Origin of the sequence: uncultured Intestinimonas sp., assembly GCF_944387725.1 — a bacterium.
Lineage (GTDB): Bacteria > Bacillota > Clostridia > Oscillospirales > Oscillospiraceae > Intestinimonas.
Window position 1 is genome coordinate 1 of record NZ_CALXGA010000010.1, and the last position, 44,518, is coordinate 44,518.

General features: G+C 66.3%; 47 protein-coding genes, 1 tRNA gene, 1 other RNA gene and 3 pseudogenes. 7 read left to right on the plus strand and 45 right to left on the minus strand.

Going from position 1 to position 44,518, the window contains the following annotated elements:
* The 5 genes and pseudogenes from Q0K09_RS02705 to Q0K09_RS10730 all read right to left on the minus strand — a co-directional run.
* A partial coding sequence (locus Q0K09_RS02705; RefSeq protein WP_294472534.1) for a hypothetical protein occupies positions 1-302 on the minus strand: 302 nt, incomplete at its 3' end.
* A complete protein-coding gene (locus Q0K09_RS02710; RefSeq protein ID WP_294472537.1) occupies positions 302-1,387 on the minus strand; it encodes a carbamoyl phosphate synthase small subunit in 1,086 nt (361 codons plus the stop codon). The genes Q0K09_RS02710 and Q0K09_RS02705, both read right to left, overlap by 1 nt.
* 121 nt (positions 1,388-1,508) lie before the next feature.
* Entirely contained in the window at positions 1,509-2,333 is an 825-nt protein-coding gene (locus tag Q0K09_RS02715) for a metallophosphoesterase (RefSeq protein WP_294472540.1), read from the minus strand.
* A 122-nt stretch (positions 2,334-2,455) separates the two neighbouring features.
* The gene (locus Q0K09_RS02720) at positions 2,456-2,809 is read right to left on the minus strand and encodes an S-layer homology domain-containing protein (protein ID WP_294472543.1); all 354 of its coding nucleotides are present in this window, start codon (positions 2,807-2,809) and stop codon (positions 2,456-2,458) included.
* A gap of 172 nt (positions 2,810-2,981) precedes the next feature.
* Positions 2,982-3,173 (minus strand): annotated as a pseudogene (locus Q0K09_RS10730) (hypothetical protein); the annotation flags it as partial.
* Positions 3,174-3,313: 140 nt separating this feature from the next.
* On the opposite strand from Q0K09_RS10730, the gene Q0K09_RS02725 reads away from it, so the two are divergent.
* Positions 3,314-3,445 (plus strand): hypothetical protein, encoded by a 132-nt coding sequence (locus tag Q0K09_RS02725; RefSeq protein ID WP_294472545.1) that lies wholly within the window; start codon positions 3,314-3,316, stop codon positions 3,443-3,445.
* Positions 3,446-3,522: 77 nt separating this feature from the next.
* Here the strand turns inward: Q0K09_RS02725 and Q0K09_RS02730 are convergent.
* A tRNA-Ser gene (locus tag Q0K09_RS02730) sits at positions 3,523-3,614 on the minus strand.
* 137 nt (positions 3,615-3,751) lie between these two features.
* Complete coding sequence (locus Q0K09_RS02735; RefSeq protein ID WP_294472547.1) at positions 3,752-4,144, minus strand: hypothetical protein; 393 nt, start codon at positions 4,142-4,144, stop codon at positions 3,752-3,754.
* 190 nt (positions 4,145-4,334) lie between these two features.
* Here Q0K09_RS02735 and Q0K09_RS02740 point away from each other — a divergent pair, with 190 nt between their 5' ends.
* The 3 genes from Q0K09_RS02740 to rbr all read left to right on the plus strand — a co-directional run bounded on the left by Q0K09_RS02740 (position 4,335) and on the right by rbr (position 5,751).
* Entirely contained in the window at positions 4,335-4,721 is a 387-nt protein-coding gene (locus Q0K09_RS02740) for a transcriptional repressor (RefSeq protein WP_294472549.1), read from the plus strand.
* Positions 4,722-4,795: 74 nt separating this feature from the next.
* Positions 4,796-5,167: a desulfoferrodoxin family protein gene (locus tag Q0K09_RS02745; RefSeq protein WP_294472552.1), complete on the plus strand. Its 372-nt coding sequence runs from the start codon at positions 4,796-4,798 to the stop codon at positions 5,165-5,167.
* A gap of 50 nt (positions 5,168-5,217) precedes the next feature.
* Complete coding sequence (gene rbr, locus Q0K09_RS02750; RefSeq protein ID WP_294472555.1) at positions 5,218-5,751, plus strand: rubrerythrin; 534 nt, start codon at positions 5,218-5,220, stop codon at positions 5,749-5,751.
* Between the two features lie 152 nt (positions 5,752-5,903).
* Here rbr and Q0K09_RS02755 read toward each other — a convergent pair whose 3' ends face one another.
* From Q0K09_RS02755 to Q0K09_RS02765, 3 genes are read right to left on the minus strand one after another with little or no spacing between them, the layout of a single operon-like run.
* Positions 5,904-6,425: a DUF4358 domain-containing protein gene (locus tag Q0K09_RS02755; protein ID WP_294472557.1), complete on the minus strand. Its 522-nt coding sequence runs from the start codon at positions 6,423-6,425 to the stop codon at positions 5,904-5,906.
* Complete coding sequence (locus Q0K09_RS02760) at positions 6,422-8,938, minus strand: ATP-dependent Clp protease ATP-binding subunit (RefSeq protein ID WP_294472652.1); 2,517 nt, start codon at positions 8,936-8,938, stop codon at positions 6,422-6,424. The genes Q0K09_RS02755 and Q0K09_RS02760 overlap by 4 nt, the downstream gene beginning before the upstream one ends.
* Positions 8,896-9,078, minus strand: coding sequence for a hypothetical protein (locus Q0K09_RS02765; protein WP_294472560.1), 183 nt, complete (start codon positions 9,076-9,078; stop codon positions 8,896-8,898). The genes Q0K09_RS02760 and Q0K09_RS02765 overlap by 43 nt, the downstream gene beginning before the upstream one ends.
* A gap of 167 nt (positions 9,079-9,245) precedes the next feature.
* Between Q0K09_RS02765 and Q0K09_RS02770 the strand changes: the two genes are divergently transcribed.
* From Q0K09_RS02770 to Q0K09_RS02780, 3 genes are all read left to right on the plus strand, one after another.
* A complete protein-coding gene (locus tag Q0K09_RS02770) occupies positions 9,246-9,416 on the plus strand; it encodes a 4Fe-4S binding protein (RefSeq protein WP_130849795.1) in 171 nt (56 codons plus the stop codon).
* Positions 9,417-9,543: 127 nt separating this feature from the next.
* Positions 9,544-10,866, plus strand: coding sequence for a branched-chain amino acid transport system II carrier protein (brnQ, locus tag Q0K09_RS02775; RefSeq protein WP_294472568.1), 1,323 nt, complete (start codon positions 9,544-9,546; stop codon positions 10,864-10,866).
* Between the two features lie 405 nt (positions 10,867-11,271).
* Positions 11,272-12,246 carry a cell wall hydrolase gene (locus Q0K09_RS02780; RefSeq protein WP_294472571.1) on the plus strand — a complete coding sequence of 325 codons (975 nt, stop codon included), beginning with the start codon at positions 11,272-11,274 and terminating at the stop codon, positions 12,244-12,246.
* Between the two features lie 159 nt (positions 12,247-12,405).
* Here Q0K09_RS02780 and Q0K09_RS02785 read toward each other — a convergent pair whose 3' ends face one another.
* From Q0K09_RS02785 to Q0K09_RS02955, 35 genes and pseudogenes are all read right to left on the minus strand, one after another.
* Positions 12,406-13,383, minus strand: coding sequence for a tRNA-dihydrouridine synthase family protein (locus Q0K09_RS02785; protein WP_294472573.1), 978 nt, complete (start codon positions 13,381-13,383; stop codon positions 12,406-12,408).
* Positions 13,384-13,385: 2 nt separating this feature from the next.
* The gene (locus tag Q0K09_RS02790; RefSeq protein WP_294472576.1) at positions 13,386-13,937 is read right to left on the minus strand and encodes a YcxB family protein; all 552 of its coding nucleotides are present in this window, start codon (positions 13,935-13,937) and stop codon (positions 13,386-13,388) included.
* The gene (gene recN / locus Q0K09_RS02795) at positions 13,934-15,628 is read right to left on the minus strand and encodes a DNA repair protein RecN (RefSeq protein WP_294472579.1); all 1,695 of its coding nucleotides are present in this window, start codon (positions 15,626-15,628) and stop codon (positions 13,934-13,936) included. The genes Q0K09_RS02790 and recN overlap by 4 nt, the downstream gene beginning before the upstream one ends.
* Positions 15,629-15,643: 15 nt before the next feature.
* Positions 15,644-16,096, minus strand: a complete 453-nt coding sequence (locus Q0K09_RS02800) for an arginine repressor (protein ID WP_294472581.1) — start codon at positions 16,094-16,096, stop codon at positions 15,644-15,646.
* A gap of 6 nt (positions 16,097-16,102) precedes the next feature.
* Entirely contained in the window at positions 16,103-16,969 is an 867-nt protein-coding gene (locus Q0K09_RS02805) for an NAD(+)/NADH kinase (RefSeq protein WP_294472582.1), read from the minus strand.
* Entirely contained in the window at positions 16,966-17,817 is an 852-nt protein-coding gene (locus Q0K09_RS02810; RefSeq protein ID WP_294472585.1) for a TlyA family RNA methyltransferase, read from the minus strand. The genes Q0K09_RS02805 and Q0K09_RS02810 overlap by 4 nt, the downstream gene beginning before the upstream one ends.
* A complete protein-coding gene (gene dxs / locus Q0K09_RS02815) occupies positions 17,771-19,618 on the minus strand; it encodes a 1-deoxy-D-xylulose-5-phosphate synthase (protein WP_294472587.1) in 1,848 nt (615 codons plus the stop codon). The genes Q0K09_RS02810 and dxs overlap by 47 nt, the downstream gene beginning before the upstream one ends.
* A gap of 29 nt (positions 19,619-19,647) precedes the next feature.
* On the minus strand, positions 19,648-20,109 hold the full coding sequence (locus Q0K09_RS02820) for a divergent PAP2 family protein (protein ID WP_294472589.1): 462 nt from the start codon (positions 20,107-20,109) through the stop codon (positions 19,648-19,650).
* A 6-nt stretch (positions 20,110-20,115) separates the two neighbouring features.
* Positions 20,116-20,997 carry a polyprenyl synthetase family protein gene (locus Q0K09_RS02825; RefSeq protein WP_294472592.1) on the minus strand — a complete coding sequence of 294 codons (882 nt, stop codon included), beginning with the start codon at positions 20,995-20,997 and terminating at the stop codon, positions 20,116-20,118.
* Positions 20,998-21,000: 3 nt separating this feature from the next.
* Positions 21,001-21,228, minus strand: coding sequence for an exodeoxyribonuclease VII small subunit (xseB, locus tag Q0K09_RS02830; RefSeq protein WP_294472594.1), 228 nt, complete (start codon positions 21,226-21,228; stop codon positions 21,001-21,003).
* Positions 21,209-22,468, minus strand: a complete 1,260-nt coding sequence (gene xseA, locus Q0K09_RS02835) for an exodeoxyribonuclease VII large subunit (RefSeq protein WP_294472597.1) — start codon at positions 22,466-22,468, stop codon at positions 21,209-21,211. Before xseA ends, xseB begins: the two co-directional genes overlap by 20 nt.
* Entirely contained in the window at positions 22,465-23,409 is a 945-nt protein-coding gene (locus Q0K09_RS02840) for a DNA-binding protein (RefSeq protein ID WP_294472600.1), read from the minus strand. The genes xseA and Q0K09_RS02840 overlap by 4 nt, the downstream gene beginning before the upstream one ends.
* The gene (gene nusB / locus Q0K09_RS02845) at positions 23,406-23,897 is read right to left on the minus strand and encodes a transcription antitermination factor NusB (RefSeq protein ID WP_294472603.1); all 492 of its coding nucleotides are present in this window, start codon (positions 23,895-23,897) and stop codon (positions 23,406-23,408) included. Before nusB ends, Q0K09_RS02840 begins: the two co-directional genes overlap by 4 nt.
* A gap of 162 nt (positions 23,898-24,059) precedes the next feature.
* Positions 24,060-24,446 (minus strand): Asp23/Gls24 family envelope stress response protein, encoded by a 387-nt coding sequence (locus Q0K09_RS02850; RefSeq protein ID WP_294472605.1) that lies wholly within the window; start codon positions 24,444-24,446, stop codon positions 24,060-24,062.
* A 393-nt stretch (positions 24,447-24,839) separates the two neighbouring features.
* The gene (locus Q0K09_RS02855; protein ID WP_294472608.1) at positions 24,840-25,427 is read right to left on the minus strand and encodes a SpoIIIAH-like family protein; all 588 of its coding nucleotides are present in this window, start codon (positions 25,425-25,427) and stop codon (positions 24,840-24,842) included.
* A 14-nt stretch (positions 25,428-25,441) separates the two neighbouring features.
* Positions 25,442-25,975 (minus strand): stage III sporulation protein AG, encoded by a 534-nt coding sequence (locus tag Q0K09_RS02860; protein ID WP_294472610.1) that lies wholly within the window; start codon positions 25,973-25,975, stop codon positions 25,442-25,444.
* Positions 25,972-26,460: a stage III sporulation protein AF gene (locus Q0K09_RS02865; protein WP_294472614.1), complete on the minus strand. Its 489-nt coding sequence runs from the start codon at positions 26,458-26,460 to the stop codon at positions 25,972-25,974. The genes Q0K09_RS02860 and Q0K09_RS02865 overlap by 4 nt, the downstream gene beginning before the upstream one ends.
* Positions 26,457-27,557: a stage III sporulation protein AE gene (locus Q0K09_RS02870; protein ID WP_294472617.1), complete on the minus strand. Its 1,101-nt coding sequence runs from the start codon at positions 27,555-27,557 to the stop codon at positions 26,457-26,459. The genes Q0K09_RS02865 and Q0K09_RS02870 overlap by 4 nt, the downstream gene beginning before the upstream one ends.
* Before the next feature lie 18 nt (positions 27,558-27,575).
* Positions 27,576-27,953 carry a SpoIIIAC/SpoIIIAD family protein gene (locus tag Q0K09_RS02875; RefSeq protein WP_294472620.1) on the minus strand — a complete coding sequence of 126 codons (378 nt, stop codon included), beginning with the start codon at positions 27,951-27,953 and terminating at the stop codon, positions 27,576-27,578.
* A gap of 15 nt (positions 27,954-27,968) precedes the next feature.
* On the minus strand, positions 27,969-28,163 hold the full coding sequence (gene spoIIIAC / locus Q0K09_RS02880; RefSeq protein WP_294472624.1) for a stage III sporulation protein AC: 195 nt from the start codon (positions 28,161-28,163) through the stop codon (positions 27,969-27,971).
* A 26-nt stretch (positions 28,164-28,189) separates the two neighbouring features.
* Positions 28,190-28,705: a stage III sporulation protein AB gene (locus Q0K09_RS02885; RefSeq protein ID WP_294472627.1), complete on the minus strand. Its 516-nt coding sequence runs from the start codon at positions 28,703-28,705 to the stop codon at positions 28,190-28,192.
* Positions 28,699-29,640 (minus strand): stage III sporulation protein AB, encoded by a 942-nt coding sequence (locus Q0K09_RS02890; protein WP_294472630.1) that lies wholly within the window; start codon positions 29,638-29,640, stop codon positions 28,699-28,701. The genes Q0K09_RS02885 and Q0K09_RS02890 overlap by 7 nt, the downstream gene beginning before the upstream one ends.
* Positions 29,641-29,818: 178 nt before the next feature.
* A complete protein-coding gene (locus Q0K09_RS02895) occupies positions 29,819-30,682 on the minus strand; it encodes an ABC transporter permease (protein WP_294472633.1) in 864 nt (287 codons plus the stop codon).
* Entirely contained in the window at positions 30,675-31,625 is a 951-nt protein-coding gene (locus tag Q0K09_RS02900; RefSeq protein WP_294472636.1) for an ABC transporter permease, read from the minus strand. Before Q0K09_RS02900 ends, Q0K09_RS02895 begins: the two co-directional genes overlap by 8 nt.
* 124 nt (positions 31,626-31,749) lie before the next feature.
* Positions 31,750-33,351 (minus strand): ABC transporter substrate-binding protein, encoded by a 1,602-nt coding sequence (locus Q0K09_RS02905; protein ID WP_294472638.1) that lies wholly within the window; start codon positions 33,349-33,351, stop codon positions 31,750-31,752.
* Positions 33,348-35,183 (minus strand): glutamine--fructose-6-phosphate transaminase (isomerizing), encoded by a 1,836-nt coding sequence (gene glmS, locus Q0K09_RS02910; RefSeq protein WP_294472640.1) that lies wholly within the window; start codon positions 35,181-35,183, stop codon positions 33,348-33,350. The genes Q0K09_RS02905 and glmS overlap by 4 nt, the downstream gene beginning before the upstream one ends.
* A gap of 152 nt (positions 35,184-35,335) precedes the next feature.
* Positions 35,336-35,872, minus strand: coding sequence for an FUSC family protein (locus tag Q0K09_RS02915; protein WP_294472642.1), 537 nt, complete (start codon positions 35,870-35,872; stop codon positions 35,336-35,338).
* A 250-nt stretch (positions 35,873-36,122) separates the two neighbouring features.
* Positions 36,123-36,623, minus strand: a complete 501-nt coding sequence (locus tag Q0K09_RS02920; RefSeq protein WP_294472644.1) for a GNAT family N-acetyltransferase — start codon at positions 36,621-36,623, stop codon at positions 36,123-36,125.
* 295 nt (positions 36,624-36,918) lie between these two features.
* Positions 36,919-37,266 (minus strand): YbaB/EbfC family nucleoid-associated protein, encoded by a 348-nt coding sequence (locus Q0K09_RS02925; protein ID WP_294472645.1) that lies wholly within the window; start codon positions 37,264-37,266, stop codon positions 36,919-36,921.
* 7 nt (positions 37,267-37,273) lie between these two features.
* Entirely contained in the window at positions 37,274-38,968 is a 1,695-nt protein-coding gene (dnaX, locus tag Q0K09_RS02930) for a DNA polymerase III subunit gamma/tau (RefSeq protein WP_294472647.1), read from the minus strand.
* Between the two features lie 119 nt (positions 38,969-39,087).
* Positions 39,088-39,352: signal recognition particle sRNA large type (ffs, locus tag Q0K09_RS02935), an RNA gene on the minus strand.
* Between the two features lie 610 nt (positions 39,353-39,962).
* A pseudogene (locus Q0K09_RS02940) lies at positions 39,963-40,189 on the minus strand (acetyl-CoA C-acyltransferase); the annotation flags it as partial.
* A 90-nt stretch (positions 40,190-40,279) separates the two neighbouring features.
* A pseudogene (locus Q0K09_RS02945) lies at positions 40,280-40,580 on the minus strand (acyl-CoA dehydrogenase family protein); the annotation flags it as partial.
* A gap of 340 nt (positions 40,581-40,920) precedes the next feature.
* Entirely contained in the window at positions 40,921-42,405 is a 1,485-nt protein-coding gene (locus tag Q0K09_RS02950; protein WP_294472648.1) for a flagellin, read from the minus strand.
* A 388-nt stretch (positions 42,406-42,793) separates the two neighbouring features.
* Positions 42,794-43,978 (minus strand): transposase, encoded by a 1,185-nt coding sequence (locus Q0K09_RS02955; RefSeq protein WP_294472650.1) that lies wholly within the window; start codon positions 43,976-43,978, stop codon positions 42,794-42,796.
* Between the last annotated feature and the right edge of the window lie 540 nt (positions 43,979-44,518).

Here is a 44,518-nt window from a genome sequence, read left to right on the forward strand (position 1 = left end):
TTCATGGCCAGGTTCAGGCCGGTCTGGCCCCCCAGGGTGGGCAGGATGGAGTCGGGCCGCTCCATCTGGATGACCTGAGTGATGGAGGCGATGTTCAAGGGCTCGATATAGACGTGGTCGGCGATGTCCTTGTCGGTCATGATGGTGGCGGGGTTGGAGTTCACCAGCACCACCTCCACCCCCTCCTCCTTGAGGGCCCGGCAGGCCTGGGTGCCGGCGTAGTCGAACTCTGCGGCCTGGCCGATGACAATAGGGCCGGAGCCCAGCACCAGCACCTTTTTGATGTTCGGATTTTTGGGCATTACCAGGCTCCTCCTTCCATGCGACGGACAAAGCGGTCGAAGAGGTATTCCGTGTCCTGGGGGCCGGGGCTGGCCTCTGGGTGGAACTGGACGGTGTAGACGTTGCCGTTGGCGTAGCGCAGGCCCTCCACGCTCCCCTCGTTGACGTTGACGTGGGAGACCTGGGCCACCGCCGGGTCCACGCTCTCGGCGCGGACCACATAGCCGTGGTTCTGGGAGGTGATGAATACCCGCCCGGCGTCCAGGTCCTTTACCGGGTGGTTGGCCCCCCGGTGGCCGAAGGTCATCTTCTGGGTGGAGGCCCCGGTGGCCAGGGCCATGAGCTGGTGGCCCAGGCAGACGGCGAAGATGGGCAGGCCGGAGGCGTAGAGGTCCCGGATCTCGGCGATGATGGCCTTGTTGTCGGCGGGGTCGCCGGGGCCGTTGGAGAGCATCACCCCGTCGAAGTTCCCGGCCAGAATCTCGTGGCAGGTGGTGTGGGCGGGGAAAACCGTCACCTCACAGCCCCGCTCCTGGAGGCAGCGGATCATGTTCTCCTTCACCCCGAAGTCCATCAGGGCCACCCGGAGCTTCCGGCGGGTCCGGGCAGGGTAGATCTGGACCTCCTTCCGGCTCACCCGCTCCACGGTGCCCTGGACCCGGTAGGCCCGGATGCGCTCCAGGGCCTCCTCCATAGAAAAATCCTCCGTACAGGTGATCATGCCGTTCATGGTGCCCTGGCTGCGGAGGATACGGGTCAGGGCCCGGGTGTCCACCCCCTGAATGCCCGTGATGCCGTTTTGCTTCAGGTAGTCGTCCAGGTCCCCCTCACAGCGGAAATTGCTGCCTCGGCGGGACAGGTGGCGCACCACAAAGGCCTCGGCCCAGGGGCGGCAGGACTCGTTGTCCTCCTGGTTGACGCCGTAATTGCCGATGAGCGGATAGGACATGACAATGCCCTGCCCGGCGTAGGAGGGGTCGGTCAGAATCTCCTGATACCCCACCATGGAGGTGTTGAAGACCATCTCGCAGACGCGCTCCTCCGGCGCGCCAATGCTCTGCCCCTGGAAGACGCTGCCGTTTTCCAGAATGAGAGTTGCTTTCATCGTCTCGTATCCCGCCTTTCTCCAGATGTTTATCCCATCAATTTTATCCCAAAAATCCAGCGGTGGCAAGGGCCATTTTCCCGCCGGGAAAAATCTGTGCATTTGGCCCAAGCCGCCCGGCCTACCGGGCGGGAACCACGTCCAGGACGACCAGCTCCGGCGGGTTAAAGAGCCGAGGGACCCGGGTGGACTCCCGGGCGAGGCCCCGGCTCACCGCCAGGGTGGTCTCCCCCATTTGGTAGAGGCCCCCGGCGAAGGCCGGCAGGGGCCCCTGGTCGGGGGCAAAGAGGCCGTTGAGGAGGCCGGGGAGTCGCCACTGCCCCCCGTGGGCGTGGCCGGCCAGCACCAGGTCGAAGCCCCGGTAGTCCTCCGCCCGCTCCGGCCGGTGGGAGAGGAGAAGGGTGAAGTAGGCGGGATCGGCAGCCTCCGCCGCACGCAGGAGCTGCGCCTGCCAGGCCTCCTCCCCCACCGCCGGGTCGTCCACCCCGCAGAGGTTCAGGGGCTGGCCCTGAAAGACCACCGTGGCGCAGTCTCCCGCCAGCACGGTGACGCCCAGGGCGGCGATCCGCCCCTTCCAGACCTCCGCCCGGCCGCTCCAGAACTCGTGGTTTCCGGTGACATAAAAGGTGGGGTAGGCCGTCCCCAGGGCCCGGAGCACCGCCCAGGCGTTTTCCGGGTCCAGGGCGGGGTCGTCGTCCAGAATGTCGCCCCCCAGCAGCACCAGGTCGGGGTGGGCGGCCTCCACGGCGTCCAGCAGCTCCCGCTGGCCCGGACCGTAGGTGCAGGCGTGGAGGTCGGTGAGCAGGGCCAGCCGGACGGGCCGGGAGAGCTTTTCGGTGGAGAGGGTGTAGGTGCGGGTGACCAGCTCCTGGTCCAGGCCGGCGGCGGTGACGGCGGCGGCGGCGCAGGCCGCCGCCAGAAAAATCCAGCGTTTCTTGTGCTTCATGGGGGTCCCTCCGGGGTGTTTGATTTGGATGCAGTCCCATTGTACCACAGGAGGGGCGGACTGGGAAGCGGAAAAAGGGCCGGAGGCAAGCCTCCGGCCCTTACCGCGACCGCTGGGTGAACTCAGGGGTCTATATACTGCTGGCAGAACCGCATGAGCATCACCGCCACCTGGGCCCGGATGATGAAGTCGTTGGAGCCAAACAGGCCGTTGCCGTAGCCCCCGGCGATGCCCGCGCCGGCCGCCCAGCGGACTGCCCCGGCATACCAGGCCCCCTCCGGAACGTCCAGGAAGGGCAGGGGGCCGGGTTCCGGCTGGGGCTCCGGTTCCGGTTCTGGCTCCGGGACCTCCCGGAAGGTGAGGGAGACGGTCACATTGCCGCCGGGCTGGGTAAAGGACCAGGTGCCGTCGCCGTTGCCGGTGACCTCCACCGGACGGCCCCCCCGGGCCGGTGACGGTGATTTCGTCCACCACATAGCCCGCCTCGGGCTCCGGGGTGATGGTAACGGTGCCGCCCCGCGCCGGCCTGGCGGGGGAGAGGCTGACGCCGCCGCCCTGGGACGTCTCCACGCTGGGCCGGTAGGTGGGCTGGGAGGCGGAACCGCCGCCGGAGCTGCCACCCCTGCCGCCTGTGCTTGTTCTTTCAAAGACAGCAACAAGATTTCGGTCTGCGGAAAGGGTAAATTGATAGTTCGCGTTGGTGCTGACCTCCGCGCCGTTTTCCGTCCAGCGAACAAAGCGGCAGCTGCTGTTGGGGGCGGCTGTCACAGTCACGAGGGCGCCGTCCTCAAACGTCCCGCCGCCGCTGACGGCGCCGCCATTCCCGGCGGTAACGGTCACTGTCCAGGAATGATAGGACGTGGCGGTAATCGCGCCGTTTATCTCGGTGGTAGTCGCTTCCGCGTAGGTGCTGGTGGCGGGATTCCCGGTATCAATCCCTTTGGAGAGGGTAACGGTAAGGGCGCGGAGCTAGGGCTTGTTTGAAAAATGTCAACATGCCCAACCGGCGGGTCTTTTGCCCCCTGGACGTATACGGGCACGTCACTGACCAGATGAAGAAGGAAAGCGCCGCCTGCATGGAGTCCTACATCAAGGACATTCTAAACCTGTAGAGGGTAAATTAAAGGGTATTTGCCCTCAAACAGCAAAAGAAAAAGCCTAGAACCGTTGCGGCTCTAGGCTTTTCTATTGGCGGAGAGAGAGGGATTCGAACCCTCGAGACGCTATTAACGCCTACACGATTTCCAATCGTGCGCCTTCGACCAGCTCAGCCATCTCTCCACTGGACAACGTGGATTATTATAACTGTTTTTTCACCACACGTCAAGGGGAAAACAAAAAAACTTATAAATTTTCTGGTCGTCCCACTGCAAAAGGAAAACGGGAGCGGGATTCACCCGCCCCCGTCCAGAGTGGCCTCACCGCCGGCCGGTAAGATCGTCGCCGATCTCCTCTATGGCCCGTCCAGTACCCCTGGCTGCATCCTTGACTGCGTTGCCGGCATCGTCCACCGCGTCCTTGACATCGTCGCCAACGGAGTTCCCGTTCTGACTGTCACCCTCCACCTGTCCGTCCTCACCGGCATGGTAATTGTCGGTGGGCATGACCCCGTCCGACTCCATGGGAGAGACCGAGTGCGTGGGCTCCAGCGTGGCGGAGGGCCGGGCGGTCTCCACCGGGCGCACGGTCTCCGGCGGGGCGGCGCTGGCCGAGGGCTTGGCCGTCACGTCGGGGGCGTTGCTTCTGGAGCAGCCCGTCAGGGCGCCTGCCAGCGTCAGGGCACAGAGCAGGGTGAGATACCTTCCTTTCATATCCGTTCCTCCCTCATGACAAATGATACTGCGTTCAGGTTCCCATCCGAGGGTTAGTATGCCTGTTCCCCGTGGCATTACCCGCGGAAAAATTTTTTGTAAGTTTGAAAAAAAGACTTGCAAACAGGAATGATTCCTGTTATACTACAAACAGTAACGAGAATTATTCCTATTTATGGCGAGGTGGACTATGACCGGCAAGCGTTATTCCCGGCAGAGGGAGCTGATCTATCAGAAGCTGCTGGAGACGGATGCGCACCCCACAGCAGAGATGCTCTACCAATGGCTCAAGCCGGAAAATCCCAGTCTGAGCCTGGGGACGGTCTACCGGAACCTGAACCTGCTGGCGGAGGACGGGGTCATTGTTCGGATGCCGTTCCCTGTGGAGCGGTATGACGCCCGCACCCATCCCCACCCCCATTTTCGGTGCAAGGTATGCGGCGGCGTCTACGACCTGGGGGAGCTGCCCTATGACGGCGGCCTGGACCAGGCTGCCGAGCGGTGCAGCGGCCACCAGGTGGAGCGCCACGAGCTGATCTTCACCGGAACCTGTGTCCACTGCACACAAAAGCATTGATTTTCCACCAAAAATATGATATTGTGAACAAAGAGTCAAGCGAAGATCCAAAAATTTTTAGGAGGTCATATGACATGGAACTGAAACTTTACCGCTGCGCCCACTGCGGCAACATCGCCTTCAAGCTGGTGGACAAGGGGGTCCCCCTGATGTGCTGTGGTCAGAAGATGGAGGAGCTGGTCCCCAACACCACTGACGCCGCCCTGGAGAAGCACGTCCCCCAGATCACCCGGGATGGCAATCACGTCACCATCCAGGTGGGCTCCACCATCCACCCCATGCTGGAGGAGCATTACATCCAGCTCATCGCCGCCGTGTCCGGCAACAAGGTCACCTTCCAGCTCCCCAAGCCCGGCGACGAGCCCGTTCTGAAGACCGGCGGCGCCGACCCCGTCACCGCCTATGAGTACTGCAACCTCCACGGATTCTGGAAGGCCCAGGAGTAAGGGGCTCCCTTCCCAGCCGATTTTCATTTTTAGAAAGGACGTGTATTTCAATGGAACTGAAGGGCAGTAAGACCGAGGCTAATCTTTGGAAAGCCTTCGCCGGGGAGTCCATGGCCCGCAACAAGTATACTTACTTCGCCAGCAAGGCCCGCAAGGAGGGCTACGAGCAGATCGCCGCCATCTTTGAGGAGACCGCCGGCAACGAGAAGGAGCACGCCAAGCTGTGGTTCAAGGCCCTGGGCGGCATTGCCACCACCGCCGAGAACCTGCTGGCCGCCGCCGAGGGCGAGCACGAAGAGTGGACCGAGATGTACAAGGAGATGTCCGAGACCGCCCGGGAGGAGGGCTTCCACGCCCTTGCCGACGCCTTCGCCGCCGTGGCCAAAATTGAGAAGAGCCACGAGGAGCGCTATGTGAAGCTGGCTGAGAACCTCTCCAACAGCGAGGTCTTCAAGCGCAGCGAGGTCAAAGTGTGGTACTGCCGCAACTGCGGCCATCTGGAGTACGGCGTGGAGGCCCCCGAGGTCTGCCCCGTCTGCGCCCATCCCCAGGCCTACTTCGAGATTAAGGCCGAGAACTACTAAGCATTTCCCCCGACAGAATCAGGGCCCGGCGGCGCGTATTGCGCCGCCGGGCCCTTCCCTGCTGTGCGGGGAAGAAAAGCGTCCCCCCGGCGCCGCTGTGCGGCGCCGGGGGGACGCGCCTTTTCCGGGAATGCTGTTTTTAACAGGGCGCCTCAGGCGCTCAGGGCGGACTGAATGGCGTCGAAGACGGTGTCCTGGTCCTCGCACATCACCAGGAGGATGGTGCCGTCGTCCAGGGTCTCCAGCCGGGCGGCATTGGCAATTTCATACTGGTCGGCCAGGTACTGCTCAAAGCTCTGCTTCTGCTGGTCGATGAAGCCCTGGAGGCCCGCCTGAACCTCCTCGCTCGTGCCGTCGGCGGGGAGGACGGCGGCGATGCCATAGGCCCGGATGTTCATGGGCGAGACGGCCACGGCGAAGGCGGCGGCGTTCTCTTCGGTGATGCCCAGCATGGGCAGAATGAGGGCGGCCATGTCGTCATCGGCGGAGGTGATGACGGGCACAGCTTCGTTCATCTCCGCGTCCCGGGCCCCCTCAATGGCGGCCTGGTAGGCGGCGGTGTACTCCTCCGGGGTCATGACGGCCTGGCTCTCCTGGCCTCCGCCGCCGGAGCAGCCCGTCAGGGCGGAGACGAGAAGGACAGCGGCCAGGGACAAGGTCAAAATTCGTTTCATGGGTTGGATTCTCCTTTTCTATTTGTGTCACACCCTCCTTGGACGGCGGCCGCCGGGATTTGTTCCCCCGGCGCAGAAATAATTTTGATCTGGCTCCCGTCGGCCAGGATCACGGCGGTGCCGCCGGGCTCCAGGGCGCCGCAGAGCAGGAGCTCCGCCAGGGGGTCCTCCACCTGGGCCCGGATGGTCCGGCGCAGGGGCCGGGCGCCGTAGGCCGGGTCAAAGCCCGCCTCGGCCAGCAGATCCAGGGCCTTTTCACTGACCTGGAGGGCCACCTCCCGGGCCTCCAACCGGGGACGGAGCCGGTCCAGGAGCCGCTGGGCCACCCGCCGCAGCTCCGGCCGGGTGAGCTGCCGGAAAACGATGGTCTCGTCGATGCGGTTGAGGAACTCGGGCCGGAAGACCTTTTTCAGGTCCTCCAGCACCCCCTCCCGCGCCGCCCCGGCGGAGTGGGTCTCCCCAGTCTCCTGAGAGACGAAGCCCAGAGGGGCGCTCCGGCTGGTGAGCCGGGCGGCCCCCACATTGGAGGTCATCACCACCACGGTGTTCCGAAAGTCCGTCTTGTGCCCCTGGGCGTCGGTGAGGACGCCGTCCTCCATAATCTGGAGGAGGATGCCCCACACATCGGGGTGGGCTTTCTCGATTTCGTCAAAGAGGACCACAGAATAGGGCCGGCGGCGGACCCGCTCGGTGAGCTGTCCCCCCTCCTCGTGGCCCACATACCCCGGCGGGGAGCCCAGGAGCCGGGAGACGGTGTGCTTTTCCATATACTCGGACATGTCGAAGCGCAGCAGGGCCTCCTCGGTGCCGAAGAGGGCTGCGGCCAGGGCCTTGCACAGTTCCGTCTTGCCCACCCCGGTGGGGCCCAGGAAGAGGAAGGAGCCGATGGGACGGTCTGGCTCCTTGAGTCCTACCCGCCCCCGGCGGACGGCCTTGGCCACCGCCTTCACGGCGTCGTCCTGTCCCACCACCCGGCGGTGGAGCTCTGCCTCCAGGGCCAGCAGCCGCTCCGACTCCGCCCGAGTGAGGGCGGTCACTGGGATGCCGGTGGCGTCGGCCACCACTGCGGCCACATCCTCCGCCTCCACGCTCTGGGGGGCCTGGTCCAGCCGCCAGGCACGGCGCTGGGCGGTGAGCTCGCTGCGAAAGTCCCGCTCCGCGTCCCGGAGCATGGCCGCCCGCTCGAAGTTTTGACCCCGGATGGCGGCCTCCTTTTCTAGGGCGGCCTGCCGGGCCTTGTGCTCCAGGCTTTGGAGCGCGGGGGGCGTCTCCAGCTCTCCCAGGCGGACTCGGGCGGCGGCCTCGTCGATGAGGTCCACCGCCTTGTCGGGCAGGAAGCGGTCGGGCAGATACCGGGCGGAGAGCCGCACCGCTGCCTCCAGGGCCCCGTCGGTGATGCGCAGGTGGTGATGGTCCTCGTACCGCTCCCGCAGGCCCCGGAGAATCTCCAGGGCGGCGGCGGGGGCGGGCTCCTTCACCAGCACAGGCTGGAAGCGGCGCTCCAGGGCGGCGTCCTTTTCAATATACTTCCGGTACTCGGCCAGTGTGGTGGCCCCCACCACCTGGAGATCTCCCCGGCTCAGGGCAGGCTTGAGGATGTTGGCCGCGTCAATAGCCCCCTCGGCGCTCCCCGCCCCCACGATGGTGTGGAGCTCGTCCAGAAAGAGGATCACATCCCCGGCGCGCCGGACCTCAGCCAGGAGGGCCTTCACCCGCTCCTCGAACTCCCCCCGGTACTTGGTCCCCGCCACCATGGAGGACAGGTCCAGAGCCAGCAGGCGCTTGCCCCGCAGGTCCTCGGGCGCCTGTCCGGCGGCGATGCGCCGGGCCAGGCCCTCGGCGATGGCGGTTTTACCCACGCCGGGCTCTCCGATGAGGGCCGGGTTGTTCTTCTGCCGCCGGGAGAGGATCTGAATCACCCGGCGGAGCTCCTCCTCCCGGCCCACCACCGGGTCCAGGAGGCCGGCGGCGGCCTGCCGGGTCAAGTCTTTTGCGAATTGTTCCAACACCTTTGCATCTCCCCGTTCTGTATAGGGCTGCTTTGGCGCCCTGCCGGTCCGGGCGGGGCCCGGCGGAGCGCCCCCCATGGCCCCCAAGAGGGCGGCCCGGAGATGGGCGGGGTCCACCCCCGCGCCGGCCAGGACCTGGAGGCCGGCCCCCTCGCCGGCCCCCAGGAGGCCCAGCAGCAGGTGCTCGGTGCCGATGTGCCGGGCCCCCAGCCGGCCCCCCTCGCCGGCGGCCAGCTCCACCGCCCGGCGGCAGCGGGGGGTCAGGCCCTGACAGGGCCGCCGGCCGGCGGACCCCGTCCCCACCTGGCGGACCACTGCGGTCCGAAGGCACTCCGAGTCCGCCCCGGCGTTTCGCAGCACCCGGCAGGCCGCTCCCTGGCCCTCCCGGGCCAGGCCCAGCAGCAGATGCTCGGTTCCCACATAGCTGTGGCCCAGCTCCGCCGCGGCGGTATGGGCCAGCTTCAGGGCCGACTGGGCCCCTGGGGTGAATCGGACTTCCTGGATGACGTCTCACCTCGCTCCTCTCGTTCCTGCGTCGGCGGCGGCTGCCGCCGGGCGTGGGCCCGGCTGTGTGGGGCCCCCTCCAGCTCCGGGGCCAGGGCCCCGGCAAACTCGGCGTCATAGCGCTGTTTTTGTTCCCGCAATGGTACGCACCTCCCGACAATCTGAACCATGCAGGTCTATTTTGCCCAGGTGTGGAAAAGTTAGACAAGCGGAAAGAAAATTGGTGTGGGAATTTTGAAGAAATAAGGATTGCTTTTTTTGAAATCTGTGATAGAATGGGGGTACATTGAAATTGGAGGTGTTCCCAATGGCCTATGTTATCAGCGACGCTTGCGTGAGCTGCGGCTCCTGCGCCGACTCCTGCCCCATGGGCGCGATTTCTCAGGGCGACAGCCAGTATGTCATCGATGCCAATACCTGCATCGACTGCGGTTCCTGCGCTGACACCTGCCCCACCGGCGCCATTTCCCAGGGCTAAGCGCAATCGTTGAGCTACATAAAAAGCGGCGGGTCCTCTTGGACACCGCCGCTTTTTATGTTATGATGGTCCTGGCGGAGAGGGCTGTGGCTCCCCCGCCGGAAAAAGACAGAACGGAGGGCCAAATATGAACCAGATCGGCAAAAAGGACCAGCTCCTCGTCGGCTTCACCCTGTTCTCTCTGTTCTTCGGGGCGGGGAACCTGATCTTTCCCCCGGAGGTGGGGTCCCAGGCTGGAACTCTCACCTGGCTGGCCATGGCGGGCATGGCCCTCAGCGCGGTGGGCCTGCCGGTGCTGGGGGTGGTGGCGGTGGCCCGGGCCGGGGGGCTGGACGCCCTGGGAAACCGGGTCCACCCCCTCTTCTCCAAGGTCTTCGCCGTGGCGGCCTACCTATCCATCGGGCCCTGCCTGGCCATTCCCAGGACGGCCAGCACCTCCTTCGAGATGGCGGTCCCCCCCTTCGCCGGGCCGGAGGCCCCTACGGCCCTGCTCCAGCTCCTCTACTCCCTGGCCTTCTTCGCCGGGGCCCTGGCCCTGGCCCTGCGGCCGGAAAAGCTTACGGACCGGCTGGGGAAGCTCCTGTGCCCCCTGCTGCTCCTGCTGATCGTGGTGTCCTTCGCGGGGTGCCTGCTGAACCCCCTGGAGGGCTACGGCCCGCCCCAGAGCCCCGACTACGCCGCCCATCCGACGGCCCAGGGCTTTCTGGACGGCTATCAGACCATGGACACCATCGCGGCCCTGGCCTTCGGCATTGTCATCGCCCTGAACATCCGGGCCAGGGGCGTGGAGGAGGACAGGACTGTGGTGGGCTGCACCGTCCGGGCCGGCTGGATGGCAGGAGCCCTGCTGCTGGCGGTCTACTCCATGCTGGCCCACATGGGCGCCCTGTCCGGCGGGGCCTTCCCCGGGGCCGCCAACGGCGCGGAGGTCCTGTCCCAACTGATTACCGCCCTCTTCGGACTGCCGGGCAGTATTCTGTTGGCGGCCATCTTTGTGGTGGCCTGCTTCAACGTCTGCGTGGGCCTCATCAGCTCCTGCGGGGAGTATTTTGCCAAGCTCTTTCCCCGCCTGCCCTACCGGGCCTGGGCGGTGCTCTTTGCCGTGGTGAGCATGGTCATCGCCAACGCCGGGCTGGACCTTATTTTGCAGGTTTCGGTGCCGGTCCTCAACATCATCTATCCGGCGGCCATCGTGCTGATCCTCCTCTCCTTCCTCCAGCGGTGGATCGGCTCTCTGCGGTACCTCTACCCGGCGGCGGTGCTCCTCACCGTCGCGGCCAGCCTCCTCTTCACCCTGGGGGACCTGGGCCTGCTGCCCGCCGCCCTGCGGGAGCTGCTCTACCGCCTGCCCCTGGCCGCCCAGGGCCTGGGCTGGCTGCTCCCCGCCGCTCTGGGGGCCGTGGCGGGGGGGCTCCTCTCCCTCCTGCCCGGCCGCAGCACCGCCGGATGACCCGCCGGCAGCACCGCCTCTTCCGCTCCAAACGGAGTGAAATGGGCGGTGTTTTCTGTGGAGAGCCACCCCCAAAAAAGGTGGAAACGGCCCCAGGAGCCTAAATCGTCGATATGCACAAAGAAAATGGACGCTGCGCAGAACGCGGCGTCCATTTTCTGATTCAGGCTACGATATTTTTTCCAAGATTGACAAAATACCCGGCTGTTGTCAGCGAAAATCTGCGCCGGAAATTGTGCAGAGTGTCCCCTGTCCCAGTGGGAACCCAGAGCATAAACCGCTCCGAATGGAACATAAATGAAACCGTTTGGAAAAATAGTCTTGCAAAGTACATTCAAATCGGTTACAATCTGGTTACAAACAAAGACAATGAGAAACAAACTTCATAAGGAGGAAACACGCGACATGCACAAGCACCTTTTGAGTCTCATGCTTTGTCTGACCCTGTTCGGTTCCCTGAGTACCATGGCCCTGGCGGCGGAAGAGACTGCGGAAGACGCCGGGACGGCTGAGGCGGAAGCAGTCATCGAGCTCACTGCGGAGGAGGGCTCCGAAGCGGCTCCTGTGTCCACAGAGACGGCTGAGCCCGCCGAAGCTCTGGAGGCGGATGTGTCCACTGAAACTGCGGAGGCGGCCGCCGGGATCACCGGCCCCTACTTCCTGCTGGACGGGGTACCCTATGCGGACCCCGCCATGACGGCCTGCAACAATGTCTACTATGTGTCTCTGACCAACGCGGTGCAGGCCCTGCGGCCCGACGCCGCCATCACCTGGGAGGGGGAGTACGCGGTGGTCACCGCTGACGGCCTCACCATCCGGGTCCGGGTGGGGGACCAGTATCTGGAGGCCAATGGCCGCTATCTCTATATCTATCATCAGGTCTTGTCCGGCGGCGGACAGGTCCTGGTCCCCGCCCGGATCATCGCCCAGGCCATGGGCGCCTGGGTGGAGTGGCACCAGGACACCGGGGAACTGGAGTTCCACGCCGGCAGCGGGGCCATCGAGTCGGGGGATACCTTCTATGACAGCGACTCCGTCTACTGGCTCTCCCGGATCATCAGCGTGGAGAGCGGCAACCAGCCCCTGGACGGAAAGCTGGCGGTGGGGACCGTCATCATGAACCGGGTGGAAAGCCCCCTGTTCCCCGACACCATCTATGACGTCATCTTCGCCCCCAACCAGTTCAGCCCTGCCCAGAACGGCACCATCCACCGGGAGCCCAACGCTGAGAGCGTCATCGCCGCCAAGCTGGTGCTGGAGGGCATCCGTGTGGGAGGGGAGAGCCTGTACTTCGTCAACCCCAGCGTCACCCCCAATAGCTGGGCCCAGCGCAACCGCACCTATGTCACCACCATTGGAGCCCACGCGTTCTTTCGCTGAGGGGCCTGAGAAAAACCGCAGACGCCAGTTCGGCGTCTGCGGTTTTTTGTCACACGCGCACCACCCGGCCCTGCTTCCGCTCCGGCGGGTCAGGAGACAGCGCAGCACTTCTTCCTTCCTATTGCTTCCATCCTTTCGTCCGGCTTTTGGTGGATGCATTCATCCAAAGAGGGGCCGGTCCCGCCAGCCCCCGGCGGAGTCCTCCCGAAGGGGGAGGTCTCGAAAGACGGCCTCTGCCGCCGCCAGAAAGGCCGCCGGGTCGGCCGCCTTCCGCAGGGCCTTGGCGTGGCGCTCCCCGCCCGCAAAGAGGAAGATGAGGTAGGACCACAGCTCCTTCATCCGCATCATGGCGGCCCGGCGGTTCTGGAAGGCCCCGGCATAGCCCTCATACAGGGTCTGGTGGTACTCCCGGAGCTCCTGCCGCCCGGCGGCAGGGCCCCCCTGGGCCTTTCGGAAGAGGGCTGGGTCCCCCGCCAGGCCCCGGCCGGCCATCACCGCCTCCAGGCTGGGGAAGCGCTTCTTCAGGGCGGCGATCTCTCCCACCGCCGCCAGGTCCCCGTTGTAGCACAGGGGCAGCGCCAGGGCCTCCGCCGCCTGCTGGAATGCCTCCAGGTGGACGCCGCCCCGGTAAAACGCCTCCCGGACCCGAAGGTGGACGGTGAGCTCCGCCATGGGGTAGCGGCCCAGGAGGGCCAGCAGGGGGCCGAACTCCGCCGGGTCCCGCCAGCCGATTCGGGTCTTCACCGAGACAGACACCTCAGCCCCGGCAAAGACGGCGTCCAGGAACCGCTCCAGCTCCCCCAGGTCCCGGAGGAGACCGGCCCCCTTCCCCTTGGCGCTCACCGTCCCCGAGGGACAGCCCAGGTTCAGGTTGACCTCCCGGTAGCCCAGGTCCCCCAGGGCGCGGGCGCACCACAGGAAGTCCTCCGCACTCCGGGTCAGGAGCTGAGGGACGGCGCACAGCCCAGCGTTCTGCTCCGGGGCGAGCTCCCGGAGGTCCCGCTTCTGAAAGTGGTGCTCCTTCCCCGGGGAGAGAAAGGGCATGAAATACTTGTCCACCCCCGGGAAAAAGCGGTGGTGGATCGAGCGGAACACCTGGCCGGTGATCCCCTCCATGGGGGCGGCATAGCAGCGCACGGTCAGACCCTCCCCCCTGCCGGGCCCCGCCACACCCGAAACCGCAGCTCCGGGCAGGCGGCCCTGGCCAGGGCCTCGAAGTGCCGCCGGTCCTCCTCGCTCTGGAAGGCCCGGAGGGGGAGAATCAGATAGCCCTCCTCCTCCCCAAAGAGGTAGTAGAACTCCCGCCCCCGCCAGAGCTTTTTCAGCTTCCAGTCCAGCAGGACGGCGGTGTTGGCGTCCTGCCGCGCGATGTCCTCCCGGGTGAAGAGGAAGGAGACCGGCTTCCCCAGCTCCGGCCGGCGGTCGAAGATTCGCCCCGGCTGGATGCCGTACAGCCAGACCCCGTAGAGGGCCACCATGACCGAGAGCACCAGAATCAGAGTGTTGAGAAAGCTCACCCGCTCCATGAGGACGGTCATCACGGCGGATAGCCCCAGGGCCAGGGCCAGCACCAGCACCTGGACCCAGCTCACCAGATGGCTTTTGCGCAGATAGCAGCGAACCGCCCGGACATACTCCCCCCGGCTGAGCTGGAAGGAGGCCCGGACCTGTTCCTCTGGGGGCCGACTCATGAGAGCCCCCGCTTATAGGCCTCGGCGGCCTCCAGAAGCTCCCCGGCCCCGGCCAGCTGGGCGGGGGTGAGGCTCCCGCCCCCGGTGAGCCGGGCCAGCTCCTCCTGGCGGCGCCGGCGGGAGAGGCGCTCCACCGCTGTGAAGGTCCGGCCCTCCCGCTCCCCCTTCTCCACCGAGAAGTGGACGTCGGCCATGGCGGCAATCTGGGGCAGATGGGTGACGCAGAGGACCTGCTTGCGCCGGGCCACCTGGGCCATTTTCTCTGCCACCTTCTGGGCCGCCCGGCCGCTGACGCCGGTGTCCACCTCGTCAAAGACCAGGGTGGTGACGTCATCGTTCTCCGCCAGGACGTTCTTGAGGGCCAGCATGATGCGGGAGAGCTCGCCCCCGGAGGCGATCTTCTGGATGGGCTTCAGGTCCTCCCCCACGTTGGCCGACATGAGAAACTGCACCTGGTCCATGCCGGTGGCGTCCATGGCCTCCTCCCCCTCCTTGGGGGCGAACTCCACCTGGAAGCGGACCTTAGGCATGTCCAGCTGCCGCAGCTCCTCCTGGATGCGCCCCTCCAGCTCCTCCGCCGCAGCCCGGCGGGCCTGGGAGAGGACCTCCCCCAGGGCCCGGGCCTCCTTCCGGGCGGCAGCCAGCTTCTTCTCCAGCCGGGCCAGGGCGTCACTGGAGCACTGGAGCTCCTCCAGCTCCGTCCGGCACCGCTCCAGATAGGCGAGCATGTCCTCCACGGTGTCGCCGTACTTCTTCCGCAGGCGGTAGATCACGTCCAGGCGGCCCTCCACCTCGTCCAGGGCTCCGGGCTCCATGTCCAGGCCGTCCAGGAGGTCCCGGACCTGCTCGGCGGCATCGTCGGCGGCGCAGCGGAGCTCAGTGAGCCGCTCCGCCAGGTCGGAGACCTCCCCGCTGACGTTCCGCACCCCATGGATGGCCCCCTCGGCCTCGGAGAGCAGGGCGGCCGCCCCGGGGCTGTCCTCGTCCCCGGAGAGGGCCAGCCGGGCCCCCTCCACCGCGCTGAGGAGCTTTTCAGCGTTGCGCAGCACATTCCGGCGCTCCAGAAGGGCCTCCTCCTCCCCGGGCTGGAGCTCGGCCCGCTCCAGCTCCCCGATCTGGAAGGCGAGGCTGTCCGCCCGCCGGGCCTTCTCGGCCTCGTCCATCTGGAGGGCGGCCATCTCCCGGCGAATGGCGCTCATGGCCTCATAGGCCCTCTGGAAGGCGGAGAGGGCCTCCCCGGCGCCGCCGAAGCGGTCCAGGTAGTCCAGGTGGCAGGCGGGGTCCAAGAGCTGCTGGCCGTCGTGCTGGCCGTGGATGTTCAAAAGCTGCCGCCCCAGGGACCGGAGCTGGGAGACCGTCAGGGGCCGGCCGTTGAGGCGGCAGACGTTCTTCCCGTCGGCCTGAATCTCCCGCTGGAGGAGCAGGCTCCCCTCCCCGTCGGGGCCCAGGCCGTTCCCGGCAAACCAGGGCAGGGCGGGCAGCGCGGTGAACTCGGCGCTCACCAGGGCGGACCTGGCCCCGGTGCGGATGAGGTCCCGGGAGGTCCGCTCTCCCAGCACGGCGCCGATGGCGTCCACCACAATGGACTTGCCGGCGCCGGTCTCCCCGGTGAGGGCGTTGAAGCCCCGGTCGAACTGGATGTCCGCCGACTCGATGACCGCGATATTTTCAATGTGGAGCAGAACGAGCATGGGTCCACCTTCCTTTTACTGGAGCATCGTGTGAATTTCGTCGCAGAAGGCCGCCGCCTGCTCGTTATCCCGCATAATGAGGAGGGCGGTGTCGTCCCCCGCCAGGCTCCCCACCAGGCCGGCGATCTCCATCCCGTCAATGGCGGCGCAGGCCGCCGAGGCCAGCCCCGGCATGGTTTTGAGCACCACGATGTTCTGGGCCCGGTCGAAGGAGGTGACCCCCTCCTTGAAGATGGTCCGCAGGCGTCCGGCGAAGTTGAGGCTGTTCTTCCGGCCGGAGACGGCGTACCGGTAGGCGCCGTAGCCGGTGAGCTCCTTCACCAGATGGAGCTCTTTGATGTCCCGGGAAATGGTGGCCTGGGTGGAGGTAACGCCCCGCGCCCGCAGCTCTGAGAGGAGCTGGTCCTGAGTCTCCACGTCCACCTCCTCGATGATGCGGAGAATTTCCGCCTGCCGCTTGCTCTTCATTTCCCGTCACGTCCTTCCCAACTTTTGGTTGATGATCTCGTAGAAGCTGTGGTCCATGAGCCGCACCAGCCGGGTCACCCGCCGGGAGCGCCGGACCTCTACCACGTCTCCCCCGCTGAGCCGGAAGGCCCGGCCTCCGTCCGCCGAGAGGTAGGCCGTCTTCCGGGACTGCCGCCCAATGCGCACCGAGACCACCCGGTCCCGGCCCATCACCAGGGGCTTGGCATGGAGGGAGTGGGCGCAGATGGGGGTCACCAGGATGTTCTCCGCCGTGGGCTCCACAATGGGGCCCCCAGCCGACATGGAGTAGGCCGTGGACCCTGTGGGGGTGGCCAGAATGACCCCGTCCCCGGAGAACTCGTAGACGTGGACCCCGTCCCCCCGGACGCTCAGGTCAATCACCCGGGCCACCGCCCCCTTGGTGACGACGGCGTCGTTGAGGGCCAGGTCCCGGTAGAGGACCTCCCGGCCCCGGCGCACCGCCACATCCAGCATCATGCGGTGTTCGATGGTATATTTCCCCTCCACCAGCCGGGCCAGCTGGTCCAGCTCCCCGTGCTCCAGCTCGGCCATGAAGCCCACGCTGCCCATGTTCACCCCCAGCACGGGGATGTCGCGGGTCAGGGCGTCCTTGGCGGCGTGGAGGATGGTGCCGTCTCCCCCGAAGCAGAGCAGGAAATCCGCTGTTTTCAGCTCCTCCTGCATGTTTCGGTAGTCCTGGCCCTTGGGGAGGTCCATCCTGGCCCCCTGGTCCAGGGAGAAGGGAAGGCACAGGGCGGTTTCGATGCCGCAGCGGGCCAGGACCTCCCGGGCCCGCAGGGCCGTCTTGAGCCCCCGGTCCCGGTAGGGGTTGGGGCTGAGCACCACCTTCATGGCCGCTCCCCCCCCCCCAGCTCCCGGTGGGACCGGTCCACTAGTCCGGCCAGGTCCCCGGCATAGGGCTCTCCTGCCCCGGCGGAGAGAAGGCCCAGGTACTCGATGTTCCCCTCGGGCCCCCGGATGGGGGAGAAGTCCAAGCCCGCCACCGTGAAGTCCCCCTGGGCGGCGTGGGTCAGGAAGCCCTCCAGCACCTCCAAATGGACCTTGGGGGCCCGGACCACCCCCTTCTTGCCCACCTTCTCCCGGCCGGCCTCGAACTGGGGTTTTACCAGACAGACCGCCCGGCCGCTGTCCTTCAGCAGGCCCCGGAGGGCGGGCAGGATGAGCCGCAGGGAGATGAAGGAGACATCCACGCTGGCGAAGTCCAGGGCTTCGGGGATCTGCTCCCGGGTGAGATAGCGGGCGTTGGTCCGCTCCAGAGGGACCACCCGGGGGTCGGTGCGGAGCTTCCAGGCCAGCTTGCCGTAGCCGGTGTCCACGGCGTAGACCTTCTCCGCCCCCTGCTGGAGCATACAGTCGGTAAAGCCCCCGGTGGAGGCTCCGATGTCGGCGCACACCAGACCGGTGAGGTCCAGGCTGAAGACCTCCATGGCCTTGGCCAGCTTCAGGCCCCCCCGGCTCACATAGGGGATGGCCTGGCCCCGGACCTCAATCCGGGCCTCCTCGTCCACGCCCTGCCCCGCCTTCAGGGCGGGGCGGCCCTCCACAAAGACGCAGCCCCCCATGATATCGGCCTGGGCCCGCTGGCGGCTCTCCGCCAGGCCCCGCTCGCACAGGAGAACGTCCAATCGTTTTTTACCCACGCTTCCACACCTCCAACGCCGCCCGCTCCAGGGAGGCATGGTCCAGACCGCACAGCCGCCGCAGCTCGGTGACGGCGCCCTGGGGGAGGTACCCCTCCCCGGCGCTGCACAGCCGCACCGCCCGGAGGGAAATCCCCTTCTGAGCCAGGCCGGCGCACAGCCGCTCCCCCGCAGAGCCGATGGCGGCGCACTCCTCCGCCACCAGCAGCCGCCCGGTCTTCCCCACCGAATCCGCCACCGGCCCAATGTCCAGGGGGGCGAGCCGGTTGAGCTTGAGGACCTCCGGGCGGCAGCCCCTGGCCTCCAGGGCCTGGACAGCCTCCAGCACCTGATTCACCGTCACGCCGTAGGTCACGATGGTCAGGTCCCGGCCCTCCCGCAGGACGGCGGCGGAGGCGGGGCCGCCGTCGGCCTGGTAGGCCCCTTCGCCCCCTCGGGGGTAGCGGATGGCCACAGGCCCCCGGTCCTCCAGCACCGCCCGGCGCAGCATGACGCGCAGCTCGGCAAAGCTGGCCGGGGCGTAGAGGGTCAGCCCCGGCACGGTGGAGAGGTAGGCCACGTCGAAGATCCCGTGATGGGTCTCCCCGTCCTCCCCCACCAGTCCGGCCCGGTCCACCCCCAGCACCACATGGAGCCCCAGGATGCCCACGTCGTGGAGGAGCATGTCGTATCCCCGCTGGAGAAAGGAGGAGTAGACGGCAAAGACCGGCAGGCTCCCCTGCTTGGCCATCCCCGCAGCCATGGCCACGGCGTGGCCCTCGGCGATGCCCACGTCAAAGAAGCGGCCGGGGAACCGCTCCGCAAAGGCTCCCAGGCCGGTGCCGTCCCGCATGGCGGCGGTGATGGCGCAGACCCGGCGGTCCTCCTGGGCCAGTGCGCACAGGGTCTCGCCGAAAACGGCGGAGAAGGAGGGGCCGGAGGACTGGAGGGGCTTTCCGTCCTGGACGCAGAACCGCCCCACCCCGTGGTAGGCGTCTGGGTTCTTCTCGGCGGGAGGATAGCCTCTGCCCTTTACCGTGCGGATGTGGAGGAGCACCGGGGACCTGAGCTCCCTGGCGTAGCGCAGCAGCCGGGTGAGGCCCCGGACGTCGTGGCCGTCCACCGGCCCTAAGTAGGTAAAGCCCATGTCCTCGAAGAAACTGCATGGGAGCAGGGTCTCCTTCACCGCCGTCTTGACTTTGTGGGTAAGGCGGTAGACATGCTGCCCGCCGGGCAGGGCGGACATCAGCCGCCGGTAGCCCTTTTTGAAGCGGAGGTACTGGGGCTTGAGGCGCTGGTGGGCCAGGTACCTGGCCACGCCCCCCACATTCTCCGTAATGGACATACCGTTGTCGTTGAGAATGACCAGAAGGGGCTCCCCGCTCTGGCCGGCGTTGGACAGGCCCTCGTAGGCCAGCCCTCCGGTGAGGGCCCCGTCCCCCAACAGGGCGATGACGCTGTAGTCCTCCCCCAGCTGGGTCCTGGCCCGGGCCATGCCCAGGGCCACCGACACCGCGTTGGAGGCATGTCCGGCGATGAAGGCGTCGTGGATGCTCTCCCGGGGCTTGGGGAAGCCGGAGAGGCCCCCGAAGCTCCGCAGGGTCTCCATGGCCCCGTCCCGGCCGGTTAGGAGCTTGTGGATATAGCACTGGTGCCCCACGTCAAAGACCAGCCGGTCCCGCCCGGTGTCAAAGACACGGTGGAGGGCCACGGTGATCTCCACCGCCCCCAGGTTGGAGGCCAGATGGCCTCCGGTCCGGGAGACCACGTCCAGCAGCCGGGCCCGCAGGCGGGTGCACAGGGCCTCCGCCTCCCCATCGCTGATGGCCCGCAGATCGGGCGTCTCTTCAAATCCTGTCAAGCGCACACCTCCCACCCCCGCAGGGGCCTTTAGTGAAACAGCCAGGAGCCGAAATAGCCGATGGCCGCCCCCAGCACCGCCCCGGCGAAGACCTGGAAGGGGGTGTGGCCCAGCAGCTCCTTGAGCTCCTTGCCGAAGAGCTCCGGCTTCATTTCCGTCCAGTGCTCCATCATATAGTTGAGAATTTTGGCCTGTTCCCCGGCGGCCTTGCGGACGTGGGAGGCGTCGTACATCACCACGATGGCCAGCACCGACGCAACGGCAAAGAGGGCCGAGGACCAGCCGTACAGGTTCCCTGTGGCGGCGGCGCAGGCGCAGACAAAGGCCGAGTGGGAGCTGGGCATTCCGCCGCTGCTGAGGATGCTCCGAAAGTCCAGCCGGTGCTTCTGCACCAGGACCCCGATGACCTTCAGCACCTGTGCCACCGCCCAGGCCGCGGCGGAGAGAACCAAAATCAGGTTTCCCAGGTGGTAGTTGGGGAAATTGTCCATAGGCCCTCAGCACTCCCGTCCCGCCAGGGAGACGGCCAGCCACCGCAGGAAGCCGGCCTCCGGCCCGAAGGGGGCCAGGGCCTCCACCGCCTCCCCGGTGAGCTTCTCCACCAGCTCCCGGCAGGCGTCCATTCCCAGCAGGGTCACAAAGGTGGTCTTCTCGTTGGCCCGATCGGAGCCCACGGGCTTGCCCAGGGTAGCCTGGTCCCCCTCCACATCCAGCATATCGTCCCGAACCTGGAAGGCCAGGCCCAGCTTCTGGGCGTAGCGCCGGACGGCGGCCCGGGCCTCCTCCCCGCCCCCGGCGGCGATACAGCCCATCTCGGCGGCGGCGCTGAGGAGGGCCCCGGTCTTGCACCGCTGGAGGTACTCCACCTCAGAGCGGCTCACCGCCCGCCCCTGGGCGGCCATGTCCAGGGCCTGTCCCCCCACCATTCCCCGGGCCCCCGCCGCCCGGGCCAGGCAGGCCGCAGCGGCCAGCACCCGCTCCGGGGGCAGGCCGCCGCTCCCCTCCAGGGCGGTCTCGAAGGCGGCGGTGAGCAGGCCGTCCCCGGCCAGCACCGCCGTGGCATCCCCGAAAATTTTGTGATTGGTGGGCTTGCCCCGGCGCAGGTCGTCATCGTCCATGCAGGGCAGGTCGTCGTGGATGAGGGAGTAAGTGTGGACCATCTCCACCGCGCAGGCGAAGGGCAGGGCCTGCTCCGGCGTCCCGCCGCACATGCGGCAGGCCTCCAGGGTGAGCACCGGCCGGATGCGCTTGCCGCCCCCCAAAAGGCTGTACTCCATGGCGTCATAGAGGTCGGCCATGGGCTCCCGGTCCCGGAAGCTGGCCGCCAGCCGCTCTTCGATGAGGGCCTGGTCCTCCCGCAGGCGCAGTTGTCCCTCCACGGCTCACCCCTCCCCGTCCAGCGGCTCCTCCACCGGCTGCCCGTCGGCGCCGGCGGTGAGCCTGGTCACCTTCTGCTCCGCCTTGTCCAGCAGCGCGGAGCACTGCTTCATCAGGCCGGTCCCCTCCTCAAAGAGGGCCAGGGACTCCTCCAGGGGGGCCTCCCCCTTCTCCAGCAGGGCCACGATCTCCTCCAGACGGGCCATGGCCTGCTCAAAGGTCTTTTTCTCCATCGTCTTTTCCTCCCTGGGTCCCGGAGGTCCGGGCCCGCAGTGTTTTCTTTCCCTCCACCCGGCAGTCCAGGCTGCCGTCGGCGAGGCGCACCGCCAGAAGATCCCCGGGGTCCACCCCCCGCACCGAGGAGACCACATCCCCCTCCGGCGTGCGGGCCACGGCGTAGCCCCGCCCCAGCACCTTCAGGGGGCTCAGGGCGTCCAGGGCGGCGGCCAGCCGGGCGAAGCGCTCCCGCTCCCCCGCCAGGCTTCTGGTAAGGGCGTGGGAGAGCCGCCGGCCCTCATAGTCCAGGAGCATCCGCCGGTCGGCCAGGTAGTTCATGGGGTCCTGGAGGACCCGGCTGCGCCCCAATCGGTCCAGCTCCCGCCGGGTCCGGTCCAGCCGGCCCTCCATCAGCGCGGAGAGCCTGCCGGCGTAATTGGCCAGACTGGCGCGGAGCTCCTTCTGGTCGGGCGCCGCCAGCTCGGCGGCGTTGGAGGGGGTGGCCGCCCGGAGGTCGGCCACAAAGTCGGCGATGGTGACGTCTGGCTCATGTCCCACGGCGGAGATCACCGGGATCTCGCAGTCGTAGATGGCCCGGGCCACCCTCTCGTCGTTGAAACACCACAGGTCCTCCATGGAGCCGCCCCCCCGGCCGGTGATGAGGAGGTCGGCCACCCGGTGGGCGCTGGCGCAGCGGATGGCGGCGGCGATCTCCGCCGGGGCCTCCGCCCCCTGGACCCGCACCGGCAGCAGGACCACCTCCGCCAGGGGATACCGGGCCCCCAGAATCCGCAGCATGTCCCGCACCGCCGCCCCGGCGGAGGAGGTCACCAGGGCGATCCGCCTGGGATAGCGGGGCAGGGGCTTTTTGTGGGCCGGATCGAAGAGCCCCTCCCGGTAGAGCTTCTCCTTGAGCTGCTCGAAGGCAGCGTAGAGGTCCCCCACCCCGTCGGGGGAGAGCTCCGAACAGTAGAGCTGGTACTGCCCGTCCCGGGGGAAGGCCGACACCCGGCCGAAGGCGATGACCTTCCTGCCGTTCTCCGGCCGGAACCGCAGACGGGCGGCCTCCCGGCGGAACATGACGCAGCGGATGGCCCCGCCCTCGTCCTTGAGGGAAAAGTAGTGGTGGCCGGAGGGGTAGGTTTTATAGTTGGAGAGCTCCCCCCGGACGAAGAGCCCCCCGAGAAAGCCGTCCCGGTCCAGCAGCTCCTTGATGTAGCCGTTGACCTGGGAGACGGTGTAGATATTCTGGGTCATGCTTCTCTCCCTTCCGTCAGGGCCCGGTGGGCCAGGACGGCCACCCCCAGGGCGTTATCGGCAGAGTACTGGGGCGGGGCAAAGACGGCCCCGCAGGCCGCCGTCAGCTCCGCCCGGAGGATCCGGTTGGAGGCCACCCCGCCGGAGCAGAGCACCGGCAGGCCGGGGCGCTCCTCCAGGGCCGCCTGGGTGACCCGCCGCACCACATCGGCCACAGTGGAGAGGGCGAAGCGGGCCACCTGTGCGGGCTCCGCCCGCCCGGCCAGGGTCCGGACCTGGTTCTCCACCCCGGAGAGGGAGAAGGCGAGCCCCTGGGTCTTCACCCGGAACCCCTCCCCAGGCCCGGTCTCCCCGGCCAGGGCGTCCAGGGCCTTTCCGGCGGGGAAGTCCAGGCCCAGCAGCTTCCCGGTGCGGTCGATGAGCTTCCCTGCGGAGAGGTCGCTGGCGCCGCCGATCTTCTCGGCCCGGACGCCGCGCCCTTCCGGCGTCACATAGAGCAGCTCCGTGGTGCCGCCGGAGAGGTGCCAGGCCAGGCAGGGCCGGTCCAGCAGGTCGGGCCGGCCGGCGGACCAGGCGGCGGCGGCGATGTGCCCCTGTTGGTGGGAGCAGGGGAAAAAGGGGATCCCCAGGGCGTCCGCCAGACAGCGGCCCAAGGACTCCCCCGCCAGAAAACAGGGCATGTAGGAGCCCTCTACCCACCGGGGTTTTACGCTGGCCCCCACGGCGGCCAGGCCGGCCAGCCGTCCCTCCTCCCGGAGCTGGTCCAGGAGCTCCGGCAGGCGCTTGACGTGCTGGAAGAGGGCGTCGCTCTGCCGCAGGCCCAAAGTTCCCGGGGGCACCTCCAGCAGACGGCCCAGCCCGCAGACCTCCGCCCCGTCGAAGAGGGCGGCGGAGGTGGTGTAGTTGCTGGTGTCCAGGCCCAGACAGCGAAGGGCGGTCATGCCTCTTCCTCCGCCGCCGGTGCGGGGGCCTTGGCCCGCTCCGGAGGGAGCTCCCCCCGGACGAAGGAGCCCAGGATGCCGTTGATGAAGGCCGCAGTCTCCGGGGTCTCGTACCGCTTGGCCCCCTCCACCGCCTCGTTGATGGCGGCCCCGGCGGGGATCTCCGGCATATACAGGATTTCATACATGGCCACCCGCATCACGGCGGCGGCCGTCCGAGAGATGCGGGAGAAGGACCAGCCCACGGCGTACTTGGCGATATAGCCGTCCAGCTCGGGACCATGGGCGTCCACGCCCTTGACCAGCTCGGTTATGTACCGCCGCTGCTTCTCGTTGGGGAACTCGTTGTAAAGGGGGTCCTCCTCTTTGAGCTGTTCAAAGTTCTCCCGGGTCAGGGAGACCGCCAGCAGCTCGTCCGCGGTCCGGTTGGAAAAGCCCAGGGCGAAGGCCAGATGGACGGCAATCTCCCGGGCGCTGCTTCTGGTCATGGTCGCTTCCTCCCACATCTCTTGTAACTGGCGTATGCGTAATCATATACATTTTATTATATACAGTTCCGCCTGGAAAATAAACCCCCAATTTCCCCGGAAAGGCGCAAAAAAGGGCATTGAGCCCGCCGAAGCCGCCCAATGCCCCTGGAGGCGCCTTTCTTACGGAGCCTTCTTGGGCTCCTTTTCAAAGAGCACGCCGCCCACGCTGACATTGACGGCGGCGACGGTGAGACCGCTGGTGGCCTCGACGCTGTTGGCCACAGCCTCCTGAACCGCCCGGCCCACCTCGGGGATGGTATAGCCGTACTTCACCAGGATGGCCACATCCACGGTGACGCTCTCCTCCTCCACATGGAGGTGGATGCCCCGGCTCAGGGTCTTCTTGCCCAGCAGCTCGGCCAGGTCGGTGCCCAGGTTGGCGGCCAGACCCCCCACGCCCTCCACCTCCAGGGCGGCGGCGGCGGCGATGACCGCCAGCACTTCCTCAGAAATATGGATATTCCCCAGCTCGTCGGACCGGGAGACGTACTCTCTGCCTTCGCTCACTGTGGTCACGCTCCTTTTTCGGTTTGTGGTTATTGTACCACAATGAACGCCGCTTTACAATCCAAATTTTGAAACGGAAACGGGCGGAGCGCCAGAACAGCGAGAGGGCAGAAACCGGCGGTCATCGAGCGGGCCCGGCGGCGTTCTCCGCCGGTTTCCCCTAGGGCGTGTTTGAAAAATGTCAACATGCCCAACCTGCGGGTCTTTTGTCCCCTGGACGGCGCAATTTTTCCTTGAAATCCGCCAGGATTCCTGGGTCAAAATTGCTTGCCAGCGGCCCAAAATCCCTCGCTGCTGGACACATCGCCAATTTTCAAACAAGCCCTAAACCCTCCGGGCGCCAAACATCAAAAAACAGGGACGGCGGCCGCCGTCCCTGTTTTGCGGTTCCCCTCAGCTCGCCTCGATGATCTTAATCTGGCTGGCCGAGAGGCCGGTCTCCTCCTGGACAATCTCGCTGATCCTGGCGGTGTCTGTCTCGGTGAGGGCGGCGCCGCCGTTGGAGACCACCACACTGATGCTGCCGTCGCTGAGAAACGCCACACAGTCGGCGTAGCCCTTGGCGGTGACCAGGTTTTCGATGTTGGCCTCGGCGATGGTGTAGGCCGCCATGGTCTGGATGGCCTCGTTTGCCTGGGCCACCGCCTCCTCGCCGGCAGCGGCGTCGGCCGCCGCCTCCTGAAGGAGGGACAGGGCGCTGTCCCGGGCCTGCTGCCGGTTCAGCCGGGCGCTGTCGAAGTAGCCGGAGCTGCTCCCGGAGGCGCTCCCCTCCTCCGCCGCCGGGGTGGCCGTAGGGGAGGGCGTGCCCTCCAGCAGGGGGTCGCTGGTCTGGGCCCCCACCAGGGCGGCCTCTCCCAGGACCTTCCCCGTGTCCTCCGAAGCCGACATGCCCTCCTGGCTGTAGGACCAGTTGAGGTACACCGCCGCGCACACGAAGAGCACGATTGCCGCCACCACCGCGTTCCGCTTCCAAAGTTTCATCCCGCGTCTCCTCCTTACCTTCCTTTACAGATCGAAATTTTGTCGCTGCCCAGGCCGGTGAGGGCGGACACCGCCTCCACCAGCTTGAGCTGCACCGCCGGGTCGTCCCCGCCGGTACACACCACCAGGGCCCCCTGGAACTGGGGGTAGACCTGCTGGAGGGCCACCGCCTCCTCCCGGCCGGAGCCGGCGGAGACCACCACCGTGGTCCGCTCCTCCGTCTCCTCCTCCCCGGCACGGGCGGAGGAGATATCCTGGGCCAGCACCTGCCGGGTCCCAGAGCGCAGGGTCAGCACCACCGACACCTCCCCCGCCCCCTCTACCCGGGAGAGGGCCGCCTCCATCCGCCGCTCCAGGTCCTCCAGGTCGAAGTCCGCCCCGGCCAATGCCGGGGCCTCCTCCCCTGCCGCCTCCGTCCCGCCCCCGCCGGGGAGGGGCAGCGCCAGCAGGAGCACCCCCGCCAGCAGCACCAGCAGCACAAACTTGTACTTCTCCAGCGCTGCGGCCAGCTTTCTCCCCGCGTTGACTGCGCCTTCCGTCCCTTTCATGGCTCCTCGCCCCCGCTTTCGTAGGTTTGGCAGCTTGCCGGGATGGCCAGGTCCGTCTCGATGACCCGGCCCAGCGCCTCCCGCTCCTCCTCTGTGAGGGCCCCGGCGATCTCCACCGCCGAGGGGTAGGGCACTCCGTCCTCCGTCACCGAGCAGGTCACCGTCACCCTCTGGCAGGAGATGCCCAGCTCCTCCGCCTTGTCCAGAATATATGCGCCGGTCTCCTGGCCTATGATTGTCTTCATCAGCTCCAGGTTGGTTTTTTCCAGCTCGCTCTCCTCCAGCTCCAGGGGGACGCTGGCCGAGGCCAGGGCGCTGAAGTCTACCTCCAGCACCGGCTGGACCAGGGCGATGAGGAGGAGGAGCCCCCCCGCCATGCGCCCGATTTTCTTCCCGGTCCCCGCCGGGGTCAGGCTGTCGGCCAGGGCGGCGATCATGGCCGCGCAGGTGACCCCGGTGAGCCACTGCCGCAGCAGCTCCATCATGACGGCGAGGCCAGGGAGACCGAGGCCACCATGGACACCAGCAGCAGCAGGGCCGAGGCCCCGGTCATGCCCAGAATGAGGCCGAAGGCCCCGCCGATGCCGTCGATGAGTCCCGCCACCCGTCCGTCGGCCACAGTGGCCGCCAGGGCGGCGGTGAGCTTATAGGCCAGATAGTGGACACCCAGCTGCAAAAAGGGCGCCAGGCACATGGACAGCACCGCCAGCATCCCGAACACCCCCACCGCGCTTTTGAGAATCCCCGCCCCGGCCAGCACGGTCTCCGCCGCGTCGGAGAGTATGCCCCCCACCACCGGCACCATGCTGGAGACGGTGAACTTGGCCGCCTTCACCGCCACGGCGTCCGCCGTGCCCGCCACCACGCCGCTGACCGTCAGATATCCCACATAGGCCAGCAGCAGCACCGTGAGCACCGTGGTCACCGCCCACTTGAGGGTCCCGGCGATGCGCTTGAGCCCCTCGTTGCCCACCGCCGCGTGGGCGGCGCAGGCGGCGATGTAGCCGTAGACCAGGGGAAGGAGCAGTCCGTTGATGAGCCGCAGCAGGGCGCCGGAGAAGAGCATGGCGGCGAACTGCCGGGCCGCCGCTGCCCCCGGGTAACCGCTGGCCGCCGTCACCGCCGCCATGGTGGGCAGCAAAATATTGGAAAATGCCTCCATCCGCTCCAGCGCCTGGACGCCCATGCCGATGAGGGAGTGGACGTCGGCCACGGCGATGGCCGTCACCGCCAGGGCCGCCGTCATGGGGACCGCCTGGAGGGCGCCCCCCGCCGCCCCCGCCGCCTCATAGGTCCCCTGGGCCAGGGCGCACAGGAGGACCACCGAGAGGAGCAGCACCCCGCTCCGCACCGCCTTGCGCACCACGCCGGTGAGCTGGGCGCTGCCGGTGTCCAGCAGGCCGGCGAGCCCCTGGTTCAGGTCCACCTCCCCCACCGCCCCCTCCGGTGCGTATTCCCCGGCGGCGTCGGAGAGCCCGTCCAGCCCCAGGGCGCCGGACTGCTGTGCCAGCACGTCCCCGGAGGCCGCCGCCGGGGTCCAGGTCAGGCACAGGCACAGTAAGAGCATCCACATTCGTCTCATTCGTTCCGTCCTTCCTTTTCACAGCAGGCCGGTGACCATCCGCAGCACCGTCTCCAGCAGGGGCAGGGCCACATAGAGGGCGGCCAGGCCCCCCGCCGTCTCCACAAAGGCGGCGATGCCGCTCTCCTTGGCGTCCCGGCACAGCTCGGCGGAGAGCCTGGTGAGCACGGCAATCCCCGCCGTCTTGAGCACCGGGGCCACCACCGCCGGGGAGAGCCCCGCCGCGTCGGTGAGGGTGTCCAGCAGTCCCCGGACGGCCTCCAGGGCCCCCAGGACCCCGGAGAGAATCACCGCCCCCGCCGCCAGGGCCAGCACCACCCCCAGCTCGGCGGCGCCCTTCCGAACCACCACCGCGCACAGGGCGGCCGCCACCCCCAGCACGGCGAGTTTCAGCATATCCGGCATAATCCGTCACAGTCCGAAGAGGTCCTGGACCAGATGGAAGAGGTCGCTGATCTCCTGGACCACCATCATAAGCACCACCACCAACCCCGCCAGGGTGGTCATGGTGGCCTGCTCCTCCCGGCCGGAGCGGCTGAGCACCTGGTTGAGCACCGACACCAGAATGCCGATGGCCGCAATTCGGAAAATGAGGTCGATATCCATACGTTTTCCACATCCCCGCAGACGATTTATAACAGTATGAGCACCAGCATGGCCCCGGAGCCCAGGCCCAGGGCGGTGTAGACCCGGCCCAGCCGGTCCCGGTCCTCCTCCGCCCGGCGCAGGCACCGCTCCAGCTCGGCTGCGGCGGTCTGAAGGGCCTCCCGCTGGCCCGCCGCGTCATAGCGGCCCAGCACCTCCCCCAGCCCGGCGAGCACCTCCCGCTCCCGGTCTCCCAGCAGCAGGTCGCTCTCCTCCTCCAGGGCCTCCCGCCAGAGTGTGCCGAAGGACTTCTCCCCCAGCTCCCACAGGTGGTCCCGGCAGTGGGCGAAGAGAAAGCGGGCCGGCTCCCCGGCCTGGCGGGAGATCCGCTCCATGAGCTCCGGCATGGGGGTCAGGCGGAAGGAGAGCTCCCGCTCCGCCTGCTCCAGGGCCCCGGTGAGGGTCCGCAGACTCTCCACCCGCCGCCGGAGCTGGCCCGCCGCCCCCAGACCCAGGCCGGCGGCCCCCAGCATCAGCAGGACCACCCCCGCCAGCCTCAGCACAGGGCCCCCTCCAGGTCCTCCACCCGGCAGACCCGCCGGCCCTCCCGGACCTGGAGGAGCACCACCTTTTGGAAGAGGCCCTCCTCCGCCAGCCGGCGGCACACCGGCCGCCGCCGGATATCCTCCAGGGATCCGCCATGGACGGTGCACAGGAGCTTCACCCCGCACCCGGCGGCCTGGGCCAGGGCCTCGGCGTCTGCGGGGGCGGTGATCTCGTCGGCGGCCAGGACCTGGGGGTTCATGGCCCGCAGGAGCATCATCAGGGCGGGACCCTTTGGGCAGCCGTCCAGAATGTCGGTCCGGGCCCCCAGGTCGTTCTGGGGCGCGCCGCCGTACATGGCTGCCAGCTCCCCCCGCTCATCGGCCACCCCCACCCGCAGGGGGACCGTTCCAAGTCCGTCGGAAATCCGGCGGATGAGGTCCCGGAGGAGGGTGGTCTTCCCTCCGCCGGGGGGCGAGAGGAGCACCGTGCTCTGGAGCGCGCCCCCCTCCAGCAGCCGGGGGAGCACCCCCTCCGCCGCCCCCGGGACCTCCCGGGCCACCCGAATGGCCAGGGAGGAGAGCTGCCGCAGGGTGCGGATCTCCCCTGCCTCCACCGCAGCCGTACCGCACAGCCCAACCCGGTGCCCCCCCCGGACGGTGACGAAGCCGTCCCGGACCCGGTCCAATACTGTATGGACCGAGGCCTGGGTGGCCACCTCCAGCACCAGGGACAAATCTTCCGGCCGGACGGGGGTATCCTCCAGGCCGGGCAGGGGTCCCTCCCCCTCCGGCCACACGACGGACGGGGGCCGTCCCACCCGGAGCCGCAGCTCCTCCGCCCGGGCCTTGTCCCCTTTGGAGAGCCCCAGCGCCCCCTGCCGCAGGGCCCAGGGCAACAGGGCCGCCGCCTGTTCAAACCGCTCCGCAGCGTAATGCTCCCGTGGAGCCTTCATCGCCTTTCCGCTCCTCTCTTCTGTGTGGATGCTCCATCCTATGCGGGCTCGTCCCCGTCTATGCCCCCGGGCTGGATTTTTTGTCTGGGCCTTTTCCATCCAAACAGGAAGGACCCCCGGTTTTGACCGGGGGTCCTTCCAATGGGGTGCAATTCGTGCGATATGGTTTCCGAAGCCATTATTTGGCTGCTATTTTAGGGATAAACCTGGGGTCCAGGGCGTCCCGGAGGCCGTCCCCCACCACCTGGAGGCAGACCACGGTGAGGACGATGAGCAGGCCCGGCGGCAGCCACACCCAAGGCCGGGCGGTGAGGACGGTGAGGCTGGAGGCGTACTGCATCAGGTTCCCCCAGCTTGCCTGGGGGGGCCGGATGCCCGCCCCCAGGAAGCTCAGGCTGGACTCGGACAGGATGGCCCGGCCCACCCGCTGGGCCAGGGCGGCCCACACCGGAGCCGCAGCGTTGGGGAGGACGTTCCGGGTGAGGATGGTCCAGGGGCCGCCCCCCAGGGCCCGGACCGCCAGGATGTACTCCTGCTCCCGGACCGCCAAGGTGTTGCCGTAGACCAGCCGGGCGATGGAGGGCCAGCCCAGAAGCCCAATGACCAGGATCAGATTGCCCACCGAGGCCCCCGTCAGCGTCACCAGGCACAGCACCAGCACCAGAGTGGGAAAGGACTGGAACACGTCGGCCCAGCGCATGATCCAGAACTCCCAGGACCCCCCGTGATAGCCCGCCGCCAACCCCAGGGGAACCCCCGCCCCCACGCTGAGGGCGGCGGCGGCAAAGCCCACCAGCAGGGACACCCGCCCCCCGCAGATCAGCCGGGCAAAGAGGTCCCGGCCCACGTCGTCGGTGCCCAGCCAGTGCTCCGGGGAGGGGGGGGCCCAGAAGCCCGCCGCCCGGTCGGTGAGTGTGGGCTCCAGCCCCAGCAGAGGGGGCAGCAGGAGGACGGCCAGGACCTCCAGGGCCAGGACCCCCAGGCAGGCCATGGCCCGCCGGTCCCGCCGCAGCCGGCTGAGGACCCGTCCGGCCTCACTCATAGCGCACCCTGGGGTCCACCAGGCCGTAGACCAGGTCCAGCAGGAGGCCGGTCCCCAGCACCGCCAGGGCCATCACCGCCGTGACCCCCATGATGACGCTGTAGTCCCGGCCGCTGATGGCCGAGAACAGGAGGCTCCCCATCCCCGGCCAGCCGAAAACCCGCTCCACCACCACCGAACCGCCGATGATGTGGGGGATGTGGGAGAGGAGGGTGGTGAGCACCGGAATCAGGGCGCTGCGGAGGCCGTGGCGGACCACCACCGCCCCCTCCCGGAGGCCCTTGGCCCGGGCGGTGCGGATGTAGTCCTCCCCCAGCACCTCCAGGCAGGCGCTGCGGGTCTGCTTGAGGAGCCCCCCCACATTGGTCAGGCCGATGACTCCGGCGGGGAGAATCAGGTGCCGCAGCAGGTCCGAAAGGCTCCCGGACGCCCCGGATGCATACATGCCGGAGGCGGGCAGCCACCGGAGCCGCACGGCAAAGAGCCAGATGGCCGCCAGGGCCAGAAAGAAGCCGGGGACGGCGGAGCCCGCCACAGTGAAGCCGTTGGACAGGCCGTCCCACAGGGAGCGGGGCCTCCAGGCCGCCAGCACCCCCAGGGGAAGGGCGATGAGGACGGCCAGCCCCACCCCCGCCCCCACCAGGAGGAGGGAGGGCCCCAGCCGCTGGGCGATAAGGGAGGCCACGCTCTGGCCGTAGTGGACCGACTCCCCCAGATCCCCGCGCAAAAGCCCCGCCAGCCACAGCAGATAGCGGACCGGCAGGGGCTTGTCCAGACCCAGGGCGGAGGCCAGGGCCGCCTGTTCCTCCGCGCCGGCCGCCCCCTCCCCCAGCAGGTCGGTGGGGTCCCCGGGGGCCAGGTCGGTGAGCAGGAACACCAGCAGGGTGATGCCGAAAAAGACGGGTACGGCGGTGAGCAGCCGCCGGCGGATATACTGAGCCATGTGGAATCAATCCTCCTACACTTCCGGCACGGAGGCCCCGCCGGAGCCCGGTATGCCACCGCTCCGGCAGGATCTCCGGGCACAGGCGGACCCCTTCTGGGGCCGCCCTACGGAGGTATGTTTTCTATTTTCTGACCACCCACTCCCAGACGTTCTCGTTGGAGAAGCTGGAGGAGGCGTAGTCGATGCCCTCCACTGTGGGGGACTGGACATGGAGGGCGGCGCCGAACCACAGGGGCAGGAAGGGCCGCTCCTGGGCCAGAAGCCCCTCCAGCTCTTCCACCAGGGCGGTCCGGGCCCCCTGGTCCGTCTCCCCCTTAATGGCCTGGATGAGTTGGGTGTAGGGCGCCAGGTCGGAGACGTGGAAGATGTTGTTGTTTCCGGCAAAGCGGCTCTCCACAAACCACAGGGGCAGGGCTCCGGGGGTGTGGCTGGCGATGCCCATGTCATAGATGCCGTCGGCCATTCCGGCGAACATGGCCGCCGAGTCCACCGTCTCAATCTCGATGGCGATGCCCGCCTCGGCCAGATTCTGCTGGATGAGGGCGGCCAGCCCCGCGCGGTTGGAGGTGCAGGCCAGGGTGTAGCTCCTCCCGTCGTAGCCCGCCTCAGCCAGGAGGGCCCGGGCCTCCTCCAGGTCCCGCGCCGGGGCCCCGGCGGCCGCCTGAGCGTAAGGGCTGGCCGGGGAGATGCTGCTGCCCGTCACCATCCCCCGGCCCTGGGCGGCCTGCCGGCACAGCAATTCCCGGTCCAGGGCCAAATCCATGGCCCGGCGGATGCGGGCGTCGGAGATGGCCTCACAGTTGAGCATCAGCTCAAAGAAGGTGTTGGGGACCGTACCCTCCAGGACCTCCAGGCCGGCGGCCTCCGCCGCCGGGGCGTCCTCCGCCGTGACGCTGCCGCCGAAGGCGTAGTAGTCCAGATCCCCGGCGATGAGGGCGGTGAGGAGGTTGGACTTGTCCACCACCGTGATGACCAGGTAGTCAAAGTCCGGCGTTCCCAGGTGGTAGTCCGTGTGGGCCGCCAGGGTCAGGCGGCTCCCCGCCGCCTGTTCCACAAATTTACAGGGCCCGGAGCCCACCGGGGCCTCCCAGAGGTCCAGGTCCATCACCGCCGCTGGGTCCACCCCCTCCAGCAGGTGGGTGGGCAGGACGTAGAACTCCCGGTTCTTGTCCAGCAGAAACTCCTCCGGCGTGGTGGGGTCCTTGAAGGTGAGCCGGAGGGTGTATTCATCCACCGCCTCGGCCCCGAAGGCCTCCCCCTCCACCCGGTTACCGTTCTCGTCGGTGCCGGTGAGCAGGGCGAAGTTGGCCTTCCCCAGGGTGGGACAGGCCGGGTCGGTCATCAGGCGGAAGGTCTCCGCCCAGTGCTCCGCCGTCACCGGGACACCGTCGTGGAAGACAGCCTCCGGGTCCAGGCGGAAGACCACGGCATATCCCTCCCCGTCGCTCTCCCAGCTCTCGGCCCCCCGGGGGGAGAGGGTCCCGCCGGCGTGGACATAGGCCAGGCGGTCGTAAATTTTATCGTAGATGATGCGGGCGTAGTTGCTGCCTGAGACGCTGTAGTAGGGCATGAGGGCGTCCCAGGGGTTGGAGATGCCGTAGTTCACCGTCACCGCCCCTCCCGCGCCCCCCGGGGCGGCGGTCTCCTCCACGGACGCGCCGCCGCAGGCGGAGAGGGCCAGCACCAGGGCCAGGGCGGCCGCCAGAATACTCCGCCGCCTCATTCCACCGTCACCGATTTGGCCAGGTTCCGGGGCTTGTCGATGTCACAGCCCCGCATGAGGGCCACATAGTAGGCGAACAGCTGCATGGGAATGACATCCAGGCTGGGCAGCAGCATGGGGTGGGTGTCGGGCACGGTAATGACGTGGTCCACCGTCTTCTGGAAGATCTCCCCCCGGGACTCCACCGTCAGGCCCAGCACGTCGGCCCCCCGGGACTTGACCTCCACCACGTTGCTCACCAGCTTGTCAAAGAGGGGCACGCAGCTGGCCAGAGCCACCACCAGAGTCCCCGGCTGGATGAGGGAGATGGTGCCGTGCTTGAGCTCTCCGGCGGCGTAGGCCTCGGAGTGGATGTAGGAGATCTCCTTGAGCTTCAGGGATCCCTCCAGGCCGATGGCGTAGTCGATATTCCGGCCGATGAAAAAGATGGATTCGTGGTTGAAGTAGATGGAGGCATAGTACTGGATGGCCTCCCGGTTCTCCAGCACCCGCTCCATCTTGGAGGGGAGGGTGAGCAGCTCCTCCACCAGGGCGGCGTACTCCACCGCCCCGATGGTGTCCAGCAGCTCGGCAAAGCGCAGGGCGATGAGGTAGATCACCGCCAGCTGGGTGGAATAGGCCTTGGTGGTGGCCACGGCGATCTCCGGCCCGGCCCAGGTGTAGAGCACATCGTCGGACTCCCGGGCGATGGAGGAGCCCACCACATTGACGATGGAGAGGATGCGCCCCCCCAGCCGCTTGGCCTCCCGGAGAGCGGCCAGGGTATCGATGGTCTCTCCGGACTGGCTGATGACCAGACAGAGGGTCCGGTGGGTCACCAGGGGGTCGCAGTAGCGGAACTCCGAGGCCAGGGTCACCTCCACCGGCTTGCGCAGAAGCTTTTCCAGGATGTATTTGGCCACCATGCCCACATGGTAGGAGGAGCCGCAGGCGATAATGTAAATCTTATCTATCTCCCGGAGGTAGGAGGCGCTCAGGCGCAGCTCCTCCAGCGCCACCCGGCCGTTTTGAATCCGGGGGAAGACGGTGTCCCGGAAGGCCTTGGGCTGCTCCATGATCTCCTTGGCCATGAAGTGCTCATAGCCGCCCTTCTCCGCGGCGGAGACCTCCCAATCCACATGATGGCGCTCCTTCTCCACGGGCTGGAGGTAGGGGTGGCTGTAGACCTGGATGCCCTCCCGGGTGAGGACGGCAATCTCCCCGTCCTCCAGGTAGCACACCTCCCGGGTGTACTTGAGGAAGGCGGTGACGTCGCTGGCCAGGAAGCTGAAGCCGTCGCCGCAGCCCAGGATCAGGGGGCTGTCCTTTCGGGCGGCGATGAGCTGGTCGGGGCAGTCGGCGCACAGAATGCCCAGGGCGTAGGCCCCCTCGATGCGGTGGAGGACCTTGGTGACGGCCTCCATGATGTCCCCCCGGTAGTAGTACTCCAAAAGCTGGGCCACCACCTCGGTGTCGGTCTGGGAGACAAAGCGCACCCCCTTGGACTCCAGGAATTCCTTGATTTGGGCAAAGTTTTCGATGATGCCGTTGTGGACCACGGCTACCCGCCCCGACATGCCCACATGGGGGTGGGCGTTGACATCGGAGGGCTCCCCGTGGGTGGCCCAGCGGGTATGGCCCAGGCCCACGGCGCCGCGGATGGACTTCCCGCCCTCCACGATATCCGAGAGGACCCGGAGACGCCCCTTGGCCTTCACCACCTTTAGGCCGTCCTCCGGGGAGTAGACCGCCAGTCCGGCCGAGTCATAGCCCCGGTACTCCAGCCGCGCCAGGCCGTCCAGCAGAATGGGGGCGGCCTCCTCCGCGCCGATGAATCCGACAATACCGCACATATGGCTTCTTCCTCCTGTGTTCCAAGGCGTCTCCCCGGCGCAGTCCGCCGGAGCGCATCAGCCTGCTGTATTATATCATCCGCCGGGCCCCGCGACAACAGAAATTTGAGCGGCGAAAAAATCCCCCGTCCGCCTCGGACGGGGGCATGTGCTCAGCCCTCGGGCGGCTCCCCGCCCCGGTGGTCCGGAAGCAGGGCGTTCACCGCCAGGGCGATGGCCACCCCCACCGCCGTCTCGATGATGCGGGCGGCGGCATAGAAGAACCGCTCCGCCCCCATCAGATTGTTCACCAGGATGATGCAGGGCACCACACAGGCCATGGTGCAGGCGGCGGGCCGGTTGAGCAGCAGGCACAGCCAGATGCCGGCCACACAGACCAGCCCCAGGGCCAGGGCCTTCACCAGGGGATGGCGCATCGCCTCCCCCGGCACCAGGGCCAGCACTCCCAGGACGCCGCCCACCGCCACCCCCAGCAGCCGGGACAGTCCGATCTGGAAGCTCTGCCCCAGGGAGCTCTGCATACAGACCACGCAGGCGATGCAGGCATAGAGGGGCCCCAGCTGACCCAGCAGTCCCCCCAGCTCCTCCCGGTAGATGAGGTTGAAGGGGACGAAGATCAGATAGGACAGCATCACCGACACAGCGGTTTTGATGGTGCGCATTCCCACGCCGGGGAGCTGCAATTTCATTGTCTTCGCCTCTTTAGTCAGTTTGCCCCGTTAGGGCTTGTTTGAAACATGTCAACATGCCCAACCGGCGGGGCTTTTGCCCCCTGGACGGCGCAATTTTTCCTTGAAATCCGCCAGGATTCCTGGGTCAAAATTGCTTGCCAGGGGCCCAAAATCCCTCCCTGCCGGACACATCGCCAATTTTCAAACAAGCCCTAGCCTGAAAAATGGGGAGGCACTGCTCTACAGCAAACTTCATGCGATGCCTCACTTATAAAGTTTTATCGTAAGCTAACTTACCGCTTCCCTGAAAATTGATGATCCCGCACTTCGAAAATCCGTTCTTTTTCAAAATATGCTGCATCCGTTTATTGGCAAAGCCGGTATCCATGCGGATATTTTTTATGCTCTTTGAACGGCATAAGCTCTCGATTAAAGATAGCGCTATGCTGCTCAGGCCTCTGTCTCTAAATGCTTCACAGAATGCCATGCGGTGAATCACTGCGTATGGCAGGCCTGTGTTCCACTTTCCATCTATGTTCTCATAGGCAGGCTCACCGGAAAAATCAATACACATGTAACCTGCAATTTGTTTGTCAGATATGAGCACATAGCCCTTTCCAGTTTGTATATCCTGTTGGATGGTGTCTTGATTTGGATAATCGTCCGTCCATTGCGCAAATCCCTGTTCCCTTTGAAATTGCTTTGCCTCTTTGATGATGCTGTAACATTTCTGTGCGTCATCAAATCCCGCCAGCTCAAGCACATACATTCCTACCCCTCCTTGCCATCATTCTTTGCTATCGTTTCTGTCCGCCGGGCAAACGCCACGGCTTGAAAGGCAGGCGCCCCGCAGCGGGGTATTTTGTTTCGCTGGCCGACAGCTTTCCACAGATCTGCGAGGAATTTCATAAAAAATTGCGCCGCCTGGGCAGAAACCGCCCGCCGGTTGGGCATATAGCAACCCCCTACTCCATCCGGGATACCAGTTCGCACAGGTGCACAGTCTGCCCATGCGCAGGCGCAAGATTCTAACCTGATGGCGCACGAGATCTCAAAGGGGCCCGTCAGAAGGGCAGGTTGAGTCCTCCGGTGAGCTGGCCCATGGCGGAGGCGGCGTCGGCGGAGGCCGCGCGCATGGCCTCGTTCACCGCAGCCACCACCAGGTCCTGGAGCATCTCCACGTCGTCTGGGTCCACGGCCTCGGGGTCGATGGTCACGGACTTGAGCTCGTGCCGGCCGGTGACGGTGGCGGACACCACGCCGCCCCCCGCCTGGGCGGTGTACTCCTTCTGCTCCAGCTCCGCCTGCATCCGCTGCATGTCCTGCTGCATCTTCTGGGCCTGCTTGATCATGTTCATATTGATGCCGCCGCCCATGCCGCCCATGCCCCGGCTGCCGAATCCTTTCGCCATTGCTGCGTCACTCCTTAATGATGATATTGTCACACTGCTGCCCTCGGGCCAGCAGGTTCTCCAAGGGGTCGTGGGTTCCGGCGGACCCGCCGGAGGGCTCCTCCGGCGCCCTCCCCTGCTGCACCCGGACCTGGACCGGACGCCCCAGCTGAGCCTGGGCCTGGGCCCGCGCCGCCTCCAGCACCGCCGGGCGCTCCACCACCCGCTTTACCACCTCTTCGCCCACCCACAGGGTCAGGATGCCGCCGCTCCAGCGGCCCTGGACCATGTCCGGCCGGCTCAGGTAGGCCCAGGCGTTCCGGGGGACCTTCTCCCGGAGTCCGGCCACCAGGGCCGGCCAGGGGATATCTGCCGCCGGGGCGGAGGGCTCCGGCCCGGCCTGGACCGGCTCCGCAGGGGCCTCCCGCAGCGGCGCGTCTTCTGCCGGCGGGGCTTCCTCCCAGGGAGGGCGGTCCTCCGCTGTCTGGCCGGCCGGGGCCCCGGACGGCTCCAGGGCCGCCGGGGCCGGGGCTGGGACCGGAGTCTGAACGGGAGCTTGGGCCGCCGGGATGGATACTCCGGCGGAGAGCTGGGCCTCTACCCGGTCCAGCCGGGCGGCCAGGCCCAGGGGGCTGTCGTCCAGGCGCTCGTCGCACAGCCGGATGAGGCACAGCTCGGCGTCGGTGCGGCGGCTGCTGCTCCGGGGCAGGCCGGCCAGCACCCCCTGGAGGGTGGTGAGGAGCCACACCAGCCGGGGGGCGGTAAACTGCTCCGAGAGACCCCGGAGGGTGGCGTCGTCAAAGCTGCCGCTGAGGAGGGCCGCCCCAGCGTTGGGGGCGGTTTTGCAGAGGAGGAGGTCCCGGACCAGGGCGGAGAGCTCCCCCAGCACGGCGGCGATGTCCCGCCCGCCGCCATAGAGCCGGTCCAGGTCCTCCAGGGCCCCCCGGGTATCCCGCCGGGCCACCCGATCCAAGAGCCGGGCGGTCTCCAGGCTGCCGGCCAGGCCCAGGGCGTCCAATACCTGCCGCTCCCCGATGGGGCCGGCCGGGCCGGCGCACTGGTCCAGCAGGGAGAGGGCGTCCCGGAGCCCCCCATCGGCCAGCCGGGCCAGGAGATTGGCCCCCTCCTGGGTGAGCTCGATGCCCTCCTGTCCGGCCACATACGTCAGCCGTCCGGCGATATCGGCGGGCAGGATGCGGCGGAAGGCGAACTGCTGGCACCGGGACTTGATGGTGGCCGGTACCTTGTGGAGCTCGGTAGTGGCCAGAATGAACATCAAATGCTCCGGGGGCTCCTCCAGAATCTTCAGCAGGGCGTTGAAGGCGGCTGCGGTGAGCATGTGGACCTCGTCTATGATGTAGACCCGCTTCCGAACGGCGGCGGGGGTGTAGACGGCCTCGTCCCGAAGGGCCCGGACCTGGTCCACGCCGTTGTTGGAGGCGGCGTCCAGCTCCAGCACATCCAGGATGGAGCCGTTTTCGATGCCCCGGCAGGCGCCGCACTGGTTACAGGGGTTGCCGTCCACCGGGTGCTCACAGTTCACCGCCCGGGAGAGAATTTTGGCGCAGGTGGTCTTTCCGGTGCCCCGGGTGCCGGTGAAGAGGTAGGCATGGGAGATATGGCCGGAGGCCACCTGCCGCTTGAGGGTATCGGTGATGTGGGCCTGCCCCACCACGTCGTCAAAGGTGCGGGGCCGCCACTTTCGGTATAGAGCCTGGTACATTCCTGTATCACCTCTTGGCAGGGGGGCAGCGGACCGCCCCTGCGGCATAGAAAAAGGGGCCCGGTACCCGCCGCGCCCCTTTGTGTGTTCCCGCGCCTGTGTTCCGGCGCGAAGCAAGACCGCACACCGGCCTTTGAAGCCTGCGCTATGCCCGTAACCCCGGCAGCCAGCTCAAGAACGGCCGCCCCGCGGCACACGGGAGGGTCCGCTTAATGCTGCTCGGTTCCCCGCCTGACATGGTTCACGGGTTCCCGTTGCGCGGGACCGGTCTATCATCGCCGCTTACCAGGGGCAGACGGCACAGCGCAGGTCCGGGGGCCGGAATTCATCCCTGCTGCAGCGGGTTGCAGGTACAGGGCACCGCTAACTCCCCGACTAGTGCGGTCCTGCTTCGCGCCGGACCCTCAGGGCCCGGCGCGAGCCGGTATAGATTATTGTACTACATTCTGCGGAATTTATCAATCCCGGATTTTTGCCGGACGTGTCAAGATGTTGCAGGGGGTATTATGTTTATTGCGCACCACTTTTCTGCCCTCCAGTGACAGCTCGTTGCATCATGCCGGCTGCCATAATGTAATGAGTGGAACACTCCGTACCGCCATATCGACGAGACTTGTCGCAGCAGAAATGTCCCTGAGATTTACGTCCCTTTCTTGCCGAAAAGACCATCCTTGTGTTGTAGCCCCCGCAGATTAGGGCTTGTTTGAAAAATGTCAACATGCCCAATCAGCGGGTCTTTTGTCCCCTGGACGGCGCAATTTTTCCTTGAAATCCGCCAGGATTCCTGCGAAAAAATTGTTTGCCAGCGGCCAAAATCCCTCGCTGCTGGACACGTTGCTATTTTTCAAACAAGCCCTAGATCGTGTCTACAGACATTGCGAAAAAATTGTTTTGGTCATGGATCATTTAAATATCCGCTCCACCGCTCCGCTGTAGAAAGCCTTTGAGCCTGATATAGCCAGGCGGATTGCACAGCGTTTGGAAATTCACGGTAGGGAACGCCGGCCTTGACCGCCGCCTGACGGGCCACGTTCTGGTCCAGGCCGGCGGTGAGCACGCCGCCGAAGATGACCTCGTCCACCTGCTCAGGGGCCGCGCTGGCCCGATAGAGCGCCTCCTTGACTACGGCGGCGCACATCTCCACGGCGGAGGCGTCCTTTAGGCCCCCGCCAAAGGAGCCGCTTCGGTGCGGCAGCAGTTGACGATGTAGATGTCTTTCATATCCATACCCCAATCCTTTTGTTTCAATTTGGAAAGCTGTGCCCCGCCTCTTCCGGAGGGGCACAGCTTGTAGAAGATATGCCGCGCGGGTTACTTCACGCCCATCCAGCCGGATATGACCATCCGCTGGACCTCGGAGGCACCCTCATAGATCTCGGTGATCTTGGCATCGCGCATGAAGCGCTCGAAGGGATACTCACAGGTGTGGCCGTAGCCGCCGGGGAGCATCCACCTTGGCCTGCATGTCGGCCAGCTGGAACTGGGTGTTCTGGAACTGGCTGATGCGCTTGCCGAACTGCACGCGCTCCTCGGTGTACTTTACGCACTCGTCGATGGCCGCCTGAGCAATGCCCATGGCCTGAGCGCCGATGCCAATCCGGCCGCCGTCCAGGGGGCAAAAGCCCCGCCGGTTGGGCATGTTGACATGTTTCAAACAAGACCTAGTATCATTCCATACTAAAGGACAAGAAAGCGGCCAGCCGCAGAGACGGCTAGCCGCATAGCGCTTAAATCTGTTGCTGTTTTGTTTTTGCCGCTTACTGGAGCAGCTGGAGGACGCCCTTCGTCGTCGCGGACTTCGGATCACGCGCTTCGCCGCAAGCGGCAAAGCGCATTCCCTCCGTCGCTCCTCCTCTCCCCGCGCGGCTTACGCCGCGCGGGGGCCCCTGCCCCAGGGCGGGGCGGACAAGAAACATTTATGAGACGTTGAGCGTACGGAAGCGGATTTCCGCTTACTGGAGCAGCTGGAGGACGCCCTGGGGCACCTGATTGGCCTGGGCCAGCATGGCCTGGGCGGACTGGACCAGGATGTTGTTCTTGACATAGGACATCATCTCTTCGGCCACGTCGGTGTCCCGGATGGTGGACTCGGCGTCCTGGATGTTCTCCTCCATGACGGAGAGGTTGTTGATGGTGTGGTCCAGCCGGTTCTGGGTAGCGCCCAGAGTACCCCGGACGTCGGACACATAGTTGATGGCGTTCTTGATGGTGTCCAGAGCGGAGGCGGCCCCGTCCTGAGTGGCGATGCTCAGATCCCCGATGCCGATGGCGGCGGCGTCGGTGGCTTTAATGGAGACCTTCAGCTGGTTCCACTCGTCGCTGGTGTCGCCAATCTGGAGGACCAGGGCGGCGCCGTCAGATTCTGCCACAAAGTCCAGGTTACCAGCACCATCCTCCGACACGGTGACGCCAACGCTCTCCAGAGCCTTATTGATATTGTCGATGGTCTCCGCGTCGGTGGCGCCGATCAGGACGGCGGTGGCGCCCTCCGTGGTGGGATCATCCAGCGCGTCGGCCACCAGCTCATAGGTCGTGCCGTTCAGCGTGAAGCTATCGCCCGCAGCCAAGTCCTGGCCAGTAGCGCCGGCGGTTATGCCGGCTTGGACCTGCTTATAGGCGTCGGCGCCGTCCACAAAGGCGGGGGCGCCGGCGGTCACGGTGGCATCGCTGGTAGACATATTGGTCACCTTGGCGCCCTGAGCCCCGGCCTCCTTGGCGGTGAAGACAACCTGTGTGCCGGTGCCGGTGGTGATGTCGAACACAGCGGACAAGTCGCTGTTCTGCGCCAGCGCGTCCACCAGCGCGGTTGCATTCGTATTGGCGGTGGCAGTGGCCGTAAAATCCACCGTAACAGTTTTCAATGTGCCGTCGGCAGCGGTGAACTCCACAGTCGCGGTCTGCGCACCCGCAGTACCAGCAGCGACGGTCATGGTGCTGGCGGCCTTTGTAGCGGCCACGTCGGTCACGGTGGTCACAGCGTTCAGGTTCACAGAGGTGATATTCACCTCCGGATCCGCCAGGGATCCGTCCAGGAGCTTGATGCCGTTGAAGTTGGCGGACTCGGAGATGCGGTCGATCTCGGTCTTGAGCTCGGTGACCTCCTTCTGGAGCTGCTCCCGGTCGATGCCGTCGTAGGTGCCGTTGGCGGACTGCTCGGCCAGCGAGTACATGCGGTTGAGCATGTCGTGGACTTCCTGCAGGGCGCCCTCGGCGGTCTGCACCAGGCTGATGCCGTCCTTGGCATTGTCCTGGGCCTTGCCCAGGCCGGTGATCTGGGCCCGCATCTTCTCGGAGATGGCCAGGCCGGCGGCGTCGTCCCCCGCCCGGTTGATCTTGTAGCCGGAGGACAGCTTCTCCAGGTTGCCGGACAGGGCGTTGGTGTTGTTGGTGTAGTTGCGGTAGGCGTTCATCGCCATGATGTTATGCTGGATCCTCATTTCGTGCGCTTCCTTTCTTTGAAATGATTTTGGGGCTTTGCGCGTCGCCGCGCCGTAATCCTCTGGCGCGGGGTCTTGCTTCGGCGGTCCGGCGCAGCCTCCGTGGCCTTTGGCGGTCTGAGCCCTCCCGCGCACTTCTCTATTTCAACCGGCTCGCGAGGCCGGGTGAAACCATTGGAATGGTCATCGTCATAATATTTGGAACGCCCCTCCGGGCTTCGGACGCGGCCCCAGGGGGGAGGCGTCCTCTCGTTTCCCAACGGTCCCCCGCCGGTTTGGGTGCGCTGAGCGAAGCCGCGGTCCCTTGTCCGCCCCTTCGCTCAACGCGCCCCCACCGGGGGCATGGGCCTGCACCGGCGTTCCCACCGGCAATTTTTTCCTGCGTTTTTTAAGAAACAGCCTCCTGGACCTGTCCGGCCTGATACTGGACCAGCCCCTTGGCCTTGATGTTGACGGCGGCGTTGACGCCCCGCCTGTGCTCCGCCCCGCACACAGGGCAGATCCACCGCTGTGCCTTGGGCGGGATGCTCTCAGTCACCGCACCGCAGGCGGAGCAGACCTTGGTGGTGGGGACAAAACGGTCCACCTCCAAAAGCTGCTTGCCCTGCCGCTCCAGCTTATAGCGGAGCATCTCCCGGAACATCCCGAAGCCGGAATGGAGGACCTCGCCGCCACCCAACGCCCCGGAGATCGCCCGCAGAGAGTCGCCCCGGATACATACGGCGTCCCAGGCGTTGGCTATCCGCCGGGACTCCTTGTGGAGGAAGTCGCGCCGCTGGTTGGCGATGCGCTCATGGAGCAGGCGATATGTTTGGACTTGCTCTTGATAATTCCTGGAACCTGGCTGTAAGCGGCTGAGCTTCTGCTGGATGGCGGCCAGCTTCTCCTGGGACTGTTTCAGCCACCGGGGCGGGTCGGCGGCGGCTCCGCCATCCGTCACATAAAAGTGCGTGACGGAGTATTTCAGACCGATGGTCCGCTCCGCTGTGGGCTCCACCGGCTCCGGCTTATGCACCGGGCAGGCGAAGAGCAGACAGCCGTAATACCTGCCCGTCTTGGTCCGCTCCACCGTGATCCGGGTGAGCCTCCAGCCGCTTCGGGGGCGGCGGGGGAACTTGGCCCGGACCAGGCCGGCCTTGGTCATACGGACGGCGTTTTGGGTGATGTAGATGGTGGCGCTTTCCCCCATCACATGGTTGCAGGCGGTGAAGCGGTCCCGTCCGTCCTTTTTGCGCTTGAACCTGGGATAGCCGAACGCCGCCGGATTGCGGAAAAAATTCCGAAACGCCTGGGAGAGCTTGTTGTGCTCCTGAATCAGCGCCTGATTGTCCACCTCTCTCAAAAAGGGGACTTCCTTCTTGTATTTGGCCGGAGTGGGGATGAAGTGTTTGTCCGTGGCGTAGTAGAACTCCTCGTGATCCGCAAGCATCCGGTTCCAGATGTACCGGCAGCAGCCGAAGGTCTTTTGAAAAAGTGCCTCCTGCTCCGGCGTGGGATAGAGGGGGACCTTGATGGTGTTGTATTGGATGCTGGATTTTGACTGCTTCCCATCCGCTCCCCGTTTGCTTCCCATTGCTGTCACCTCCCGCCAGCTGTTCCAAAAAGTGTACTTTTTGGAACAGAAAAAATTTTTTCAAAAACGGCTTAACTTTGCCCCAAAACAGCCGATAAAGCTAATGAAACGGAAGTGAAAAAAGCGGTTGTGCAGCTGTTCTAAAAAGTACACTTTTTGGAATGGCCTTTTTATTTAAAAAGACGAAACATTATCTTGCGGAATTTGCAAAATTTCCGCAAAAAAGCGCGAATTTCCGTATAAAAACGGAGATTCGCGCTTTTTGACGGGGCGCCGGCGGAAGGGAACCGGCGGGGGCTGGGCAAGCCCTCACCAAAAGGGCAGGAAAAGACGCAAATAAGCAAAAAAATACACCGGACTTAGCCATACCGACTAAATCCGGTGTACTTTTTCATGTTCCAATCCCGCCAGACAGCCGCCGAGCGTTGTTTCATTCAAGTCACTGTCTTATGGGCACGCGGCCAGGGCTTGTTTGAAAATTGGCGATGTGTCCGGCAGCGAGGGATTTTGGGCCGCTGGCAAGCAATTTTTTCGCAGGAA

Bases quoted from the DNA above. Each gene is read 5' to 3' on its own strand.
- Q0K09_RS02710 (WP_294472537.1), bottom strand. From the start codon at position 1,387: ATGAAAGCAACTCTCATTCTGGAAAACGGCAGCGTCTTCCAGGGGCAG.
- Q0K09_RS02715 (WP_294472540.1), bottom strand. From the start codon at position 2,333: ATGAAGCACAAGAAACGCTGGATTTTTCTGGCGGCGGCCTGCGCCGCC.
- Q0K09_RS02720 (WP_294472543.1), bottom strand. From the start codon at position 2,809: ATGTGGTGGACGAAATCACCGTCACCGGCCCGGGGGGGCCGTCCGGTG.
- Q0K09_RS02735 (WP_294472547.1), bottom strand. From the start codon at position 4,144: ATGAAAGGAAGGTATCTCACCCTGCTCTGTGCCCTGACGCTGGCAGGC.
- Q0K09_RS02740 (WP_294472549.1), top strand. From the start codon at position 4,335: ATGACCGGCAAGCGTTATTCCCGGCAGAGGGAGCTGATCTATCAGAAG.
- Q0K09_RS02745 (WP_294472552.1), top strand. From the start codon at position 4,796: ATGGAACTGAAACTTTACCGCTGCGCCCACTGCGGCAACATCGCCTTC.
- rbr (WP_294472555.1), top strand. From the start codon at position 5,218: ATGGAACTGAAGGGCAGTAAGACCGAGGCTAATCTTTGGAAAGCCTTC.
- Q0K09_RS02755 (WP_294472557.1), bottom strand. From the start codon at position 6,425: ATGAAACGAATTTTGACCTTGTCCCTGGCCGCTGTCCTTCTCGTCTCC.
- Q0K09_RS02770 (WP_130849795.1), top strand. From the start codon at position 9,246: ATGGCCTATGTTATCAGCGACGCTTGCGTGAGCTGCGGCTCCTGCGCC.
- brnQ (WP_294472568.1), top strand. From the start codon at position 9,544: ATGAACCAGATCGGCAAAAAGGACCAGCTCCTCGTCGGCTTCACCCTG.
- Q0K09_RS02780 (WP_294472571.1), top strand. From the start codon at position 11,272: ATGCACAAGCACCTTTTGAGTCTCATGCTTTGTCTGACCCTGTTCGGT.
- Q0K09_RS02790 (WP_294472576.1), bottom strand. From the start codon at position 13,937: ATGAGTCGGCCCCCAGAGGAACAGGTCCGGGCCTCCTTCCAGCTCAGC.
- recN (WP_294472579.1), bottom strand. From the start codon at position 15,628: ATGCTCGTTCTGCTCCACATTGAAAATATCGCGGTCATCGAGTCGGCG.
- Q0K09_RS02800 (WP_294472581.1), bottom strand. From the start codon at position 16,096: ATGAAGAGCAAGCGGCAGGCGGAAATTCTCCGCATCATCGAGGAGGTG.
- Q0K09_RS02805 (WP_294472582.1), bottom strand. From the start codon at position 16,969: ATGAAGGTGGTGCTCAGCCCCAACCCCTACCGGGACCGGGGGCTCAAG.
- Q0K09_RS02810 (WP_294472585.1), bottom strand. From the start codon at position 17,817: ATGCCTCCCTGGAGCGGGCGGCGTTGGAGGTGTGGAAGCGTGGGTAAA.
- Q0K09_RS02820 (WP_294472589.1), bottom strand. From the start codon at position 20,109: ATGGACAATTTCCCCAACTACCACCTGGGAAACCTGATTTTGGTTCTC.
- xseB (WP_294472594.1), bottom strand. From the start codon at position 21,228: ATGGAGAAAAAGACCTTTGAGCAGGCCATGGCCCGTCTGGAGGAGATC.
- xseA (WP_294472597.1), bottom strand. From the start codon at position 22,468: ATGACCCAGAATATCTACACCGTCTCCCAGGTCAACGGCTACATCAAG.
- Q0K09_RS02840 (WP_294472600.1), bottom strand. From the start codon at position 23,409: ATGACCGCCCTTCGCTGTCTGGGCCTGGACACCAGCAACTACACCACC.
- nusB (WP_294472603.1), bottom strand. From the start codon at position 23,897: ATGACCAGAAGCAGCGCCCGGGAGATTGCCGTCCATCTGGCCTTCGCC.
- Q0K09_RS02855 (WP_294472608.1), bottom strand. From the start codon at position 25,427: ATGAAACTTTGGAAGCGGAACGCGGTGGTGGCGGCAATCGTGCTCTTC.
- Q0K09_RS02860 (WP_294472610.1), bottom strand. From the start codon at position 25,975: ATGAAAGGGACGGAAGGCGCAGTCAACGCGGGGAGAAAGCTGGCCGCA.
- Q0K09_RS02865 (WP_294472614.1), bottom strand. From the start codon at position 26,460: ATGATGGAGCTGCTGCGGCAGTGGCTCACCGGGGTCACCTGCGCGGCC.
- Q0K09_RS02870 (WP_294472617.1), bottom strand. From the start codon at position 27,557: ATGAGACGAATGTGGATGCTCTTACTGTGCCTGTGCCTGACCTGGACC.
- Q0K09_RS02875 (WP_294472620.1), bottom strand. From the start codon at position 27,953: ATGCTGAAACTCGCCGTGCTGGGGGTGGCGGCCGCCCTGTGCGCGGTG.
- spoIIIAC (WP_294472624.1), bottom strand. From the start codon at position 28,163: ATGGATATCGACCTCATTTTCCGAATTGCGGCCATCGGCATTCTGGTG.
- Q0K09_RS02890 (WP_294472630.1), bottom strand. From the start codon at position 29,640: ATGAAGGCTCCACGGGAGCATTACGCTGCGGAGCGGTTTGAACAGGCG.
- Q0K09_RS02895 (WP_294472633.1), bottom strand. From the start codon at position 30,682: ATGAGTGAGGCCGGACGGGTCCTCAGCCGGCTGCGGCGGGACCGGCGG.
- Q0K09_RS02900 (WP_294472636.1), bottom strand. From the start codon at position 31,625: ATGGCTCAGTATATCCGCCGGCGGCTGCTCACCGCCGTACCCGTCTTT.
- Q0K09_RS02905 (WP_294472638.1), bottom strand. From the start codon at position 33,351: ATGAGGCGGCGGAGTATTCTGGCGGCCGCCCTGGCCCTGGTGCTGGCC.
- glmS (WP_294472640.1), bottom strand. From the start codon at position 35,183: ATGTGCGGTATTGTCGGATTCATCGGCGCGGAGGAGGCCGCCCCCATT.
- Q0K09_RS02915 (WP_294472642.1), bottom strand. From the start codon at position 35,872: ATGAAATTGCAGCTCCCCGGCGTGGGAATGCGCACCATCAAAACCGCT.
- Q0K09_RS02920 (WP_294472644.1), bottom strand. From the start codon at position 36,623: ATGTATGTGCTTGAGCTGGCGGGATTTGATGACGCACAGAAATGTTAC.
- Q0K09_RS02925 (WP_294472645.1), bottom strand. From the start codon at position 37,266: ATGGCGAAAGGATTCGGCAGCCGGGGCATGGGCGGCATGGGCGGCGGC.
- dnaX (WP_294472647.1), bottom strand. From the start codon at position 38,968: ATGTACCAGGCTCTATACCGAAAGTGGCGGCCCCGCACCTTTGACGAC.
- Q0K09_RS02950 (WP_294472648.1), bottom strand. From the start codon at position 42,405: ATGAGGATCCAGCATAACATCATGGCGATGAACGCCTACCGCAACTAC.
- Q0K09_RS02955 (WP_294472650.1), bottom strand. From the start codon at position 43,978: ATGGGAAGCAAACGGGGAGCGGATGGGAAGCAGTCAAAATCCAGCATC.